Origin of the sequence: Desulfurococcus amylolyticus Z-533 (genome assembly GCF_000513855.1) — an archaeon.
Taxonomy (GTDB): Archaea; Thermoproteota; Thermoprotei_A; order Sulfolobales; family Desulfurococcaceae; genus Desulfurococcus; species Desulfurococcus amylolyticus.
The window spans coordinates 56995-113112 of the sequence record NZ_KI911318.1 but is presented as its reverse complement, the minus strand read 5'-3'; the positions used below and the strand labels follow the sequence as shown (position 1 = coordinate 113112).

Here is a 56118-nt window from a genome sequence, read left to right as displayed (position 1 = left end):
AGTTCGTTACCTATAGGTATGTGATAGTTGATGTCACGAGGTGAATCCCTGATTGAATATTAGTAGTCAGGAAACACTGTCACCAGATGATTTATGGATTGTAATGAGAAAGTATTTCGAGGAAAAGGGGCTTGTTAGACAGCACCTGGATAGTTATGAGAGGTTTATAAAGGAGATCCTTCCATCCATCCTCGAGGAGTTCAAAGAAATAATAATAACGAATAAAATAAAACTCGTCATCGAGAAATACAGGATAGATTCTCCTAAATGGACCAGTGTAGAAGGGATAGAGGAGTCTAAAACCCCTATGGAGTGCCGCCTGAGGAATTTAACCTATGCTACCCCGATATATGTATCAGTAAGGATAGAGGATGAAAGCGGCTACACTAGGGAGCAGGAACTGAAGCTAATGGATCTACCCGTAATGTTGAAATCGAGCATCGACCCATTAAGTAAGCTAACACCACAGGAGCTTATCGAAAATGGAGAGGATCCCAGGGACCCAGGTGGCTACTTCATAATTAATGGAAGCGAGAAAGTTATAGTGGCCCAGGAGGATCTGGCAAGCAACAATATCATCGTCGATGTCATGCCGGAGGGAAGCAGCGTAACACATGTAGCTAAGGTAACCAGTGTGTCAAGAGGACGGAGGAGTCAACTAATTATTGAAAGGAGAAAGGATGGAGTCTTCTACGCTAGTTTCCAAGGACATAAGTTCCCAGCCCTTATACTGATGATCGCCCTGGGACTCGCCAGTGAGGCGGAAATACTATATTCCACTAGCCTGAAGCCGGAGATACAAACCTATCTACTCCCCTCCATACTCCAGGTACAGGAAATACTCCCCAAGCTGGAAATACCAGAGGGCGCTAGTGAGGAGGAGGTAAGGAGGCTCAAGGAGGAATACAGGAGGAAGGTTATAGAGGAGGCACTAGACTTCATTGCCTCGAAATTCATCATTGGGAGACCCAGGGAAGAGAGAATACTGAGAGCGGAGAGGCTCCTTGATGAAAGGCTTCTACCACATATAGGCATCGACTCTTCTCCTGAAACAAGGCTTAAGAAAGCCGTCTTCATAGGACAGATGATATCAAGGATAATAGAGCTGCAGCTAGATTATAGGGAGCCAGATGATAAAGACCATTATAGAAACAAGAGGCTGAAACTCGCCGGCGACATGCTTGCAGTGCTCCTAAGAGCTGCAATGATGGGTTTCGCTAGAGAGATAAAGGAAGGGATAGAAAAACAACTCGCTAAAACCAAGAAAATAGATTTAAAAATGGTGTTCAAGCCAAGCATAATAACGGATAGAATCCAACATGCGATGGCCACTGGAAACTGGCCCGGCGGCAGGACAGGTGTGAGCCAGCTACTTGATAGAACCAACATGCTGAGTACATTGAGCCACTTAAGGAGAGTTGTCTCCCCACTGGCAAGAGGGCAACCACATTTCGAGGCAAGAGAGCTACATGGAACGCAATGGGGTAGAATGTGCCCGTTTGAAACACCAGAGGGAGCTAACATAGGACTTGTTAAAAACCTGGCATTGATGACTAATGTTAGTGTCGGAATAGATGACAAGGAGATTGAAGCACTACTATACAGGATTGGTGTAGTACCTATCGTCTCAACGCGTACTATAGACGGGAAGATCCATAAGGGTCTCATAGATATGATTAGTGAGGATGTCTCTAAAGCCAGTGAAATAAGCGAGAAATACTCCGGATGGTGCAAGGTATTCCTGAATGGTAAACTAATAGGTTACCATAAGGATGGAGAGGAATTAGCAAGGACCATTAGATCGCTGAGGAGAAGCGGGAAAATAAGCAGCGAAGTCAATGTAGCTTACATAGGCAATAAATATATCAAGGAAGTAGTGGTAAACACTGATTCCGGAAGGATACGGAGACCATTAATAGTTATTGAAAACGGAGTACCCAAGCTGACAAGAGAGCATGTTAAATTACTCAGTGAAGGAAAACTGACCTTCGAAGACCTCGTCAAGCAAGGTATAGTAGAGTACCTGGATCCAGATGAAGAGGAAAACGCCTATATAGCGCTGCAACCCAGTGATGTCACGGCTGAACATACACACCTGGAAATATGGATACCCGCGATACTTGGAATAACCGCCTCGATTATACCATACCCAGAGCACAACCAGAGTCCTAGAAACATGTATCAGTCGGCAATGGCTAAGCAAAGCCTTGGATTATACGCGGCGAACTTCCAGAGAAGAATGGATACAAGAGGACACTTCCTACACTATCCCCAGAGACCACTGGTAGAGACACGAATGATGAATGTGATAGGCTATAATGAGAGGCCAGCTGGGCAAAACATGGTTGTCGCTGTCTTAACGTACACCGGATACAACATGGAGGATGCATTGATAATGAATAGGAGTAGTGTTGAAAGGGGATTAGCAAGGTCCACGTTCTTCAGGCTATACACGACCGTTGAGTACAAGTATCCTGGAGGAATACAGGATGAGATAACTATTCCATCAACCAATGTAAGGGGATATAGGGGGCAGAAGGCGTATGAGAAACTAGAGGAAGACGGGATCGTGGCCCCTGAAACACAGGTGTCAGGCGGGGATGTATTAATAGGTAAGGTCAGCCCTCCTAGATTCCTCAGTACCCAGGAATACGAAGCAGGGGGACTCACACGTCAGGATACAAGTATAGTCATGAGGCATGAGGAAAAAGGTATAGTTGACACCGTTTTAATCACAATGGATAGCGAGGGGAATAAGCTAATAAAGGTTAGGGTAAGGGATCTCAGGATACCGGAGCTAGGAGATAAGTTTGCATCCAGGCACGGGCAGAAGGGAGTACTCGGCTTGCTGCTACCACAATACGATATGCCTTTCACGGAGGAAGGCATAACGCCGGACCTGATAATTAATCCACATGCATTCCCAAGCAGAATGACCGTAGCCCAGTTGATGGAGAGCATAGCTGGGAAAGCAGCAGCCCTCGAGGGACGCATCATTGATGGAACCCCCTTCTATAAGACCCCTATAGAAGACCTCCAGATAATACTGAGGAGACATGGTTATCCGTATACAGGCGAGGAGGCAATGTACGATGGCCGCACAGGGGAGCTAATCAAGACACCGGTGTTTATAGGTATAGTATATTATCAGAAACTACACCACATGGCAAGCGATAAAATACATGCCAGAGCCAGGGGGCCAGTCCAAATACTAACCAGGCAACCCACTGAAGGCCGTTCAAGGGCCGGTGGATTAAGATGGGGTGAGATGGAGGTTGACTGCCTTATTGGGCACGGTTCTGCATTGTTACTCAAGGAGGCTATGACGGATAGAAGTGACTCAACTATAATTTATGTATGCGAGCTATGCGGCTCGATGGGTTGGTATGATAGAAACAAAGGTAAATTCGTGTGCCCAATACATAAGGAGAAAGGAGTATTGAAACCCGTTGAGGTCTCATACGCGTTTAAACTACTGCTTCAGGAGTTAATGAGCATGGGCATAAGGCCTCGTCTACTAATTGAGGACATTACAAGGGGTGGTGGTAAGTGAGCTCAAAGATAGTTACCAATAGGATATCACGTATAAAATTCGGGATACTCTCGCCAGACGAGATAAGGAAGATGAGTGTTACCCAGATTTTCTCCTCCGAGGTATATGATAACGATGGCTCCCCTATAGATGGCGGCGTAATGGATAGGAGACTAGGAGCTATCGAGCCCGGTGAAACATGTCCAATCTGCGGTAATACAAGGGATTCATGCCCAGGTCACTTCGGACATATAGAGCTAGCTAAACCCGTTATACACGCTGGATTTGCAAAGCAGATACTTATATATTTGAAGGCGACATGTAGAAACTGCGGGAGACTCAAGATACCGGAGGAGGAGAAGGGCGAGTACTTGAGGTTGTTAAGCGATCTCCAGGAACTCGGAGCGCCCTACTTAATTAAGAGGTTCCACGAATACATTAGGCGGAGGGCGAGCACAGCGGATACATGTCCACATTGCGGTGCCAAGCAGTACAAGGTAAAGTTGGAGAAGCCCCACACATTCTATGAACAAACCGAGAGAGGGCTCTTAAAGCTAACACCAAGCGAGGTGCGTGGAAGACTCGAGAAGATACCGAATGACGATGTGAAACTACTTGGCGGAGACCCGAATGATACCAGACCCGAATGGATGGTTCTAACAGTACTACCAGTACCCCCTAGAAGCGTGAGACCATCAGTACTCTTAGAGACAGGCATAAGAAGCGAGGACGACTTAACACATAAGCTTGTTGACATAGTAAGGATAAATAACAGGCTCAGGGAGCATGTTGAGGGGGGAGCACCAAGCGCGATCATAGAGGATGAATGGGAACTACTTCAATACCATATAACCACGTACTTTGACAACGAGGCCCCAGGATTACCGGTTGCTAAGCATAGAAGTGGAAAGACATTGAAGGGTATAGCACAGAGGCTGAAGGGCAAGGAGGGAAGGTTCAGGAATAACTTAAGAGGTAAGAGAGTAGATTTCTCGGCTAGAACCGTTATAAGTCCCGATCCAAGCCTAAGCATAAACGAGGTCGGCGTTCCCGAGGACGTTGCCAAGATACTCACAATACCGGAGAGGGTGACGCCGTGGAACATCGAGGAAATGCGTAAGCTGGTGTTGAATGGACCAGAGAAATGGCCTGGAGCAAACTACATAGTGAGACCGGATGGGAGGAAAATAAGCCTGAAATTCGTGGATAGGAAGGCAGCTGCTGAATCACTGGAGTCGGGCTTCATAGTAGAGAGGCATTTAATGGATGGAGATATAGTATTGTTCAATAGGCAGCCATCATTACATAGGATATCTGTTATGGCTCATGTTGTAAGGGTCTTACCATATAAGACGTTCAGGCTGAACCTACTCGTGTGCCCACCATACAATGCCGATTTCGATGGAGATGAGATGAACCTACATGTACCTCAAAGCGAGGAGGCCAGGGCTGAGGCAAGGCTACTAATGTTGGTTGAGAGACATATTCTCACACCACGTTACGGAGGCCCTATAATAGGTGGTCTACAAGACTATATAAGTGGAGCATATATCCTCACCAGCAAGACCACACTGCTGGATAAAGACGATGTAGTAGACCTACTCTCTTCGACAGGTTATAAGGGCGAGTTACCTGAGCCTGCAATCTTAAAGCCCCGCGCTCTCTGGACCGGTAAACAGCTTGTCTCCTTATTCCTCCCAAAGGACTTCAACTACAAGAGGAACTCGAAGATCGGGAGCGCTGCAGCATTAAGGTGTATTGATGAGGATTGCCCCCACGACAGCCTCGTAATAATCAGGAACGGCGTACTGCTTGAGGGCGTACTGGATAAGGCGAGTATTGGGAGGGAGGAGCCAGAGAGTCTAGTTCACTGGCTTATAAAGGAGTATGGTGAAGACTACGGGAGAATGTTCATGGATAGAGTCTATAAGATGTTTATAAGGATGTCGGAGAAATACGGCTTAACGATGAGCTATACTCATTTAACGCTTCCAGAGGAGGCTAGGAACCGGTTAAGCGAGATAATAGCTGGGAAGAAAAAGGAGGTTGAAGAACTAATATCCAAGTATAGGAGAGGAGAGCTACTGGCAAGGCCAGGTAAGACAGTTGAGGAGACACTGGAAGATGAAATAATTGATATATTATCCAAGAAGCTACTTGACAGTGTTGCCGAGGTAATAACACCATACTTTACACTAGTCAACCCCGTTGTAATCATGGCTAGAACTGGTGCGAGAGGAAACCCAGTCAATCTGACCCAGATGGCCGCCCTACTTGGACAGCAGACAGTAAGAGGAAAGCGCCTTACAAGGGGCTACCTTGGGAGAGCACTATCCCACTTCAAGCCAGAAGACCTGGGTCCGGAGGCAAGGGGTTTCATAGCAAGCGGGTTTGTACATGGATTAAACCCTGTTGAAATGTTCTTCCATGCCGCGGCTGGTAGAGAGGGGCTGATAGATACGGCTGTCAGGACAAGCCAGTCTGGATACATGCAGAGGCGTTTAATAAACGCGTTACAAGACCTAAGGGTGGAGTATGATGGAAGTGTACGTCTTACCACAGGTGAGATAGTCCAGCTACTCTATGGTGAAGATGGTGTTGACCCGATGAAGAGCGACCATGGTAAATCCGTTAACGTAGATAGAGTCATTGAGAAAATATTTGGAGGTGGACTATAAGATGCAGGGTTTAACTATAGAGGAAATCCAACAGCTCCTCGAGGAGAGACTGAAGGGGAACGTTAGCCAGCAGGTATATGAGGAAGTACGTAATAAATTACTGAACATAGCTGGGAAGATCGTGATAACTAGGGAAACCGTAGAAAGATTCATAGAACATATAATCGAGAGATATCATTCCTCGTTGATAGAGCCAGGCGAGGCTGTGGGAACTATTGCCGCCCAAAGCCTTGGAGAGCCATCAACACAGATGACATTAAGGGTATTCCACTATGCCGGTGTACGTGAATACAACGTAACCCTCGGTCTCCCCAGGCTCATAGAGATAGTTGACGCCAGGAAAAAGCCTGAAACACCTATCATGGAGATATATCTAGTGGATGAATATAGGAGAAGCGAGGAGAAGGCTAGGGAGATAGCTAGAAAAATAGAGTCAACATACCTAGAGAACATCACCAGGGAACTAGATATCGACCTCATAGAAGGTGTGACGAGGGTACGTCTGGATCCCGAGATGCTGGAGGATAAGGGGTTAAGTGTCGAGGTGATCATTAAGAAGTTGAAGGAGCTAGATGTGGGCGAGGTTTCAAGAGGAGATGACCCATACGAGGTAATAATATCGCTTAGAGAGGAATACCTCGACTACAGTAAGCTAGAGAAGCTGAGAAGCAAACTTCTCGGTCTGCATTTGAAGGGTATAAAGGAGATACGTAAGGTAATAATCCAGAAACGCGGCGACGAGTACGTGATAATATCTGAGGGAAGCAACCTTGAGGAAATAATGAGGATAGAAGGCGTGGACTGGAGGAGAGTGTATACTAATAATATACATGAGATAGAAAGAGTGCTCGGCATAGAGGCCGCTAGGCAAGCTATAATCAAGGAGATCAAAGAGATACTTGATGACCAGGGTCTAGACGTAGATATAAGGCATATAATGCTTCTAGCCGATATGATGACGTGGACCGGGCATGTGAGGCAGATTGGTAGAATGGGTGTTGCCGGTGAAAAGCCAAGCGTACTGGCCAGGGCTACATTCGAGATGACTGTTCAAAAGCTCCTAGAATCAGCAGCCACTAGTGAGGAAGACCGTTTATATGGCGTTACAGAAAATATTATAATAGGTCAAACAATACCTGTAGGAACTGGTATGGTTCAGATTTATATGACTCCAAGCCTATTAAAGACCGAGGCTGGCAACAAAGGTGATAGGAATGAGTAGCCAGGTTGACCTGCTTAAAGCGATAAGAACGACTGCTGATACAGGGCAAATAGTGTATGGAAGTAGGCAAGTCAAGAGACTAGTTCTTCACGGGAAGGCTAAAGCAGTAATCATAGCATCCAACGCTTCCCCGGAGATAAAAAGGGATCTAATATATTATGCGAAGCTAAGCAATATCCCCGTTATAATGTTCCCTGGAACAAGCATAGAGCTAGGTACCCTTTTGGGACGTCCCCATAGCATTACCTCAATAGCTGTGATCGATCCGGGGCAATCAAACATACTTGACTTCGCTGGAGAGGTGTAGAAGTAGATGAGTGACGAGAAGCCACAGGTGAAGATAACGCCTGAGGAATTCCGCTATATGACGTTATTAAACGAGCTCACAGGTGCTGTAGTAAGGGATTGCATTATTGAGGAGGATAACAACAGAGTGATCTTCCTAGTAAACCCAGAGGATGTGGGAAAGGCGATAGGACCCAAAGGCTTCTTCGTCCAGAGGCTGAGGAAGATACTTAATAAAAACATAGAGATAGTTGGCTACAGTAATAACCTCGAGGAGCAAGTCAGATATGCGTTATCACCAGCCAGGATAAAGGAGATAAAGCTCTCAACGAGACCTGATGGTAGCAAGATCCTCTACGTGGCAGTGGATCCATCTGATAAAGGGATAGCCATCGGTAAAAACGGTAAAAACGTTCAGAGGGCTAAACTTATTTTAAAAAGGCATTTTAATATAGATTCAGTGATTATCGCGTAACACGGTTAAGTGAGGGGAGAAGATGCCCGGTAAAAAAGGCCCAAGCGGGTTGTATGCAGCTAGGAAACTGGAAGAGAAGAGATTGAAATTCAGGTGGAGTCAGCGTGACTTCAAGAAGAGAATGCTCAGGAAAATGGGTAAGCTAAGGGATCCATTGGAAGGAGCACCCATGGCCAGAGGAATAGTCTTGGAGAAGGTTGGCATAGAGTCACGTAAGCCGAACTCAGCTGTAAGAAAATGTGTAAGGGTGCAACTAGTTAAAAACGGTAAGGTGGTGACAGCATTCGTGCCATGGGATGGCGGAGTAAACTATATAGATGAACACGATGAGGTAATAATAGAAGGTATCGGTGGCCCTCTAGGAGGATCGCTAGGAGACATCCCAGGCGTAAGATATAAGGTGGTAATGGTTAACGGTGTCTCGCTTAAAGCTTTATGGCTTGGAAAAAAGCAGAAGCCTGTGAGATAATGCTATAGGTTTTAAACTCATGCCCTGATATCGGATAATGAAGGTGTTTATGTATGAGTGAGATGCAGACCAGGGAGATGTTGATTGGCGAAATAAAGTTATTCAATAAATGGAGCTACGACTTTATAGAGGTAAGAGACCCTAGCTTGAAAAAATATATTTGCCTAAAACCAGTTTACCTACCCCACTCCGGCGGCAGACATGAGCATAAACGCTTTGGAAAAGCACTAGTACCCATCGTCGAGAGGCTAATAAACAATGTAATGCGACCAGGTAGAAACATGGGTAAGAAGCACCTCGCATACAACATTGTGAAGAAATCATTCGAACTCATATATCTGAAAACAGGTGAAAACCCATTACAAGTACTAGTGAGGGCAATAGAGAACGCGGCCCCTAGAGAGGAGACCACTAGGATAATGTATGGTGGAATAACATACCATGTCTCAGTTGATATAGCGCCTTTAAGGAGAATTGATCTAGCACTAAGACATCTAACCGAGGGAGCTAGGTTAAAGGCTTTCCACAACCCCATATCCATAGAGGAGGCATTAGCGGAGGAAATAGCGTCGGCTGCATCAAATGATCCAAAGAGCTATGCTGTTCAGAAGAAGGAGGAAATCGAGAGGATAGCGTTAAGCAGTAGATAGCGTTTTTAAATTATCACTCAGATACCTCCTCTATCTCCTATATAAACAAGGACGGAGATAATTACTGGCAGGGAGAAATACTTTATAAACACCCTGAAAGTTATTAAACTAGTTGGACATGTTAATGTAGATAAGAAAGGTGATGAACGTGAGCACGCCTCAGAAACCACATTTAAACATAGTGATAATTGGGCACGTAGACCATGGAAAAAGCACTATGACAGGGCATATACTCTATCGTCTAGGCTACTTCGATGAAAAAACCGTGAAGATGATCGAGGAAGAAGCAAAGAAAATGGGTAAGGAGAGCTTCAAGTTTGCCTGGTTACTCGATAGAATGAAGGAAGAGCGTGAACGCGGTGTCACTATTTCACTATCATACATGAAGTTCGAGACCAAGAAATACTTCTTCACCATCATAGATGCACCCGGTCACCGAGACTTCGTTAAAAACATGATCACCGGCGCAAGCCAGGCCGATGCAGCCATCCTAGTTATAAGCGCCAGAAAAGGAGAGTTCGAGGCTGGAATGAGTGCCGAGGGCCAGACCCGTGAGCACGCCATACTAGCTAGGACCATGGGTATAAACCAGCTAATTGTGGCCATAAACAAGATGGATGCAACCGAGCCACCGTACAGTGAGAAGAGGTACAACGAGATTAAGGAGATCCTGGGTAAATTCCTGAAGGGACTGGGCTACGATATATCCAAGATACCATTCATCCCGGTGTCAGCGTGGACAGGTGAAAACCTGATTGAACGTTCGCCCAACATGCCGTGGTATAATGGTCCAACACTAGTAGAGGCATTGGACTTATTAACGGTGCCGCCCAAGCCACTTGATAAACCACTTAGAATACCGATACAAGATGTATACAGCATCTCCGGTGTTGGTGTCGTACCTGTTGGAAGGGTTGAAACCGGTGTACTTAAAGTAGGCGATAAAGTAGTATTCATGCCGCCAGGACTAATCGGTGAAGTCAAGAGTATAGAGACTCATCACGCTAAGATCGAGAAAGCAGAGCCCGGTGACAACATCGGGTTCAATGTAAAGGGTGTAGAGAAGAAGGATATTAAGCGCGGCGATGTGGCTGGATCCCTTGATGTTCCCCCAACAGTTGCCGATGAATTCACCGCGAGAATAATGATAATGTGGCATCCAACAGCAATAGCCGTGGGATACACGCCAGTAATACATGTCCACACAGCCAGCGTGGCATGCAGGATAACCGAGATAATTTCAAAGATCGACCCTAGGACAGGTAAGGAGGTTGAGAAGAACCCACAGTTCCTGAAGCAGGGAGACATAGCTATAGTTAAATTCAAACCGATAAAGCCACTTGTAGTAGAGAAATACGCTGACTTCCCAGCTCTTGGAAGATTCGCTATGAGAGACATGGGTAAGACAATCGGTATTGGACAGGTACTCGAGATCAAGCCAGCACAAGTCAATATCAAGAAATAGTTTTTTAAACCCGAATTCTACACATTACGTTTCCAAGTATGCTTACAGGTATAAGGTTGGTCACGATGTCCGCAACAAGGATGGTTAAAATAAAGATCTGGAGCACCAATGTAAAAGTACTAGACGACTTCGTGGGTAAGATAACAGATATAGTGAAGAAGACAGGTGTTAAAATGAATGGCCCAATACCACTGCCAACTAAAAAACTAAGAATCAGGACAATGAAGCTACCGCATGGAGAGGGAAAGAAAAAGTATGAGAAATGGGAGATGAGGATACATAAGAGGCTACTATACATAGCCGAGGATGAAAGAGTAATGAAGCAGTTGATAAGGGTTAGGATTCCCCCTGAGATATGGATGGAGATAGAGATATAGTTTTAAACAGCCCGATGTTTTAATAAAGTGGTTCAACCCATCATCCTGTGAACTCAATTTCCTCCTGTTAAGAAATATAAGCCTGAAACACTTTTATCATAGATATGAGCCGGGGTGCCCGAGCGGTCCAAGGGGCTGGCCTGGAGAGCCAGTGCCCCGAAAGGGGCGCGCGGGTTCAAATCCCGCCCCCGGCGCCTCGGTATGTTGTTTCTGCTTTCATATAGGTTTACTATTAAATTCTTTTATTGAAGTAATGTAATTGCGTGCATAAACCTGTTCATAAAGCACTCAAGATGTGATGTCACCTTGAACGCCCTCAAGCCGTATGCAAGCCCAAAGGGGATACAAGGGGAACAAAAACGAGGGGATGAAACCAATTTATATAAACCTATATGAGACCTGAACCCCTCTAACTCGAGGGAAAAGTGTTTTAAAGCTAAGCTTTAAAAACCGTTATCAGTTAATTATGTTGAGTAGTTATGTATATGCTTATCGAGTTAAGTCCGGTGAAAGAATTGAGTGAGAGGGAGAGTTTTAGACAGATAGTTAGAATGCTGGAAACCGATGTCGATGGAGAGCTTCCATTAGTTTACGGTCTCTCAGAAGTAAAGGGCTTGGGCTATACATTTAGTCTAGCAATATGTAGAATACTAGGGTTGAACCCTGAACAACGCGTTGGTTTCCTAAGCGATGACGTGGTTAAGAGTATCGAAGAGGTTGTACGCAACCCTGGGAAATACGGTATTCCATCATGGATCTATAATAGGCAGAAGGATTACACAACAGGCCAGAATCTTCACTTAACTGGTGCAAACCTAGTATACTATGTGAAGGAAGATATTGAAAGGGAGAAACGCGTAAAGAGCTGGCGCGGTATAAGGCATGCCCTGGGCTTGAAAGTTAGGGGCCAGAGAACTAGGACAACAGGTAGAACAGGTGTAACCGTGGGTGTGAGGAAGAAGAAAGCCACCCAGCAACAGCAAAGCAAGAAGACAGAGGGGTGAGTTAGATGGGCGACCCACACAAACCAAGGAAATCTTATGAGGGTCCCCGGCATCCATGGCGTCGCGATATATTAATGTACGAAATGAAGCTGATGGGTACCTATGGGTTAAGGAATAAAAGAGAACTATGGAAGACCGCGACCATGGTGAGGTATTATAGGCACAGAGCGAGATCCCTATTAGCAACGCCTCCTGAAATCCGTGAGAAGGAAGAGAAAGCCCTTTTAAACAGGTTGATAAAATTAGGGCTACTTAAGGAAGGAGCCAGGCTGGATGATGTGTTAAACTTGAAAATAGAGGATCTACTGGAGAGAAGGCTTCAGACCATAGTGTATAAGAAGGGGTTAGCAAAGACCCTTCATGAAGCCAGACAATTAATTGTCCACGGACACATAGCAATAGGGGGTAGAAGAGTGAGGTCGCCTGGCCGAATAGTCACAGTTGATGAGGAGCCATTGGTTGATTACTACCCATTCAGTCCATTAAAGCAGAGAATAAGCCAAGAAGCACAGGCATAGAGGTGATTGAACGGTGGCTTTCTCAATGAGAGAGTTAAAGTGGGGCGTAGCACATATATACAGCAGCCCCAACAACACAATAATACATATAACAGATATAAGCGGAGCGGAAACTGTGAGCAGGATAAGCGGTGGAATGGTTGTAAAGGCAGATAGAGAGAAGCCAAGCCCTTATGCGGCAATGATGGCCGCGGCAAGGGCTGCAACCCAAGCGATGGATAAAGGTATCACCGCGCTACATATAAAAGTAAGAGCACCAGGAGGCCACGGACCTAAGACTCCTGGGCCAGGTGCTCAAGCAGCTATTAGAGCTCTGGCCAGAGCGGGTTTCATTATTGGTAGAATAGAGGATGTGACACCAATACCACATGATACCACAAGAAGGCCTGGCGGTAGGAGAGGTAGGAGGCTATAGAAGGGCAGAAACGGGTGTTTTCCAGCTTGCATATTGATATACTTGAGAAAACCCCCTCTACTATTAAGCTATATTTAAGGGATGTGCCATTACACCTCGTTAATTCGCTGAGAAGAACAATACTATCGGAAGTCCCTACAATGGCTGTGGACTACGTGGCTATAACGGAAAACTCAAGTGTCTTCTATGATGAATACATATCGCATAGGCTTGGATTAATACCATTAAAAAGCAATGAAGCATTAAACAAGTATAAGCCTCCCGAGGAGTGTGCAGAGGCCGGTGATAGAGGAATATTCTCGCAGGATTGCTTCGTAACCCTAAGGCTGGAGGCAAGCGGGCCTGAGAAGGATGTTTTAACAGTGTATAGTAGAGACCTTGTTAGCAGTGACCCAGATGTTGTACCAGTCTACGGTGAAATACCGATATTGAAGCTTATCAAGGATCAGAGCATAAGGCTTGAGGCATATGCCAGGCTTGGAAGGGGAAAAGAGCATATAAAATGGAGCCCAGTCTCCACCGCTGCGCATAAATATGTTCCAGTGATAACCCTCGATAGTGAGAAATGTAAGGGGGCCGAGTGTTCTAGATGTGTTAATGCATGCCCGAAGAATATATTTGAGGCAGGCAACAACTCGGTAAGGGTTAAAGAGGATAAAATACTTGAATGTACATTCTGCAGGCTATGTGAAAACATATGCCCCACCCAAGCCGTGAAGGTATCATGGAGGGAGAACGAGTATATATTATATCTAGAGCTAACAGGAGCTCTGAATGCTAGAAATATTTTAATAGAGGCAATAAACATTCTAAGTAGAAAACTAGATGCTTTCATAGATGAGTTGAGAAGGAATGGTGTCGCTGTATGAGCAGGCTGAGGAAAACAAATATAGTTTTAAGGAAAGTGATAGAGGAGTTGAGGAAGCAAGCCTCTATAAATAACGCACCAATATGGAGTAGTATAGCTGAGGAATTATCCAAGCCAACCCGTAGAAGGAGGGCTGTGAATATCAGTAGGATAAATAGATACAGTAAGCCCGGGGACGTTGTAGTAGTGCCTGGAAAAGTACTTGGTGCAGGTAATATAGATCACCCGGTTACTGTGGCAGCATTCGGATTCTCAAGGACAGCACTTGAGAAAATAGTGAAGAGTGGTGGAAGAGCAATATTTATCCCCGACCTTGTTAAGGAGAACCCTACCGGAAGCAACATCAAGATAATTGGGTGAGCTTGATGAGTGAGGAGAAAGTACTCTACATAGATGCATCGAACCAGATATTGGGGCGTTTAGCGAGTATTATTGCTAAGAAGTTGCTCGAGGGATATAGAGTCATAGTGGTTAATGCTGAGAAAGCCGTGGTAAGTGGTGAGAAAAACAGGGTGTTAGAGGGCTATAAGATATTATTTAGGGTTAAAACCCACTACAATCCAGAGACCAAGGGAGTCAGGAGGCCTAGAACCCCGGCCAATATCTTTAAGAGGACTGTGAGAGGAATGTTACCGATAGATAAGCCGAAGGGAAGAGATGCTTTTAGGAGGCTCAGAGTATACATAGGTGTGCCAAGCAACATGAAGAATATTGCCTTCATACAGTTCCCCGAAGCCTCAGTCTCCAGGCTCCGTAATAGATATGTTTACTTAGAGGAGGTGGCGAAAGCCGTAGGGTGGAGGGGTGTTAGGAAGTGAGCCAGACACTCAGTGATAAGATAAAAATAGTTGTTTCATCAGGCAAGAGAAAAACAAGCATTGCTAGGGCTGTGATAAAACCCGGGATTGGAAGAGTATGGATAAACAACGTACCAGTAGAGTTCATCCAATTCGAGCTAGCCAAGATGAAGATACTGGAGCCACTATTACTAATAGGCGACCTAGCAAAAACAGTAGATATAAGGGTTAATGTACACGGCGGAGGCTACATGAGTCAGGCCGAGGCTGTTAGAATAGCTATTGCAAGGGGACTAGTCGAGTTCTTTAACAGTGATGAGGTGAAATCCCTATTTAAAGAATATGATAGGCACATGCTAAGCGGTGATCCACGTCAGACAGAGCCTAAGAAATGGGGTAGATATAGTGCTAGAAGGAGATGGCAGAAGAGCTATAGGTAGGTGGGATCTTGTTATTCCCGGTTAGATGTTTCACCTGTGGTAAACCCATTGGGCACTTATGGGAGGAGTATATTAAAAGAGTTGAGAACGGTGAGAACCCGGCTAAAGTATTAGATGATCTCGGTGTGAAAAGGTATTGTTGCAGGAGAATGTTTTTATCATACACGGATATATCAAAGGAGATATTATATTTCCCTAAGATCTCGTAGGAGGTGGTAGTGAATGAGCGATATACCTGAAGGAGAGGCACCTGTTTCAAAACCCGAGAGCGGAGTAATTGAGCTACTCGTACCAATTGAGAAATACTTATCAGCCGGTGTGCACATAGGCACCCATATATGCACGAAGTTCATGGAGCCATTCGTGTACAGGGTTAGATCCGATGGATTATATATACTGGACGTAAGGAAAATAGATGACAGACTGAGGATAGCTGGAAAATTCCTCGCTAGATATCAGCCCGAGAAAATAGCCGTTGTCTCAGTAAGACAGTATGGGAGGAAGCCGGTTCAGAAGATGTGTCAGTATGTAGGATGTAAGCCATTCGTAGGTAGATTCTTACCGGGAACCTTCACTAATCCAAGTCTTAAGATATACTTCGAACCAGATGTAGTAGTGATCACTGATACAAGGTCTGATATGCAAGCCCTTAAGGAGGCCGCTGAAACAGGTATACCGATAGTAGCCTTAGCAGATACCGACAACAGGGTTGACTATGTAGACCTCATAATACCCGGGAACAATAAGGGTAGGAAGAGCCTGGCCCTAATATACTGGATACTAACGCGTCAAATACTGCGTGAGAAAGGTGTTATACCACCGAACGCTGAACTACCTGAGCAGCCTACCGATTTCGAGGCATCCCTCTAAATTTTTCGCAGGCATCCAGGACCATATTTCTAGGCTTATTCCATAATGCTTCAAGGTATTTAACTCGTAGTTAACAGTTATTATTCAAGGGGAGCAGGTTGAAGAAGAGGAGTCCTATAGTAGCCGGGTATTTTTACCCTGATAAACCTGGGGAGTTAAGAAGCGTGATAGAGTGGTCTTTCAAACATGGGATCGGACCCGGGAAGCCACCGAGTCCCTCAGATATCCAGGCCACGAATTCAATAGGCTATGTAGCCCCTCATGCAGGCTATATTTACAGCGGCCCTGTAGCTGCACACGTCTACTTTGATATGGCTTTAAATAAGAAGCCTGATACCATAGTGATACTTGGTACAAATCACACAGGCCTTGGAAGACCTGTTTCAGTGTATCCTGAGGGAGTATGGGAGACCCCCCTTGGAGACCTTGTTGTAGACAGTGAGATTGGAAGACTTATTGTGGAGAACAGTGAAATCGCTGAGTTCGATGAATATGCTCATTTAGAGGAGCACTCAATTGAGGTCCAACTGCCATTTATAGTGTACATCTATGGCGAGGATGTGAAAATAACCCCGATAGTTATAGGTATCCATACACCAGATATAGCAAGAGACCTAGCGAAGTCGATATATGAAGCATCCATGTCAACCGGTAAGAGAATAATAGTGATAGCAAGCAGCGACTTCAATCATTACGAACCCCATGAAGAGACAAGCAGGAAGGATTCAATGGCCATAGATAGAATACTCAAACTCGACACAGATGGATTATACAATGTGATACTGCATAACGACATAAGTATCTGTGGACCAGGAGGAATAATGACCCTCATGGAATACACTAAAAAATTGGGAGGAAAAGCCCAGCTATTGAAATACGCGACAAGTGGTGATACCTCCGGGGATTATTCACACGTAGTTGGCTACGCTGCTTTAAAGTTTTATATTTAGTGAGTGCTAAGCTAATATGCCGGCTTATATATTTAAGGAAGGTTGTATTAAGCATGGATGAGATACAGAATAGGAAACTACACCATATAAGGTTAGCACTGGATCCCAGGGTCGACTTCAAAGACCATTGTAGTGAGATATATAGAGAGATACAGCTCGTGCATCAAGCTTTACCTGGATTAGACTTCGATGAAGTGGATGTGAAGCAAGTGTTTTTAGGCTACAGGCTAGAAGCCCCTATAATGATAACTGGTATGACGGGAGGGCATCCATCACTAGTCAGCATAAATAAAATGCTTGCAACTCTTGCAGAGAAGAAGCGAGTAGCCATAGGTGTCGGTAGCCAGAGAGCCATTGTTAAAAGCAACTTCAGCGAGGATGTCGTGGCAAGCTATAGGATCGTAAGGGAGACAGCTAGAAGTGTACCGGTAATAGGCAATATAGGTTTAAACACCCTGAGAGACATCGACACTGATACAGTCATAAGGCTAGTTGAAGTAATAGATGCCGATGCCATAGCAATACACTTGAACCCAGCACAAGAAGTAATACAGCCTGAAGGAGACACCCGTTTCAGCTTAGATGTGATTGATAAAGTCAAGGAATTAGTTGCATCTCTCCGTAAACCCGTTATAATCAAGGAGGTTGGGAACGGGTTATCCATGGAGACGGTGAGGGTATTCCATAATATAGGGGTGAAAATATATGATACGGCCGGCGCATGCGGTACAAACTGGGCTCTCGTTGAAACGCTTAGAAATCAACCAGGGTCATCACGCTATGAATGCGGGCTGAAGCTATCCGAGTGGGGGATACCAACACCGCTCTCAGTAATAGAGACAAGGTATGTTGCCGAAGACTCATTCATTATCGCGAGCGGCGGCGTATGGGACGGCTTTAAGGCAGCTGTGAATATAGCGATTGGTGCAGACATGGTTGGAGTAGCTAAACCCATTCTTAAGAATATACTTGACAACGGGCTGGAACGTGCCGAGGCATATCTAGACAACTATATCTTCGAGTTAAAGACTGCGATGTTCCTCAGCGGTGCCAGGAATATTGGTGAATTAAGGAGCAAGCCTATTATCCTCGGGCAGAAAATAGTAAACACGATGCTCCAGAGGGGAATAAATCCCCATACCTACCTTAACAACACGAGGAGAATGAAGTGAGCGAATACTCTTTCCCACAGTTATTCATAGAGGACGTCGACTCCGAGAGAATAATCTGCCTCAAGAACTCGGAGTACGCTTGGGCAAGCATCCCTGAGAAGAATAATTGTACAAAGTACTATGGTAGCATACCATACGAGGAGATACTGAAGTACATAGACTTGGAAAAAGCCATTTTGAAGAGGAGTACAATATTATTCAACACTGGAGAGCCGTCTAAAGCACTGTTTTTCTCCGAGAATACACAGCTATGCCTGCAGGAAGCGAAGGGTAGGAGAGTATTTTATATAGGGAGCATGAAGCACGTTAGAAAAAACGATTTAATAGCATACATTGTCACCAGGAAAAACGAGGTCAGAAACATTTATTCTACTTGTGAAGGATTTATACTAGCAGTCATCGATTTAACCTGGGAGAGGCCTGAGAGAATCATAGTGGTGGTGGCGATTGAGCAGCCAAGAGAAATCATTATTAGATAGGGTGAGAGAAACCGCTTTCAAACACGCATTGGTAAACGCTGTAAAACACGAGGGTAAAGCCGATTTTAAAGCGGTGGTTTCAAAGGTTATCGGGGAAATCCCAGAGATACGTAGCAGAATCAAAGAATTCATCGACTTGATAAAGGGCACCATAGAGGAAGTAAACAAGTTAAGCATCGAAGACCAGTTGAAAATAATCAGAGAGAACTGGCCAGAACTACTGGAGGAGAAGAGGGAAGCCAAGGAGAAGGAGCTGCCCCCATTACCCAATGCCGAGAAAGGTAAAGTGGTAACCAGGTTTGCACCTAACCCAGATTACACAATTCACCTTGGAAACGCTAGGCCAGCGCTGTTAAGCTACTGGTATGCTGAATTATATAATGGAGCGATGATACTTCGTTTCGAGGACACCGACCCAAGGATAAAATCACCTTACCCAGAAGCATATACAATGATAAAGGACGCATTGAAATGGCTTGGAGTAAAATGGAGCAAGGAATACATACAGAGCCTCCGGATGAATATATTCTACAATGTAGCAAGAGAGCTGATAAGCCGTGGAGGAGCATATATTGACACCTGCCCCGATAAGGAATTCCGCTTATATAGGAACGCTGGCAAGGCATGTCCCCATAGGAATACGTCAGTCGAAGAGAACCTTGAGAAATTCGATAAAATGCTTGAGGGGCACTATGGTGAAGGAGATGCTGTTCTAAGGGTGAAAACCGATTTACAACACCCGGATCCAAGCGTAAGGGATTGGGTTGCATTCCGTGTAATAGATACATCTAAAACACCACACCCGGTCACCGGGGAGAAATACATTGTATGGCCAACTTACAATTTTGCTGCTGGTGTCGACGATTATTTAATGGGTGTAACACATGTCCTCCGCGCAAAGGAACACATATCGAATACTGTCAAGCAGAAATACCTATATAAGCACATGGGCTGGAAATACCCCGAGACAATACATTTTGGACGTTTATCATTAGAGGGTGTGATACTGAGCAAGTCTAAAATGAGAAAGCTAGTTAAAGAACAAGGTATCTCACCATATGATGACCCAAGACTCGGAACAATTAATGGGTTACGTAGAAGAGGCATTCTCCGTGAAACAATCTGGAAAATAGTTAAGGAAGTGGGAATCAAACCCATCGATGCCAAGATAAGCCTAGTTAATCTCTACGCTATCAACAGGATCCTAGTTGATCCAGTCGCGAACAGGTATATGGGTGTTGAAGAACCGGTTCCAGTAATACTAAAGGATGTGAAAGAGGAGCTTAAAGCACAAATACCAATACATCCATCAAGACCGGAGCATTACGAGTATAGGATACTGGATGGCTCGGTAATCCATATATCATCCAAAGACTTGGGAACACTGCTTCAAAGCGAACATAAAACATTCAGAGCCATGGGGCTAGCTAACTTTATGATAACGGAGCCAACGATATTGGATGGTAAGCCAGCATTCATAGCCAGGCTCCACAGTATTTCACAGGAAGATGCAAGGAAGCTAAATGCTCCAATAATTCAATGGGTTAGCAACGATGAGAAAACAGATTTATTCCTCCTGATCCCGAGTGGATCAGAGATCAGGGAAGCCAGGCTCCTAGTTGAAAAACGCATTATTAATGAAAAACCAGACTCCATTGTGCAATTATACAGGGTCGGGTTCATTAGAATAGATACTATCAAAGAGGAAAAAGTAATAGCCGTCTTCTCACACGAATAAGACCACCGGATTCATTATTATATGGAATGGAAAGTCGCATCAAAAGTAGTTTAAAAATTATTTAATGCCCGTAATTTATAAAGCCCTGACATTATTCTATATAGCTTGTAGACGACCACGAGTTAAGGGAGGAGGATGAACACATGCCTAAGCCGTTTTATGTAAAGTTCGAGGTACCGCCTGAGCTAGCTGATAAAGTATACCAGGCAATATCAAAGGTAAGAGAGACTGGTGGGAAAATCAAGAAGGGTACAAATGAAACAACAAAGGCTGTTGAAAGAGGACAAGCTAAGCTGGTTGTCATAGCTGAAGATGTTGACCCACCTGAAATAGTTGCCCACCTACCACTATTATGCGATGAGAAGAAGATACCATATGTCTACGTGCCAAGCAAACAGAAACTGGGCCAAGCAGCCGGTATTGAGGTGTCTGCTGCCTCTGTCGCAGTAATAGATGTAGGCGGAGCAAAGGACTTAATCGATGAAATAATTAAGAGTGTCCAGCAGATAAGGGCTCAGAGCGGCTGATAAAGGTAATCATCCCTTCATTGTTTTTTATATGAACAATAATAAATCCTCCCAGGACGACGAGGTTCTTGAACGATTAGTAAAACAGGTTTTCAAAACCGTTTCCAGCCTCGCCAAGCTGTCTCTGGTTTTATAATGGTTTGTATGTGTTGGTGTTAGTCTTCTGCTATTATTATATTATTGTATAATTTTTGCCGTGTAGGTGTTTCATCTTCTCCCTGTATCCTGCTAGTGGGTATAGGACTATGTCTCCCTTCCTATACTTTATAACGCTGCATCCGGCAAAGTACACCTCAGCCACTTCTATCACCAAAGCTAATTCTTCTTGAGTTTCCGTGAGCCGGTCTCGGGCGCACTACCCCTACCCCGCTTAACGCGGGGCTCGGGGCTATGGTTTCCAGTGATCACCGCCTCGAATATAGCTGAGGCTCGTAAACACTAAAGACTCATCACCAAGAAACAAAAGAGGAAACAAAACCCGTAAATCTCCAACCCCACCCTAAAAGACGGGGCTTTCAATTGTAAAACCCTAAAAACCTATAAAACGAAGACAGCATACCATCCTGGTTTCAGGCATCTACTTTTTGCTTGACAGCTTTCTTGCCTCTCTCTCAGTCTCCCTTAGTATAACTATATCCCCTATTCTCACTGGCCCCTTTATATTCCTTGTTATTATTCTACCTTTATCCCTACCCTCTAATACTCTGACACGCACTTGTATTATCTCTCCTGTAACACCTGTCCTACCAAGTATCTGTATTACTTCGGCTGGGAACCCTATCTCCTCTACCACGTTCACATCAGGCGACTTTAAAACTATCTTATTGTTCTCACTCATGGCCTCCACCACGATTTAAACACTATGCTTTTATATCAGAGAAAGGTATTTTAAAACCCTTGTAACCAATACATTGTGTTGACACTGGCTGGAAGAGAGGTGTTTACCTTGGTGAAGCAGGCTAAATGCGTGTTTTGTGGTGGAGACGTGGAGCCTGGAACAGGATTGATGTACGTGATGAACGATGGAACGATACTATGGTTCTGCAGCAATAAGTGTTTTAATAACTACAGGATGAAGAGGGATCCTAGGAAGTATAAGTGGACATTAAAGTATGGTCAGCAGACAAAGTAGGCCAGGTTATTTTGTTTTCACATCTGCTGAAACACCATACCGTAGAGGGGATCGCTCTTCCTCTTTATATCAATTATTTCTTTCAACACTAGTTTCTCATCATTGCTTAACTCATTACTAAAAGTTGTCAGCCAGTATTTAACGTGTTCACTTGGTATATCAGTATACAAGATATCGCCTTCATCTATGTGCCTACCCACCATTACCTTGCCCCTAATACTTATAGCTACTTGTTGCCCTACAAGCGCCTCCTTCAACACGTTATCGCGGTCGCGTATCTGCATTATTAAGCCAATGTTTCTCCCATCCTCTGTCATTAATGGATAGTTAGGCCTTATCCTGCCTCCCAGGACTTCTACTCCAACTATAACGGGTTCACTTCTCCTAAATACAGCCCCCGGTATAATCCTTATCTTACCTGGCCTTACTAGAGACTCTACCTGCCTCAGTCTCTCCCTCTCCCTGAATTCCTTGAACCATTTAAGGTATTCTTCGAGTAGCTGGTATATTATATTATGTTTAAACACGGGTATGTTTTCCCGGGCCCTCAACTCCTCTGCTTCAGGCAGGATCTTCACGTTGAAAGCCAGTATTACACCATACTCAGGTTTAGATTTACTAACAATGGCGGCTTCTAGGACGTCATTCCTGGTTACATGGCCGACATCTGCTAGTTTAACCGGTATATTCTCACGCCTAAGGGCCTCCAGTAGGGCTTCCAGTGTTCCAAGAGTATCCGCCTTTAATACGACGCCATCGCTTTCCCCTTTAAACCTTATCTGAGATACCTCCTCTTGAACCGCCCTGGTGAATTCCTGGACCCTATCCTCGGAGGGTATTACGTAGAACGGTGAGCCAGCTAATGCATCCTCGAGTCCTGGGGCGGATATTTTCACTCCTGTAGCAGCTGTGACAAGGTCTACTTGTACGAATCGACCCTCATGCATCCTCATATCTTGGAGGGGTCTTGGCATCAATAGGCTCCTAACCCTTGTAACTATTGGGCCATTCTTACCAGCAACTACGAAGAGATCGTTTTTGCTTAGCACTCCATCATAGATTATAACATCTATAGTGGTGCCAAGGCCTTGCTCCTCTTTAACCTCTAATACTACCCCTCTAGCAGCGTCTTCACTAGTCACAAGCTTCTTCTTCATGAACTGCTGTGCGAGGCCAGCTATAAGTGCAAGCAACTCTGATATTCCCTCACCTGTTTTAGCCGATATCGGCACTATTGCAACTGTCCTCCTGAAGTCTTTGACCCTGTCAAATCTTTCCGACTCAAACCCATACTCGTATAACTTGCCGACCAACTGGTATATCCTCTCCTCTAGAATACTTATCGTTCTAGGGCTTTGCCTCTTAACGCTTTCAAGGAATGGAGTGTCTGGAAAGGCTTTCCATCCCTCAAGCCTATCTATTTTATTAGCTGCAACAATGAATGGCACCCTCTTCTCCTTCAATATGTTCAATGCCTCTATGGTTTGAGGCTGGAATCCTTCAACCACATCTACGACAAGTATAGCCATATCAGCTACACTACCCCCTCTTCTCCTAAGATTACTAAATAATTCATGTCCGGGCGTGTCAATGAAGAGTAAGCCCGGTATCTCTATGACTAGCTTTGGAAAATACTTCTTTAGAGGCTCAGTAATCTTGTTTAAGACACTTGCAGGTACTACACTAGCTCCAACATGCTGCGTTATCTCGCCTGGCTCCTTCTTAGCTACAGCTGTACCCCTGATCTTATCAAGTAGTGTTGTTTTTCCATGATCCACATGACCCAGTACAACTATTATGGGTTGTCTAATCCAGGTTTTCTTATCACTACTCAACTCCAACACCATGTAAACACTGTATGTGGCCCACTAGTAAGCCTAGTTATTCTAAACCATTAACGTGCTTATATCGGTTAATTCTTATTTTACGGCATCAGCCTATTGCGGGTTCTAAATCCTTTCTGAATTCTTGTAGATATTTTAGAGCCCACCCAGGTAACCCAGTGTCTAAAAGCCTATAAACAGGTAATCACAGGTATCCACCAGACCCGAACCCCCTTAACAACCCTAGAAAACATAAACGTTGCTTCTACGCCCCTAATAGAGACCATTAAAAACCCTGGGTATAAAAAGGGGATACTGGGTAAAATATACCCCAGACACCCACCGGGCAACTGGTGGTAGATATGCCTGACTTCAAGATAGTGGTAAATGATCCGGAGGCACCCAAGAAGGAGAAATTAGTTAAAGTAAAAGTGGAAGGAGACCCCGAAATACAACTCACAGATAAAGTGAAGGAGAAGCTGGAGCTACCAGTGTTTAAAGTAAATAGTAAAACAGCGAGTGAAATAGGGGCTGTCCACGGGGTAGCCACTATAAGAATGCGGCGTCCAGATACAGGGGACAAGGTGAAGTTTACTGGGAGAATAATCATAGATGACAACGTGCCTGATAACGTTGTGAAAGTCAGCATGGAGCAATTAATTAATGCAACGGGACAGAACGAGCTGGAAGGCGAGATCTTCCGCGCAAGAGCATGGCAGATAAGGATAAATGACGAGAGAACTCAAACTATTATCGGCCTTAAGATAGGTGATTATATTGATGGATCAATAATCGGCCTGAAAGGGGTTAAACTAGCTATAACAGGAGGTAGCGACATAAGTGGTTTCCCAATGAGGCCTGATATAAGTGGACCGGTTAAAAAGAAGGTGTTATTATCGGGTCCACCAGGTTTCCATCCCGAAGAAGACGGTGAACGAAGGAGAAAGACTGTTAGAGGCAACACTATAGCGCCCGATATAGTCCAAATAAACACGAAGATCGTATATGAATCAAAATAAAAGAGCGCCCTAAAGGCATGAATTATTTTTAACCATGGCAGTCTCTGCACATGAGGATTGGGCGGCTTGGATTTATAAATGAATCTAAACTAAATTATTCTAGCTAAGGTGAATAAGTAATCATGCCGTGGGATATTAAGCCACCCGAGGTCAACATAGGCGTCGTTGGACACGTTGACCACGGTAAAACCACTCTGGTCCAAGCATTGACGGGTGTCTGGACAGCAAAGCACAGCCTAGAGATAGAACGTGGAATGACTATTAAACTAGGATATGCTGATGGGAACATCGCCTATTGTGATGGGCTACCGCTACCTGACGCATACACGATTAAAGAGTATTGTCCAGACGGCTCTGAGTCGAAGTTGCTTAGAAGGGTTAGCTACGTTGACGCGCCTGGTCATGAATTATATATGACGACCATGTTGAGTGGGGCAATGATCATGGATGGAGCTATATTAGTTATCGCGGCCAACGAGCCATGTCCTCAGCCACAGACGGTAGAGCACTTGATGGCGTTGAACATCCTCGGTTTACGGAACATCATCATTGTTCAGAACAAAATAGATGTCGTCGATAAAAAACGCGCATTAGAGAACTATAACGAGATCTTAAAGCTGGTTAAAGGCACTGTAGCCGAGAACGCACCAATAATACCGGTCAGCGCCCTACACCACATCAACATAGATGCATTGCTCCAAGCTATACAAGAGATCATTCCAACACCTGAGAGAGACTACACGAAGCCTCCATTAATGTATGTTGTGAGAAGCTTTGATGTAAACAAGCCCGGCACCCCCTATGATAAAATAGAGGGAGGAGTAATCGGGGGCTCCCTTCTACAAGGGCGTTTCAGAGTAGGAGATGAGATAATGATACTCCCCGGGATAAAGACGCAAGTAGGGAGTGCTAAATCACAGGTCTCTAAATACGAGCCTATAGTGACGACTATAGAGGAGGTACGCTATGGCAACTTAATAGTGGATGAGGCCAGACCTGGAGGACTGGTGGCAATACAGACCAAGCTGGATCCCTCGCTAACTAAAGGTGATCAATTAGTGGGTTCAATAGTAACCACTCCTAGGAACAATATACCAGTTGTGAAGACCTTGGAGGTGCGCTTCCAGTTGTTCGAGAGAATAGTGGGCACCAAAGAACTAGGAAAACTCCCACCAATACAGGTGAATGAGAAAATAGCCGTTGCAATCGGTACAGCGAACAGGGTAGCCGTAGTGAAGTCTATAAGGAAAGATATAATGACCATAGAGCTAACAGACCCTGTTGCAACATGGAGTGGATCCAGGATAGCTATAAGCCGCCGTGTATTAGCAAGGTGGAGGCTTGCTGGCTGGGGGATAATAGAGGGTGTCTCAGAATAAGGGGATAACTGTTTTACTCGATACAAACATGCTTCTCATGATGGCTAACGGCATACCTGTACTTGAACAAATAGAGGAGAAGCTTCTCACGAAGCCAAGGTACATAGTGATAAAGCCCGTATACGATGAACTAGTTAGAATAGTGGACTCAGAGAAGCCCAGTATTAGTAGGAGGGCGAGATTAGCACTTGAAATAGTTAACAGGTATTGTGAGATAGTGGATTACGCTGTAAACCCCGGTGAAACAGTCGATGATGCTATATTAAGATACGCCAGCGAAAACAACGTCGTGGTAGCCACAAATGATAAAGAGTTAAGGAGGCGCCTCAGGAGCCGTGGGCTACCAGAAATATATCTCCGTGAGGAGTCGTGGAGAATAGATGTGGAAGGGGTTCCCTCATTCTACTGATTTAAGGGCGTCATTATAATTAGTATTTAAAACCTATAATAGTTAATTAAAAATATCAACACATACTTAAACACTGGTGATTAAACCATGTATTCACTGATAAGAGTAAATGATGTAATCAGGATACCGCCAGCGAAATTTGGGAGACCAGTGAAAGACGTGGCGCTTGAGGAACTACGGAGCAAGTACGAAGGAACAATAGCATCAATAGAGTCCAAGGGCGGCGAACATAAGCTAGGGATTATAGTAACCATAATAGATGTAAAAGTCGATGAAAATGGGAGGATACTACCCGGAGATGGTGCAACATACCATGACGTGGAAATGAGTGCCCTAGTATTCAGCCCATTCATCAAGGAAGTTGTTGAGGGCGAAGCAGTTACGGTAGCTAAGTCAGGTATATATTTAAACCTAGGTGTTTTAGATGGATTCATCCATATAAACCAGGTATCCGAGGAAAAGGTTTCCTATGACAATACACGTTCGGCAATAATGTTAGAGGAGTCCCATAGAACAATAGAGAAAGGAGACATTCTCAGAGCAAAGATATACACTATTGGAATATTACCGGGTAAGGGGTTGAGAATACATATGACGATGAAGCAACCATACCTGGGGAAGCTAGAGTGGGTAAGTAAGCAGGGTGGTCAAGGTGAGTAGTAGAGGTAAACCCTTTAAGGCATGCCGGAGATGCAGGTCCCTAGTACCTAAAAACGCTGAAACATGCCCGGTGTGTGGATCCCAGGACTTTACTTTTGAATGGAGTGGAGTCGTTATAATCGTTAACCCGGAGAAGTCCTTAATCGCTAAAATACTCGGGATAACCAACCCAGGTAAATACGTGGTTAAGCTTGAATAAAGCGATACCAGTGTTAAAGCTACCTGTTGACTTCAGGCTCTCTCTAAGTATTCCACAGGGAGACCTCTACGTATCCCCTGATAGAGGACTAGTATATGGGTTAAGGGCTGATGCCGCTGTAGGCGATATTGTTTCAAAGAACCACATGGTTGAAATGAGGATAACTGATGCTAAAACAAAGAGGCATACCGTGGACGTAGGGCCAAGAGAATGCGATGTATTGGTGGTTAATCCACAGGGCACTATAAGCATAAACAGCTTTACATCATCGCTAATTGGTGGAGCCAGAAGCATATGTGTAGTAGGTGAGGAAGACTTATTAGTTATACCCTTCACACTAGTCAGAGGCTTTAAAATCATTTATGGACAACCAGATGTAGGTGTTGTGATTTCATCCCCCTCTAGGGAAAGAGTTTTAAAAATACTTAAAGGGTTAAAACCGGACATAGTTATTATGAACCTGTAAGGTGAAGAATGCTATGGGTAGAACCATAACGCTCGGTAAATATAGTGGCGAGGTAGTGGAGGAGAGGTATAATCCATTAATCAAGAGGATAGAGCTGAAACTCCGTGTAGGACACCCTGGCGAGGGGACTCCGAGCAAGGGGTTGCTTAGACTTGAACTAGCAAAAGTCTATGGTAAAAATGTAAACTTAGTGTATATAAGAAACGTTGAAACAGAGTACGGGCTGGGTGTGAGCCTCGTGGAAGCCCATATATATGACAGCGAGGAGCGCGTTAAGCTTTTTGAGCCAGAATACATTATTAAACGAAACGAAGAATCTCTACAGAAAGTCTCACAAGCAATGGAGGCTGGTGCTTAATGCCGTATATACATAAATTATATGAGGTAGACTATAATACAGGGACGATAAAGAGGAAGAATAAGACGTGCCCTAAGTGTGGTTCCTTCATGGCTTTTCATAAGGAACCAATACCCAGATGGCACTGCGGCAAATGCAATTACACAGAGTTTGTAAAATAAGATAAAAAGTAGCAGAGACTCTAGATCCCCCTACCCCTGGTTTTTGAGAGGAAGCCCATGCAAAAAATACATGTTCCTGTAAAACTGCCTGAAGGTGTAGAAGGTAAAGAGGTAACAGTACTGGGTATTGAGTCGACCAGCCATACACTCGGGGTTGGAATCCTAAGGTTTTCCAGGGGCAGCGTAGAAATATTGGCAAATATTAGTAGTCAATATAAACCTGAGAAAGGAGGCATTCACCCTAGGGAAGCCTCGCAGCATCACATGAAGAACGCGCCCACTGTGCTCAGGGAGGCATTAGGGAAAGCCGGGGTCTCTATGAGAGACATCAACACCGTTGCAGTAGCAGTAGGACCTGGTATTGGGCCCTGCCTCAGGGTTGGTGCAACAATAGCTAGGTTTCTATCTAAATACTTCAACATACCATTAACACCGGTGAATCATGCAGTTGCCCACATAGAAATCGGTAAGTTATTCAGCGGCTTCAATGACCCTGTCATAGTATATGTGTCGGGGGGCAATACGATGGTACTTGTTCAGAAAAATAGCCAGTATAGGGTAATGGGAGAGACGCTGGATATACCATTAGGAAACCTCTTTGACACCTTCACCAGGGAAATAGGAATAGCTCCACCCTATGTGGTTGATGGGAAGCACGCTATAGATGTATGTGCCGAGTGGAGCCAGGAGTTCCAGCCCCTTCCATACACGATTAAAGGCAACGATCTAAGCTTCTCGGGTCTCTTAACAGCCGCGTTGAAACTAGCGAAGGAAGCAAATGGTGATAAGGAAAGTCTGGGCAGGGTATGTAACAGCCTCAGGGAGACAGCCTTCAATATGCTTATCGAGGTATCAGAAAGAGTGCTCGCGTTAACCAATAAGAAACAGCTCCTACTAGTTGGGGGAGTCGCATCAAACAAGGTGTTGAGATGGAAGATGGAGACTCTTACATCCATCTATAACGTAAAATATTATGGTACCCCGCCCGATGTAGCAGGCGATAACGGGGTGATGATAGCTTATACAGGGCTCCTATTATATCTATATGGTAGGACAAGTAAGCCTGAGGAAACACATGTAAAACAGAGATACAGGATTGATGAGGAGGCTTATCCATGGCTCTAAGCAGTGAGAGCAATCTATGGGGGGCTGAAGCCGTTATATACATAGGTGAGTTCCTGGGTAGAAAAGTAGTCATCAAGAAACGTAGGAGTAAGCAATATAGACACCCAGTCTACGACACTATATTTATACAGACGAGAACGAGGAATGAGGCAAAGATACTTGCAGAACTCTATGCAGCCGGATTAAAGGTACCAGCCCCTCTACTAGTGGATGTCGAGAAAGGAGCATTAGTGATGGAGTATATCGAGGGTGAGAGACTCTCCGAGAAGCTAGCCAATATAGAGGCTAGAGAGCTCGTAGAAATGGCATGGGATATAGGAAGGCAGAGCGCGTTAATGCATAATAGGAAGATCTATCACGGGGACCTCACTATTGCGAACATTATATATTCCGGCAGGGGGGTCTACATAATAGACTTCGGCTTAGCCGGCTACAGCACCGATATCGAGGAGCATGCTATAGATATACATTTACTCCAGAAAAGCATTTACTCGCTCTACCCTCATCTATTAAAACCCTTTATGGAGTCATATTTTAAAGCCTATAGAGAGTATTACAGCGGCAGCTTCGATGAAATCATGTATAAACTAAGGGAGATAAGCACGCGGGGTAGATACATTGATAGGGAGTTAAGGAGATCGGTGATGCGTGAGAGATATGTCGGTTAAACTATTGCTTCTCTCAGGTAACAGACACAAGTACCTTGAGATAAAGGACATAGCGAGGGAGTACGGGGTCGATGTCGCTCCCCTCGAGGGATTAAAAATCGAGATACAGGATGACGACTTATCTAACATAGCGTTAACCGCAGCATTAATAGGATACTCCCTCTTAAGGAAACCAGTCCTAGTTGAGGATGCTGGATTATTCATAAGAGCCCTAAATGGATTTCCAGGACCCTACAGTAGTTATGTCTTCAAGACGCTTGGATTAAACGGTGTATTGAAACTAATGGAGGGGATCAGTGAAAGAGATGCATGCTTTAAATCCGTGGCTGTCGCCGTGATACATGGTGAGATAATAAGGGGAGAAGGAGAAGTATGCGGATACATAACCACCACGCCTCGGGGGAATAAGGGATTCGGGTTCGACCCAGTATTCGCTCCAAGGGAACAACCATATAGAACCTTCGGCGAGATGGATGTAGAGGAGAAAAATAAGTATAGCCATAGAGCTAAAGCCGTAAAAGCAGTATTTGAAAAAATCAAGGAGAAAGCAGGATAGCAGGAAATAGTTACCACAGGAGTCACATTTAAAATCTGTTCTTAAATATTATGGTGTTTAATAGTGTATTGTTTAACCCGGGATATAGTGTCAACGGGGTTGCAGAGCTATGAATAAGAGGAGGGATAAGGGTCAATCGCATTCAACCCGGCCGGCGAGGGCTGGGCCACCGAGATGGTTAAAGCTAGATATGAGTCCAAGCGATATAGAGTTGCTGATCGTAGAGTTGGCGAAGAAAGGGTATACCCCATCAATGATAGGAGTAATTCTTAGGGATCAATATGGTATCCCATTAGTAAGACAAGTAACAGGTAGGAAGCTCACGGAGATCCTTGAGAAACACGGCATTAAAATCACTATACCAGAGGACCTTATGCATTTAATGCAACAGGCTGTCAACCTCAGAAGACACCTCGAGGAGCATCCCAAGGATACCCATAGTTTAAGAGGGCTTATAGAGGTAGAGTCGAAAATACATCGTCTAGTGAAGTACTATAAGAGAACCGGCAAACTACCCTCTGACTGGGAGTATGATCCAGAGAAAGCAAAACTCCTGGTTTCACAGGGCATATACGTTTTCAAAACCGAAAGCCCCACCACCTCAGGCTGACCTCCCCCGCTCTAAAGGGTTGGGGTTCCCTTTAGGGGGTTCATTGGTTCCCTCCATCTATTCTGGGCTACATCTTTTATCTGGAGGGCAGGTCGAAGTATTTCCTCAAGGTTTCATAGAGTAATTTATGAGCTCTAGAGATAGATGTAGTTTTGCCCTCTAACCCTCATCCCAACCGTTAGGGTTAGCACTCCCTCACCGCCCGCGGCCGGGACACCAAAATATCTCTAAGGAAAAAAGCTTAAAACCTCCATTCCAGCCCTAAAGGACGAGGCTTTCGGTTGTAACAGTCCGATATGATGTATAGAGTTGCTCCATGATGAAGCATGTAGATTGTTGAAGGAATCGAATGATCCCTTTTTAAGACCGGTGGAAAACAGGTTTTAATGGGTTGAGAGACGATGAAATATTAGCCAGCTGTATTATCTATGATGACAGATGTGTAAAACCCGGTGAATATTTTGGGGAAAGCCGATTTGGTTTCAATTATAAGCAAATATAAGAGTGTGAGAATAATACCGGATACTTCACTAGACTCACTTATCGCATCAAGCATACTGTTGAAAACACTTAGGGAACAAGGTATTTCAGCCAAGGTAACTCTGGATGCTAAAGTCCTCATAGATGAGAGGGATACACCGGCTATACTGATTAATCTACCACCGCTGAATCAGAGCCAGCATGTATCGATAAGCTATAGACAAGACTACTCGGTAGCCGGCTTCATAGCCAGTTTCTTAGACGATTTATATATGATTGAGTGGTGGGATAAGGTCCTCTCAATAATTGCAGCCTTTTACAGGGATCTCTACGTGTTTAAAGAGGGGAAGTTTAAAGGCCTGGAGGACAAAATCCTCAGGGAACTCATTAATGATAGGAGGCTTGAGGAAGCAACCATTCCGAGGGCTTGGGGTATTAAGAGACTCGGGATAGTTGAAAGCATTAAAAGGACTTTAATACCGTTCCTACCGGGTTTCACTGGTAACTCGGAGAAAATACAGGAGCTTGCTTCAAGGATATTCAAGAAAAACCCTGAGCAGATAAGGAACCTTGATAAACTAGATGAGGAAATGCTCAGCCAGCTATTAGAGTTCCTCAATAATATCGCGAAAACACTTGGCATGACCATTGAGGATTTTACAAATAAACTACTTGGCGACTTCATTATTCCATCAGAAGTATTTAATGGGCTGGAAATCCAGCTCAGTGAGGCAATGGGTAGCCTACTTGTATTCAATAGCCTTTACAGGGATTCACCCATATATATGCTGGAGATAAGCTTAGACATGAGTGTAATACCTGTTATCCTATCTATTTATGAGTCAAGCATAGATGAGGCTGCAAGCATGCTTGGCATTATTATACCAGAGTGGCTGGCAAAGAAGAACACATATATTGATGTAGAGGAGTATTTCAAGAGACCCGGTATAGTAATAGATATATTGAATTCCCTAAATGCTTTACCCGCTAAGAAACCCGTTGCAATACTTTATAATGGCCAGAAGATAACTGAGTTAAGGGAGCTCTTAAGAGTAGGCATTAAACCCGAGGAAGCATACACACTATGCGACGAGGTCCAATTATGTGTAGTCAAGTAGCGTATCCCTGTGGGAAAATAGTTGTTAAAGGTAGTAAGCAATACATTAACGCTGTCCACGCATCGCTTCACCCAGATAACACGAAGCCTGCACCAAGAATGAAGATCAATGAGGTGCTTGAAGAAGACACTTATGTGATAGAAATATGTGTTTCAAACAACCTGTTAGATGCGGTGAGGTCGCTACGCTCCACAATAGATGAATTACTGGGACTACTTGAAGTAATCGACTCTATAGAGGTCTATTCATCCATGGGATCCGGCTTCATGAAAAGTAATACCTCGATGAATAGTGTTAATTAGTATGTATAATGAATATATTTAAATATCCCTTTACTAATCTAGGACGCCTTAGTGAAAACGGTTACCAGGGTTGTTAGGGATGTCTTCCAAGCACAGAGCTGTTGTGAAAGATAAGTGGAAGATGAAGAAGTGGTATGAAGTAGTTGCACCAACCTCGTTCGGAGGTATAACTCTAGGTTCAACACCAGCTGATGACCCAGAGAAGTTGATTGGCAGGGTAATTGAGACAACATTGTACGATATAACCGGAGATATAACGCAGGTACATGTAAAACTATACTTCCAAATAATCAGTATCGATGGAAACAAGGCTTTAACAAGGTTCAAGGGGCATGAATTGGCCCGAGACTACATGAGGAGCCTCGTAAGGAGGAAGAGTAGTAAGATTCAAGGCATATTCGACATCACCACGAAAGACGGATACGTACTCCGTGTAACAATAGTTGCATTAACAAGCTACAGATGTAATACTAGTCAAAAGAAAGCAATAAGGAGAGTGATGAGGGAATATATCTTTAAGAAAGCCAGCGAGTTAACACTTGATGAACTAGTACAGGAGATAATGAGCTATAAGATCTCAAATGAGATAGCTGAGCTCGCTAGAAAGATATATCCAATTAGAAGGGTAGAAGTATACAAGACAAAGCTGCTCCTGATACCATCACCCGAAGGACCTAAGCCGGCAGTAGTTATTTCACCGCTTCAAGCAAGAGAGGAGTAAAACGCTTTTAACACGTTCGATCTACTTCCTTTCTACTCTTAGTTACTGAGCCTATAGGGCCAGCCATTGTTTTACTAGGGTGAGTTTTCTACAGGTAACACCACTCTAGCGTGAAGTATCAGTATTCAAGTGGGATGAAGGTTATTAATAATTTCTCAATTTATGTTTATGTTTATGTTAGAGCTGGAGGAGGCTTGTTTTGAAGGCGGTTATATTAGCCGCTGGAAACGGGATCAGGCTTAAACCGATAACCGAGACCCGCCCTAAACCATTGATACCAATCCTATGTAAGCCATTGTTGGACTGGTACCTTGATAGGCTTGCAGCCGTCTCGTTCATAGATGAAGTGGTTATTGTAACAGGATATATGGGGGATATTATTAGAGCACATGTGATGAGCAGGAGACTACCCTTTAAGGTGAGATTCGTAGAGCAGGGTGAACCAAGGGGAACAGGGGATGCTGTTGTTAAGGGTATTGAAGGAATGGGTAGTGACGATGACGTCCTAATCATTTACTCTGACATCTTCACACCGGTAAACATTATCCCAGAGATTGCGGGGGAAAGCGGAAACATTATTGTAGGTAGCGAAGTAGATAACCCAAGCGACTACGGAGTACTTATTAATGAAGGTAACTATTTCAAAGGAGTCGTGGAGAAACCCATAAACCCTCCCTCGAGACTAGTCAACGCGGGCATATATAAGTTGAGAACCCGTGACATCCTAGGTAATAGCGATATAAAGCCGAGCCCACGTGGAGAATTAGAGTTCACTGATGTATTAAATAATATGAGTAGGAGAGGGGTGAAGATTAGAATCTACAAGTTACCGAGGGCGTTATGGATCGATATAGGTAAGCCATGGCATGTAATAGAGGCAAACAAGATGGCTTTAACAATGGTTAAAAAAGAGATAAAGGGAAGAGTCATAGAACCCTCCCATATAATCGGTGAGGTCTATATTGGAGAAAACTCCTTAGTGAACCCATTTACAATGATAGAGGGACCAGCATATATAGATCGAGAGGTCGAAATAGGGCCGAACGCTAGAATCAGGCCTTGGAGTGTTATATGTAGGGGTTCCAAAATAGGCTTCAGCGTTGAAGTCAAGGAGAGCATAATACTAGAAAATGTGCACGCCAGTCATCTCACGTACATCGGTGACAGTATAGTATGTGAAAACGTCAACCTCGGCGCTGGAACGATAACAGCTAATTTAAGGTTTGACGAGACAACGGTTAAAATGCTTATAAAAGACCATGTGGAGGACACCGGCAGAAAGAAAATGGGTGCTGTGATAGGGGCTAATGTGAAAACAGGTGTTAATGTATCGCTGATGCCCGGGGTGAAAATAGGGAGTGATACATGGATTATGCCTGGCTCAGTTGTATATAGGGATGTGGCCTCGAACTCTATTTATTACAGTGATGGAAGAGTAGAGATAAAAACCGGGTTGAATAAAGATAGAATCAGTGAGAAATAATGGCGGACACATATAGAATAAATGACTTCAAGAAAAAATACCCGCATCTAGCTAGAGAGGTACTCGAGGAGAAAGATATATCTCTAAAATTAAGCGTGAACATGGGCTTCTCCGATCCGTGGAGCAGATACACACCTACAGTAGTAGACTATATTAGACGCTGTAAAAGCCTTGAAGAAGCCTTTGAAGTAGTGGATTACCTTGTAAACCATGGAGAGCTCGATGCAAGAGAGGGAGAGCAATTAAAAGCCGTATTGGAGAGAAATGGCATAGAGTACTTTGGCGGGAGGAAGCAGGATGATTATTACTATAAGGAGGCTAAGAGGTACTGGGAAAAAATATTCAAGCAAATCCCTGGCACGCATTGATGTTTAATTATCCTAACTGCTCCTGGATTTAACCGCTACAATCTTAATGATATCATTGTTCTCAAGCACATAATCCTCTCCAATCCTCCTCTTACTTCTAGCGTTAACAGCGTAGAGGAAGCCTTCACCGAGCTCTGTATGAATCATGTATGCAAGTTCTCTAGCAGTAGTGTTCCTAGGCACTAGGTAAGCATCTGGCAATATATTTCCATGGTGATCCGTAAACTTATTCTCATCCTCAACAGGATATACCACTATTAACCCAAGCTTCCTGAATACGGCATGATTGAGTAATTGCTGAACCCCTGTTGAACCATATTGTTTAAGAACATTGTCCTCTATAAGCTTAAGTACCTTTAATTGATCACTGGTAAGCCTCGATGAATCCTTAATTCTAAACATCGAGTCTCCCGGTATATACTCTATTAACTCACCTTGACTCGCCTTCCTCAGGATGTATTCCCCTAGCGCGCTTACAGGAACAACATTTTCCTCGCCAAACCTCTTTTTCAAGGCCCTTACGTATTCTACTGCCACAGGTGTATCTATCTTATTAGCCGCTATGAGAATGGGTTTACTCACCTCTCTTAATGCAACCGCGAAATCCGCTACATCGGTGAGACTCCAGTTTTTAAAGGGCTTGTCCTCTAAGCCTGCTTTTTTAATGGCTTCTATAACATGTTGTCTTCTAACACTCAGCCCTGAGAGATTCTGAGTTATCAAGTCTAGTGATGCCTGAGTTGAAGCAAGGAACCTGGAGATCTTAGACTCCCAGATCCGTGTAACAATGTTCTTAAACCACTCATTTATCTCGTGAAGTATATTCTCAGCTTCTTCAACAGGATCATATGTTCCAGGAGCAGCTGGATTGCCCTCCAGGTCTGTTGAACCCGATGCGTCAACCACGTGTATGAGAACATCTGCTTGCCTCAGGTCATCCATGAACTTATTTCCAAGCCCTCTACCCATGCTCGCCCCTGGTATGAGACCGGCTACATCGATTATCTTAACCGGGATGAACCTCTCACCCGAGATACAGAAGCCTGCACGTGGATCACACCTGGGTAACCCTATCTCGGTGTGGACACATCTCACTCTAACGTGTCCCACCCCTATATTCGGCTCTATTGTTGTGAAGGGGTGATTGGCTATCTTCACCGGTAGAAGCGTCATGGCTGAAAACAAGGTTGACTTACCCACATTTGTTTTTCCAACTATCCCTATTATCTTCTCTGGAGGCGGCATCTACGCTTCCTCGCCACAGTTTTAGCCTATTTTTTATAAACCCCGTTAACTCATTATTATATACACCTAGGTCACGGTGCTTAGCTATGTCTAAGAGCATGTATCACTATATAGCTGAAGCCTGGAAGGAGAAAAGCAGGGAACTAGAGGCCTTAATCAGGCAGAGGTTGATCGAGTGGAGGAGAGAGCCCTCAGTTGTTAGATTAGAGAAGCCGACTAGACTCGATAAAGCCAGAGCACTAGGGTATAAGGCTAAAGTAGGCTTCATCATCGTAAGGGTAAGGGTTAGAAAAGGAGGGCAGAGAAAGCCCAGGCCGGATAGTGGAAGAAGACCTAAGAGAATGGGTGTCTATGGTTACGCTCCGGCAAAAAGCCTCAGATTAATAGCTGAGGAGAGGGCTGCAAGAAAGTTCCCTGGACTAGAAGTGCTTAACAGCTACTATGTCGCCGAGGATGGTAGATACAAGTGGTACGAGGTAATACTTGTCGACCCGCATCACCCATCAATATGCAATGACCCAGATGTCAACTGGATATGCGAGCCTCAGAATAGAGGTAGAGTATTCAGAGGGCTGACCAGTGCTGGGAAGAAGATGAGGGGCCTTAGAAAGAGTCGTGGACTCAGAGGCACAGTGTACTACAAGTGGAAACGTAAACTGAAAGAGAGAGAGTTGAAGAAGCGTCACGAAGCCAGTAGGGGAGCACGTGATCCATGGCAAATAGCAGAGAAACTGAAAGAAGAAAAGTAGTGCTTCAATCCATAGAGATATCTTCTTTTTGCCACGCCACAGAGGATTGCAACAGAGTCCGTGCATCAATACTTAACTTAATTCCCCCTGAAATACGGGGTAAACTAATACTAATCGAGGAAGCCGTTGAAGGCTACTATGGTAATAGAATAGTAGTCATAAAGACACAGATACTTGAGGAGTGCGAGGAAGTACTTAAATACTTATTATCCACTATGAGCGACACTGAGAAGTCATTAATGAAGATCACCCTACCCCTTAGATTCGATCCTAGAACTGGGCGCTTGATACTGCGTATCAGCAAGCAGGATGCCTTCCTCGGAAACATGAAACTACTCGACTCCGACGATGTTGTAAAAATAACGCTCCACTTCAAAGGAGTTAAAAGCATTGAGAAGATATCGGGATATATCGATGGCTTAACATCGCTGGGATAGTCAAGTACCAGCTAGGCTTAAAGATCCCGCTCCCTAGCCATCATTAATAATAAGCTTGACTACCTTAATTACATAGGAGGTTCCAAATGTTTATAGATGTCAATGTTGCTAATTGCACTGGAGATGTCTTGGAAGCTGCTGGAAGACTATACTTTAAATTCATAGCCTGCAATGACCTAAGAGAGCCCTTGGAGACAAGGTCTCTTGTAGCGATACCTAGACTCGTATTGAAGGCTGCTAGTGTCACAGAGCTGAAGAACATGCTTTCCACACAGGGTGGAATAGCCTATACTGCTGTAACGCCTTTATCGCTTCAGACCGCTAGGTGGAGCACACACGATGGTAGGGTAAACGTTATTATAATGAATGATGAAAACATCGAGTTCTTCGATGTAAAGCAGTTCAGGGCTATGAAGACTCACAATAAGCCTCTCGAGATATCTTTAAAGAGCCTCCTGGCCCTGGATGATGTTAAAAGAGGACAGGCTTATAGAAGGATAAACCTGGCTTTAAGGATGAATATATCATTAATAGTGGGTTCGGGCGCCGAGCACTGGTGGGAGCTCTACCACCCCCGTGCAATAATAAGCCTCCTTAAAACACTGTATGATGTCCCAGAGCCCGTTGCCCTTGCATCGATTACTACGAGGCCATATCAAATCATCTCTGAGAAACTCCAGTTAACCAGGGGCAAGGTGGGTAGGGATGAATAGCTTTGAGGCAGTATTAGTTTTACTTACACTGGCTTCCTCGTTAGTCGCCCTCATATTATCTATTAGGAGCCACTATAGGGTTTCACGCCTCGTTGAAATAATTGGTGTGCTTGAAACACGTGTCAGAAACCAGGGTGGGATGATTAAGCCTAGGAAGCGCTACATAGCGTTTTCAATTGTATGCGATAAACCGGTCACCAGGGAGCAACTTGAAGACTCCTTTACGAAACTATACGCAGAGTACTTTGGTAAAGTCCTACTCCACAAGGCATCACCTCAATTCATATTCTTCATGGAAGACAAGCAAGTAGGAGTACTTAGAGTCAGCCATCTCTACAAAGATCACGTGCTTGCAGTCCTCGGGATCCTCAAGCAAGTAAATAACTCTAAATGTATAGCCATACCATTGAAGACCTGTGGCTCGTTGAAGAAATGCAGAAAGATCCTGGAGAAGTATTAAAGTATGAGGAGACCAGTCATCAACCATGTTGATAATAGAGAGGTGCGGGGGGTGGGATTTGAACCCACGCAGGCCTACGCCAGCGGATCTTAAGTCCGCCCCCTTTGGCCAAGCTCGGGCACCCCCGCACCCGGTATCTAATTATTGTTAGAGGGATTAAAAACCTCGTAGAATAGATTTCATCCACAATTTGTCACTGGAGGATTATCTCGCTTCTGTTATTGTTTAGGGTTGGCCCCAAAGGCCTGCACCTTGTCCACAAGGATGAGAAGAAACACATGAGAACTCTACCTTAAAAGACAGTGTTTTCACTTGTAAACGGTTTAATCAGATCGTCGCGAAGTAATCATCTACCAAGTTCATTCTGGAGCGGCGTCATCATCTACTCTATGGAATACTTTATCGAACCTATTATAGCTTTATCATTTTCACCGCTGACCCTCTCCTCGCCCTAAGGGGCAGAAACATTAGATTAAAGCTTATTGGATAAATGTTTCTGTAAATTATATTGAAGTAGGAGTGAACCCCGTAGCAGATACAATACAGAACAACACATGAAGTCACGACCCAGGTGAACGGTTCAGTTGTAATGGGAATTAACATGGATGCATTAAGAGTTAAAAACACTTAGATGTATTTAAATGATGAGTAGGATACGGGGAGTGTGAAAACATGGGTTTCTCAATGGCTGCAGCGTATGATAGGGCAATCACAATATTTTCGCCTGATGGGAGGATATATCAGGTTGAATACGCGTTCGAAGCCGTGAGGAGAGGCTGGACCACTATAGGTATAAGAACAAAGAGCGCCTCTATCGTTGCAGCTGAAAAGAGGAAGATAACCCAGCTCATCGATGAGAAGGCGATTCAGAAAATATTCAAGATAGATGATCATATAGGCGCCAGCTATGCTGGAATGGCTGGAGATGGAAGGATATTGATAAGCTACGCTATAAACCAGGCACTACTTCATAGGTTCTACTATGATGAACCAGCTCCGGTAGAATATATAACTAAACTAGTATGCGATGTCAAGCAGGCATACACGCAGCATGCTGGTGTAAGGCCCTTCGGCGTGGCAATGATTTTTGCCGGGGTAGATGAAAAAGGCACACAGTTATTTATGACTGAACCTAGTGGGAGATACCTTAGTTATTACGCGACAGCTATAGGTGAGAAAAGCAATAATGTAATAGAATTCCTGGAGAAAAACTACAAGTATGATTTAGATACTAGCGAATCCCTTAAACTAGCAATACAAGCACTTGCAGGGATAGTAGAGGGCAAGCCTTTCGAGGACTACATGGAGATAGGTTATGTAGATGTTGAGTCACGTCGGTTCAGAATACTTATGCCGAATGAAATAAGGAAGTATATTGAGGAATTGGAGAAAGAAGGAAAGCTAAAGATGTAGAATATATCACGGAGCCAAACCCTATATGAGGTTTTTAAGCCATGAAAGATAAACTAGTCATCGCACGCTACGAGGCTAAAGGACATAGATTCGAGATCCTGGTCGACCCTGAGTTAGCGCTTAAGATTAAGGAGGGAAAACAGATAAGTATAGATGAAGTTGTGGCTGGAGACTTCATCTATAAAGATGCTAGAAAAGGGTTAAAGGCCTCACCGGAGTCGATGAAGGAGGTTTTTGGAACAGATGATCCCAAGGTAGTAGCAGTGGAGATTATAAAACGCGGTGAACTACAGCTCACAGCCGAACAGAGAAGAAAGTTTATTGAGGAAAAGAGGGCACAGATATTAAACTTGATCGCTAGAAACGCTATAGATCCCAAGACGAAACTACCTATCCCAGTGAAAAGACTTGAATTGGCGATGGAGCAAGCAAGGATATCAATAGACCCATATAAGCCAGCTGAGCAGCAAATGGAACATATTGTTTCACAGCTAGCCAAGGTTATACCTATAAAAATAGCTAAGGCTTATGTCGCTGTAAGAATACCGAGCGAATATGCTAGTAGATCGCTTAAACAAATACAGGTAATGGGGACAACTAAGAAGGTCCAGTGGCGTGAAGACGGGAGCTTATATGTGGAGCTAGAGATTCCGGCTGGATTGCAACAAGAGTTGATAGATAAAGTCAACGCTTTAACAAAGGGTAGCGGGGAAGTTAAGATATTGAACGTGGGGTGAGAGATCGATGAAGGTTCTGGTAGCTGATAGACAGTTAGTGAGACCTGGAGACTGCCTCGCGATACTTGAGGAAGGCATTATCTCAAATGAGATCAAGAGGTACCCGGATAAACACATATATGTTCTAGACAATAAGGTATACAGCGATGTACTCGGCATAGTCTACATTGAGGATAAAGACATCAATGTCGTACCACTTGAAAGCGTTTACTACCCAAGGAAAGATGATACAGTTATAGGGATCGTAGATAGCATAGGCGTAACCTCGTGGAGCATAGATATACGTGCACCATACAAGGCGATCCTGCCCGGTTCAGATGTTATCGAGGGATTCAACCCTATAACTCATAACTTGAGGAACTACCTGGATACAGGTGATTTAATCCTGGCGAAAATAGCGATCTTCGATAGAACCAGAGACCCCATGCTAACTACGAAGGGTAAAGGATTAGGGAAAATACTTGAAGGGGTAGTTGTCGAGATTAAGCCGAGTAAAGTAGCTAGGCTGGTGGGTAAGAAGGGTAGTATGTATAATCTACTATCGAGTAAAAGCGGCTGTGATATAACGATTGCACAGAACGGGTACGTATGGCTAAAATGCAAGGATGAATATGTTACCAAAGTTTTAATAGAGGCAATAAGACTCATTGAGTTAAAAGCACATATACGTGGTCTAACCGAGGAAGTAAGAGTATTTCTAGAATCCAAGCTTGGTGAAGGCAAATGAGTGGAAAACCTGTATTAATCAGGGATGGATTAAGAATAGATGGGAGAAAACCGGAGGAACTACGTCCGGTTAGAATAGCGTTAGGAGTCTTGAAAAATGCTAATGGAAGCGCATTGGTTGAGTATGGTAATACGAAGGCCTTGGCGGCAGTATATGGTCCACGGGAAGCGCTGCCGAAGCATATAAGTCTACCAGATAGGGCAATACTCAGAGTAAGATATCATATGGCACCTTTCTCTACGACAGAGCGTAAATCACCTGCTCCCTCCAGAAGGGAAATCGAGTTATCCAAGGTTATACGTGAAGCACTTGAATCAGTCGTTTTTACATCACAGTTTCCAAGGGCCAGTATAGATGTATTCATAGAGATCCTCCAAGCCGATGGAGGGACACGTACAACAGGGCTAACCGCTGCTTCACTAGCACTAGCTGACGCGGGGATACCTATGAGAGATCTAGTCATAGGTGTTGCAGTAGGGAAAGTTGATGGAGTACTAGTACTAGACATAAATGAGCTGGAGGACGAGTATGGTGAAGCAGATCTCCCAGTAGGCATCATGCCGAATACTGGCGAGATAGTTTTACTACAGTTAAACGGCGTCTTAACCTCTGGCGAATTCAAGCAGGCACTAGACATGGCTTACAAAGGAGTCGAACAAATCTATAAAACCGCGAAGGAGGCAATGTACCGTAAGTATTACAAGATGTTTGAGGAGGTGAGGTAGAATGAGTATAACACCCGAGAAAGAGCCTTTACTACCTAGAATACAGGTGGAAAACATAGTTAAATCCATAAAGAAAGGAGAGAGAATAGACGGTAGGGGTTTAACTGATTACCGGCCTATAGAAGTGATATTGAACCCTATAACCAAGGCATCCGGTAGTTCCCTTGTTAAGCTAGGAGGTACACAGGTAATAGCAGGCGTAAAGCTTGAACTAGAGGAGCCCTTCCCGGATAGACCTGGGGAAGGAGTTTTACAAGTACATGCTGAGTTTGTTCCATTAGCATCACCATCATTCGAGCCCGGTCCACCAGATGAAAACGCGATAGAGGTTGCAAGGGTTATTGATAGATCACTAAGGGAATCCAAGGCTGTTAAGCTGGATGCATTAGCCATAGAGCCGGGAAAAATAGTGTGGAGTGTCTACACGGATATCTACCTGGTGGATCACCAGGGCAACATTATCGATACCGGCATGCTTGCCTCAATGCTCGCCCTGGCAACATCAAGGATTCCAGAGTTAATTAAAGGCGAGAACGGGTATAAAGTAGACCATACCAAGTATGTTGGCCCATTACCGATAAATACGTTGGTGGCCACTGTTACAATGGGTATCTACAACGATGTAATAATCGTTGATCCCCTACTCGAGGAGGAGGCTGTAATAGATTCATTCATAACTATCGCTATCGATGAGTCAGGCAGGATCTGTGGTATACAAAAAAGAGGGATGAAAGGATTCTCTAGAAGCGTTCTCGATAACACTATTGAAATAGCGCTATCTAAGGGACGAGAACTCGTGGACTTAATGAAGAAAATATTAAATAACCCAAGTGAATACATGAAACCCTTAGTATCAGAGTAAGTATACATGGTGAATGCTTATGGGTAAGACAAAGGTAGTTGGGATAGCAGGTAGATATGGGACAAGATATGGTTCAACCCTCAGGAAAAAAATACGTGATATATTAGAAAAGCGGTACAGCCCACACACCTGCCCGTTCTGCGGGCATAAGGGTAAAGTGTACAGGTTAAGCACAGGTGTGTGGGCTTGCAAGAAATGTGGGGCTAAATGGGCTGGAGGAGCATATATGCCTAAGACAGAGTCAGCCAAATTATTCTCAGATATCATTATAAGGGAGTAGACTACTTGATTCTTATAACCACATCCCATAGGCCCTCTCAGAGGGTAAGATCTTTTGCCAAGGATCTCTCCTCAGTCATACCTTACTCGATCAGGGTTACCCGTGGAAAAAAGACGTTGGAGGACCTGGTTATTGAGGCCTATAAGAATGGCTTGTCCTACATAGCCATAATTGGTGAGAGACGGGGGAATCCATCAACTATAGAGATCTATAAGGTGGACTCCTCCATAATGCCACCTAGTGCTATAAGGATATCAACACTATTATTAAGTGGAGTAAGGCTCTCAAGAGAGAATCCTGAGTCGATTAGAGTATATAATCCCCGTAGTGTTAAAGTAGAGTATGATCAATGTGTGACAGACGAGTGCTTTGCCCTTGCAGATATACTACTCTCTATAACGTCGAAAGCTTTCTCTCGTCAACCAGATGTTAAAATAGCCCTTGAGGAAAGCGAGTACGTAGATGTCGAATTCTACAGTTCAACCAACCATCGAATAGGGCCATCACTCAGGATTGCAAGGGTGATCCTATATAAGTGAGAAAGTAGAGGTAGAATACGTGCTCGGGGTATATGAGAAGGTAGCCGAGGCTATACTCGCATCCATTAAACCCGACCTCAATGATATCCCAAAAGAATGCAGGGGCGAGGTGGTTGAGAATCACTCCATATTAGTAATCAGGTTCTCATGTAGTAAAGCCAGTATTTTAAAAGCCTTAAATAACAGCTTTACAAATATAGTACTCATGCTATTAGACTTGGTAAGGTGTTTAGGAAATGAGTGAAAAAACCCTCCCGCCCGAGGTCCAACAATTGCTAATCCAGTATCAGACCTTAAGGGAGCACCAGGCTAGAATAGATGCTGAGCTAAAAATGGTTGAGGCTGAACTCAGCGATGTAGAGAATGTAATGGATACTCTAAAGAATGTTGATGATAGTACAGAGCTATACAAGGTCGTAGGACATGTCATCGTCAAGAAGAGCAAGGCAGATATCGTGAAGGAACTCGAGGAAAGAAAAGAGCTACTTGTGGTTAAAAGAGATAAGTACCGTAAGCAATTAGAATTCCTCAACAAGCAGGTTAACGAGTTGGAGGGACGCATTAAGGAGGCATTAAGCAAGCATGGATTATCAATCGAATGACAGGGTTCTCGGCAGAATAAATATTCAGGGACTCACCGAGGATATGCTGGAAAATATAATCAGTAAAGTAGATGAGAAAATATCAGAGTACCTAGTATCAAAACTACCTAAAAAGACCTATTTCAACACCATTATAAGCATTGAAAAAGTGGGGGACGGCTTGAACCTCGTATTAGACCTGGAAGCAACAGGCCCCTTCGGCGATGTATACAACTATGAACAAATACTACAGGATGCAATCAATTATGCCAGAAGCATCTTCGAGGAATTACTCAATGAATATGTATCCAGAGAAACCCATTAAACGCTAAGGCGGACAAGCTTTTTCAGCCTAGATGCAAATGCCATGATTTCTAATAGTCCTTAACCGATCAAAGCATTGCTAAGGGATGTTCTAACCTGGTACCAAGCTCAAAATTAAAGTTTTATAATCAGATTATACTTATTCGTGAAAGATAATGGGGATCGAATATGGTTAAGTTTAAGCAGACCAGCGAAGTATTAAAGATAATGGGGAATATCGAGCAGATCAGGAACATAGGTATTACAGCCCACGTTGACCATGGAAAGACAACTCTATCCGACACACTGTTAAGCGCTGCAGGATTAATTTCCGAGAAGATAGCTGGTCAGGCCCTGGCATTAGACTACCTTGATGTCGAGCAGAAGAGGCAGATGACGGTTAAGGCTGCAAATGCGAGCCTATACCACGAGTACAAGGGTAAGCCGTATCTAATAAACCTGATAGATACACCTGGTCACGTCGACTTCCAGTCCAAAACCATTCGTGCCCTAAGGGTGATAGATGGCGCTATAGTCGTTGTAGACGCTGTAGAAGGCGTTATGACCCAGACCGAGATGTATCTCCGTGTAGCATTAGAGGAACGGGTCCGCCCGGTGCTTTTCATAAATAAGATAGATAGATTGATAAAGGAGTTAAGGTTATCACCAACTGAAATCCAGCAGAGGCTAGTCCAAATAGTCAGGGATGTGAACACGCTTATTGCTACATATGCTGATAAAGAATTCCAGAAAGCCTGGCTACTAGATCCAATGAAGGGACAGGTGGCATTTGGCTCAGCAAGAGACCGCTGGGGGCTTACAATACCCTTGGTGCAGCAGAAAGGAATAAAGTTCTCTGACATAGTCGATGTCTATACTAGAGGTAAGGAGGCTGTTGCAGAGCTACAGAAGATAGCCCCCTTACATGAAGCAATATTAGACATGGTTGTTAAACACATTCCAAACCCGAGAGAGGCTCAGAGATACAGGATTCCAAAGATATGGCACGGCGACCCCAATCACGAAATCGTAAAGCACTTAATAGAGGCTGATCCAAACGGTCCATTAGTGATGCTGATAAATGATATAAGGGTTGACCCTCACGCTGGATTAGTTGCGACTGGTAGAATATATTCGGGTACCCTTAGACCCGGTGAAGAAGTCTGGCTGGTGAATGCTAGAGCACCACAGAGAGTATTACAGGTAAGCCTCTACATGGGTCCATATAGAGAGCTAGCTGATGAAATAACAGCTGGCAACATAGCTGCTGCACTGGGATTAGAGAAAGCCAGGTCTGGTGAAACAGTGGTATCAATGAAGTACAAGGACACTATGACGCCTTTCGAGAAGCTCAAGATGATAACCGAGTCGGTTGTCACAGTTGCTATAGAGCCGAAGAACCCCCAGCAGACAACAAAGCTCATTGATGCATTATATAAGTTGCACCTAGAGGATCCAAGCCTTATAGTGAAAATAAATGAGGAGACTGGCGAGTACCTACTCAGCGGTGTAGGCACGTTACACATAGAGATAGCTTTAACGCTTTTGAAAGATCTATATGGGCTCGAGGTAGTTACCTCTCCGCCTGTCATAGTGTATAGGGAAACCATTAGGGATAGAAGCCAGGTATTCGAAGGGAAGTCGCCTAACAAGCATAATAAGTTCTACATAAGTGTTACACCATTAAATGAGGAGACGCTCAGGTTATTATCCGAAGGCATTATAATGGAGGACATGGATGCACGTGAGAGAGCTAAGATACTGAGAGAACAAGCTGGATGGGATGCCGACGAGGCTAGAAGAATAATGGCTATTGATGAAAACCTGAATATACTCATTGATATGACAACAGGTGTACAATACCTGAGGGAAGTCAAGGACACTATCATACAAGGCTTTAGACTGGCAATGAGGGAAGGCCCATTAGCAATGGAGCCTGTTAGAGGTGTGAAGGTCGTATTACATGATGCGGTGATCCACGAAGACCCTGCACACAGGGGACCGGCACAGATATTCCCAGCAGTTAGAAACGCTATATTCGCTGGTTTCCTAACGGCTAGGCCAACAATACTTGAACCCATATTAAAGCTCGATATAAGGTCCCCAATGGAGTATATAGGCAACATCTCCTCAGTGATAACGAAGAAGAGAGGTAAACTCATAGAGGTGCAGCAAATGGAGACCACAGCTAGGGTAATAGCTGAGATACCTGTGTCAGAGTCATTCGATATAGCTGATATGCTGAGAAATGTTACAGCAGGTAAGGCTATCTGGGGACAGGAATTCAGTAGGTGGGCGCCGGTTCCCGAGAACATGTTAATGGATCTAATCGCGAAGATTAGAACCAGGAAAGGGCTGAAACCAGAGCCGCCTAAACCCGAGGACTTCCTATCTCCATAGTTGTTTTCAATTATACATAATTTTTCCATAGGCACCTCGCAATAAATTTTATAAAATAATTTATAATCCCCTTAGGATTCTTATGAAATAATGATGCCGGGGTAGCTTAGCTCGGTAGAGCGCCGGGCTGTTAACCGCTTAAGCGAGAAGCCTGGTGCGGAAACCCGGTGGTCCGGGGTTCGAGTCCCCGCCCCGGCGCTGCTCACTGAATCACTATTTCGTCTCCGACTTTGGGAATATAGATATTGATATCGCTACCCAGCTTCTCAAGGATCACGTCTCTTAAAGAGGTGGCTTCATCCTCGTTTCCATGGATTATAACAATGTTCTTTAGTGATGTCCTGTATCTTGATATTATATCTAGTAGTCCATCCTGCCCTGCATGACTGGAGAAATCAAGCCATTCAACCCTTGCATTAACCCTATCGATTTCCAGCTCTGGAATCCCTCCCTCTTCTAGTAATTTATGGCCATTACTATTGGGTGCTTGATAGCTCACCATCACTATTGAGTTCCTCGGATTCTGATACATTTTCTTAAGGTAGTAGACGCTGGGACCTCCCTTGAGCATTCCAGCTGAAGCTATTATTACACAGGGCTTGTTTATGATTTTCTTTCTTTCCTTCGCACCTGTAACAAAGTTGACTGTTTCAAAGACTTTAGCAAAGAGGGATGAATCCTTCAAGTACTTCTTGTATCTGAGATATATCTCGGTTATATCTTTGATCATGCCATCCAAGTATATGTCAACATAGGGTGCTTCCGCAGCTATTAACGTGGCTATCTCCTGACTCCGCCCAACACTGAAAGCCGGTATTAGGACGGTCCCTTTCCTATCAATAGTCTCCTCAACTATCTCCAACAGTTTCTTTTCAACAATGTATCTAGGAGGATGATTTCTACCCCCATATGTTGACTCAATGAGTATTGTTTCAACATTTAGTTCCAGGGTCTCGGCACCTGGTAAAGTCCATGTATCCCTGTTATTAATATCACCAGTATACATTAACCTATGCCCACTACCTGTTTCAAGGTACGTCATGCTACTACCAATAATGTGTCCCGCGTTCTCCAGGACCAGTTTAAATCCTTCCTCCTCGTATTTCTCACCATACTCGAGGAAGACCGTGTTATCATATAGGTTCTCGAACTCCCTCATATCATATTCTATAACAGCAGAGTTCAGCTTCAAGAAATCTATAACTAATAACCTAGCTACCTCCATAGTTGGCATGGTTGAGAACGCCTTTGGTCTCCCCGTTATGTATAGGTATGGTGCTGCACCAACATGGTCTAGGTGGGCATGTGATATTATTAACCCGCTTATTTCAAGGGGCTTCACATGATGAGGGAGCCTAGGTAGATCCCTTTCATCGAAGTTTACCCCGTAATCCAGTAGGAATTTCTGGGAGCCATCCTCAATAAGATACGCTGCCCTACCTACTTCTCTACCTCCTCCAAGCACCTTAATCTTCAACATTGTATCACCAAAGTCATGGTAAACAACTCAATGAAACCCATTGAGGGAAACATATTTTTAGTGCTCTACCATATTGATTTATAGTCAAGCTTTTTATAACTTGGTGTTTATCATGTTCGCATCTAATCCACGAGAGTTAAAAAGGCTTCTGAAGAAGATGGGTATTGATGTCGAGGAGTTGACTGGTGTAAAAAGAGTCGAGATAGTTCTCGAGGACAAGAAGATACTTGTTAAAGAGCCACAGGTACTAGTATTCAAGGCGAGTGGACAGGTATTCTACCAGGTTTCAGGCATCCCGGAGACAATTCAGCAAAGCGAGGAAGCTAAGCAAGTTGAAGAAGTGAAGATACCCGAGGAAGACATAAGGTTCGTCATGGAACAGACAGGGGCTAGTTACGAGAAAGCCAGGGAAGCTCTATTAAAGACAAGGGGAGATATTCTGCAGGCAATAATGATTCTCAGAGAAGGATGAAGGATCCATGCGAAGCATGGATACACCACTACATGTTAAGGAGTCTTTCACATCGTACAAGGTTTTAAGCAAACCACACTACCTGCTCGGAGTATACTATGATGGAAGGCTGGGGAAAGCAATACTAGAGTTCCTCGATGAGGATGGCAGTAAACTGGTAAAAATAATGGATCCAGTTGGGCATAAGCCATATTTCCTAACAGATCTAAGCATTGACGAGGTAAAATCATTAAATGATATAGCCAGGGATAAGTATGTCGAAGGCTTCGAGGAAGTATATAAGACTAACCCGTTAACCATGAAGAAGATCAGAGTCACCAAGATAATCACGAGAGACCCATTAGCAGTGAAGAAGCTAAGGTCAAAGATGCCTAGTAACGCCTCTGTATGGGAAGCTAAAATCAAATACCATAATAACTATGTCTATGATAATGGATTAATCCCGGGAATGAAGTACATCATCGAGAACGATGGCTCCAAGCCGAGAATAACACTGGTGAAACCCGAGATACCGTTAACACTGATACAATCGTTAAGGGAATTATTTAAGAACGAGCCCGAGGAAACTATTAAACTAGCCGAGGACTACCTACTACTATTTGAGGAAGCGCCGCCAAAAGCATTGAGAATAGCTATCGATATCGAGGTGTATACGCCCTTTAAAGGTAGAATACCTAATCCAAGACAGGGAGAATACCCTGTTATCAGTATAGGGCTTTCATCAAATAATGGCTTTAGAAAGGTACTTCTACTGGGGAGAAGATTCAAAGAGAGATTCGACTACATGTCTGATGACTACCCTGTCGATATTGAGGTTGAGGTATTCGACTCAGAGAAGGCGTTGATCCTTGAAGCTCTCAAGACTATTTCAAGGTACCCTGTAGTACTCACTTATAATGGGGATAACTTCGACTTAATGTATATTTATACAAGGGCCATAAGACTAGGGATACCGAGACACACAATCCCATTCATCCTCGGCGAGGACATGGTTAGAATTGATACAGGGATACACCTAGACCTCTATAAGTTCTTCTCGAATAGAGCCGTGAAGAACTATGCCTTTGGAGGCAAGTACCAGGAGGAGAAGCTTGATGCGGTGTCCTCGGCACTCATCGGCATATCTAAAATAGGGTTTGAGGAGGCGATCGGCGATATCTCGGCATCCCACCTTATAGCTTACAACATGAGGGATGCCGATATAACTCTACAGTTAACTATATTCAGCAACGAGCTTGTATGGAAGCTAATGATTCTACTAGCCCGTATTTCCAAAACAAGTATCGAGGATGTGTGTAGACGACAGATATCTAACTGGATACAGAACCAGTTCTTCTGGGAGCATAGGAGGCTGGGATATCTTATACCTAATAGTGAGGATATAAGAAGGTATGCTGGTAAAGCAGGTACAAAAGCGACTATCGAAGGTAAGAAATACGCTGGTGCACTGGTAATTGAGCCTCCACGAGGCATATTCTTCAATGTAACAGTACTAGATATAGCGTCACTGTACCCAAGCATAATTAAAAAATATAATTTAAGCTATGAAACGGTTGATATGCCCTGGTGTAAGTCGACAATAGATATAATTGATGAAACGGGTAGAAAACTACACGTGGTCTGCGTTGAGAAACCTGGTTTAACAGCACAGATCACGGGTATACTGAGGGATTTTAGAGTTGGAATATACAAGAAGAGAGCAAAGGATAAGACATTACCTAAAGACCTACTGGCATGGTATGACGTTGTCCAACGCGCTATAAAAGTCTTCATTAACGCGAGCTATGGCGTCTTCGGTGATGAACGATTCTACTTATTCTCGCCAGCTGTGGCTGAAAGCGTTACAGCCATGGGTAGGAAGTCTTTTCTAACAATTATTCTCAAAGCTGCCGAACTAGGGATAAAGCCATTATATGGCGACACAGACTCTATCTTCGTGTGGAATCCTAACCAAAGCCAGCTGGAGATGCTCCAGAAATGGATACTGGAAAACCTCGGCTTGGAAATAGAGTTGGATAAGGAGTTCACATACGTGGTTTTCACAGGGTTGAAAAAGAATTACCTAGGCAGGATGAAGGACGGGGGGATCGAGATAAAGGGGCTCGTCGCAAAGAAGCGGAACACACCAGAGTTTCTTAAGGAGCTATTTAAGGAGATGCTAGAGAAGATGAAGGCTATTGAAACCCCTGAGAACTTCGTGGTGTTCGTTGACTGGCTTAGAGAGATGCTGAAAGAATATTATGATGGATTAAAGCGGAAGGAGATACCATTGGATCATCTAGCGATAAGGGTTGCATTAACCAAGCCTCCTTCAAGTTATAATAAAACGAAGCCACCACATGTAAAGGCAGCCCAGCAATTAATCGATTATGGTATCAGCGTGCAGGAAGGCGATATAATAACCTATGTTAAAGTAAAGAGCAGGGACGATTATAAGGCAATACAGTTAACCAGGCTTCATGAAGTAGATCCTGAGAAATATATTGAATTATTGAAGAGCGGGTTAGAGCAATTATTATCCGCTCTCTCCATAAAATGGGAGGACATAGTTGGAGTAAAGCTAGCAAGCTATATGTCACAAAGATAAATGGTGTTCGATATTGGAATCCCGCATTAAATTAATGTTGGCTGTAACCATTATTCTAGTGATTTTATCGACAATACTACATATGCCCATAGAAGTCCAGGAAGCGGTTTTTAAGCATGTGATACTGGGCTCCCCCCTATACAATGATGTATACGCCCTAGTTAAATACGTGTTCTATAGTGAGCCATGTAATCAAGCCAGTTGGTTCTGGATAGATAGAAACGATGCTTTTTCTCTTTGCAGGGGTGGATCAGCCCTAGTCATCCCCTTTATAGATTACAGGTTAAACCAGCCTCCCCTCGCAGGTTTCATCCTAGCTTTGATCACCATGTTTGGCCTACAGTACTCGGCTGGACCAGGTGTTTTTCTAACGATCTCCTACATGCTTCACTCGATCCTCTCTGCCATTGCGATCACCTATAGTGTCTACAGGGCATCCACCCGGTTCACTGCCAGGCTCTACCCGCTCTATGCTTTAACCATTGTGGTTTATGGTGTTTACGGTTTCGACACTTATGCGCTACCATTTATTATCGAGGCCTTGATAAGTATTAGGGAGGGTAAGCTGGATAAGGCTGGATTATTCTCAGCGCTTGGTATGTCAATAAACTTTTTCACAATGGTCTTACTGGGTTTACTAATATATCTAGTAATCAGAGACAATATGGAGGGGAAATCCGTTATCACAGGCATACTGTTCGGATTAACCCCATACTTTATTATCGTATTCCTTGCCCCAGATTATCCAGGCTACATCTTAAACAACATGCTTCAACCAGCCTTTAATAACGGAGTCTTCTTACTACTCACATCAAAGCTGAGTGAGGGAGCCGCATATGCTTTCAACACTGGACTATGGCTATTTTTGATGCTAACGCTCTACTCTATGAGCCCGCCTCTAACTACTCATGATAAAGAGGAGGTCTTGAGATACATTACAATATTAATGTTTTCATTATACAGCATACATCCACAAATGGTTCCACAGACACTTGTAATCACGCTCCTCCCACTAATAGCAACAAAGATGCGTGGAAACACTTTATTAACCCTGCTAATAGAGGCGGCCAACGCCTTAATCATCGCCCTATGGTTTGAGGCGGCAACTATTTCCAGCTACTTATCGAGCATCCTAGGCATAGTTCCATCGCCTCAGCCAACCTCCCTAGACAACCCAGTCCAATGGGTGGTTCAATTCAGGAACGCATTAGCAGTAGTATACAGTATAGACCTACTACTGACCTCTCTCAGCCCTGAAGGATAACACAGTCTCATCAATGAAATGAAGCCGTGTGGAAACAACGCCGGGGGCGGGATTTGAACCCGCGCGGGGAATCCCCCACCGGCTTAGCAGGCCGGCGCCCTACCAGGCTAGGCGACCCCGGCTCCTGTTTTTTGAATTACATCTAAGACTTAATAACTTTTTCCCATTTAGCCTTCTTCTTTACAGATGTAAACCCAGAATAGATGTGGAGAAACTAGCAAGCCCGCCAAGAGCAGTTATTAATATAGGGTAGGTAATCTATTTAGCTGAAGGGGGTTTTATTGGTTAGGGAGAGAATACTGGTAATTGTTATCGCTGTGATTGCTATCATGGTTTTCGCTCTTAACGCGTACCACTTTGAAGAACTTGAATCGGTGAAGATGGGTAAGGGCTATGTATCTGATGAGGTATGGTATGTAGGCTCCGCACGCACTATACTCGTCAAGGTTTTCGGATTGGAACCCAGGATGCCTGAGGATAACTATGGCTACACGATAATCTATAATGGCCAGATAGATTACTCACTGATAATGAGGATAGCTGGAAAGCTCGGAGTATCCATACGGAGCGACTACAGTGATTTAAAGGCATTCTATGCTTCGGGGTACAAGGGTAATCTAACCCTTTTCATCGATGAGATTAAGAAGTATATTAGTGTAAGCGATGTAATACCCGGGTGGATGATGCCTGATCACAATGGTATAAACAACTACATCAACCAAGAGCACCCGCCGCTAGGCAAGTATATCACTGCGGCCGTAATGTACCTAGTGGGGGATCAGCCATTATACTGGAGGCTACCCGTGGTGCTGCTTGGAGCATTATCGGTAATACTGGTTTACTCATCTATGAGGAAGCTTACTGGTAATATCGTTGTTGCATTTGCTACCTCATTGCTATTCATGGTGGATCCATTGACTAGGACGCTTTTCTCCATAGTACTCCTAGATGGTTTCACAACTTTCTTCTCCATACTCTCATTCCACTACGCGGTAGACAGGAAGTACTATGAATCACTTATAGCCGGCATTATCGCTGGATTATTCAAGTTCACCGGGTTATTCACGTTGATACCACTACTAATACTTTACCTTAGGAGGGAGCTCAGGAAAAACCCCTCTTTCGCCAACCTGGCTTACACTACAATAGTATTCATACTCGCTGCCACATCACTATTCCTACTGGCATTCACATGCGTATCCATACCATTAATAAGGTATATGGGTCTAGGCAACTGGGTCAAATACTCTCTGCTCGGTTCTATAGAGTGGCATACAAGCATAAAGTGTAATGGGCCATGTCCGGGTAGTTCTTCTCCTTGGGACTGGTTTCTAGGTGTAAACGGGTTTACTGTATACGTGGATCCAACGGTGGTAGCTATTGGGTTCTACCCGTTTTGGTCCACTGTGCTAGTATCACTAGTGTTGCTGGCTCCGTTAATCATCAAGGACAAGAGGTATGGCATCCTCTGGATTTACCTGGTAGGAGTATTCACAGGCTACCTTATAGTATGGGCTATGGGAGGGAGATCACAGTATAGTTTCTACAGCATACAATTGGCTCCATTCACATACATGTACCTGGCATACATGGTTGTCTACGTGTTGAATAAGGATAACATTACCTACGTGGGTAGTTCATACAGTAAATTATTCTCCTACATCGTCAAGCTATTATTGAGTTAGGGGCATTAACTAGGTCAAGGATTTTTAAGCTTTCTGTGAAGCCCATAATATTACCGGGGTTTAATATGTCGGGTGTTATGCCAAAGATGCGTTTAATCACGGTGAAAATGCCTGAGCTCTACGTTGAAGGGATAGATGAGCTGGTCAGAATAGGTAGGTATAGTAGTAGGAGCGAGGTTATAAGGGTAGCGATCAGGGATCTACTAAAGAAGGAGCTCTGGATCAGGGAGGCCTCCGAGATATAGTTTTTCAAAAGTAGAGTCTATCTTATACACTATCCTGTATTACTCATGGAGAGTCCACGTGCCTTATCGAAAACTATTTTAACTACTGGATCAAAGGGGTCTAGAATTCTCATACTCATAGGTGGGTTGAAGTCAGGAAAGATCCTCCTCAGCACAACGAGTTTTATTGGTTGCCTATACATTAGAGGATTCACTACCTCAATTGCCATAGCGTTTTTCGAGCCACTTATATAACTGTAGTCCTCG

General features: G+C 44.0%; 68 protein-coding genes and 4 tRNA genes (2 of these 72 cut by a window edge). 64 read left to right on the top strand and 8 right to left on the bottom strand.

Going from position 1 to position 56118, the window contains the following annotated elements; genetic code table 11:
* From SPHMEL_RS00650 to rpl7ae, 25 genes are all read left to right on the top strand, one after another.
* Nucleotides 1–44 carry the 3' end of a DNA-directed RNA polymerase subunit H gene (locus SPHMEL_RS00650; RefSeq protein ID WP_012609043.1) on the top strand. Its footprint begins 208 nt before the window's first position, so only the last 44 of its 252 coding nucleotides appear in the window; its start codon lies off the left edge, out of view; the stop codon is at nt 42–44.
* 59 nt (nt 45–103) lie between these two features.
* Nucleotides 104–3553: a DNA-directed RNA polymerase subunit B gene (locus SPHMEL_RS00645; protein ID WP_051401029.1), complete on the top strand. Its 3450-nt coding sequence runs from the start codon at nt 104–106 to the stop codon at nt 3551–3553.
* The gene (locus SPHMEL_RS00640) at nt 3550–6210 is read left to right on the top strand and encodes a DNA-directed RNA polymerase subunit A' (protein WP_042666801.1); all 2661 of its coding nucleotides are present in this window, start codon (nt 3550–3552) and stop codon (nt 6208–6210) included. Before SPHMEL_RS00645 ends, SPHMEL_RS00640 begins: the two co-directional genes overlap by 4 nt.
* Nucleotide 6211: 1 nt before the next feature.
* Nucleotides 6212–7432, top strand: a complete 1221-nt coding sequence (gene rpoA2 / locus SPHMEL_RS00635) for a DNA-directed RNA polymerase subunit A'' (RefSeq protein ID WP_042666800.1) — start codon at nt 6212–6214, stop codon at nt 7430–7432.
* A complete protein-coding gene (locus tag SPHMEL_RS00630; RefSeq protein WP_042666799.1) occupies nt 7425–7739 on the top strand; it encodes a 50S ribosomal protein L30e in 315 nt (104 codons plus the stop codon). Before rpoA2 ends, SPHMEL_RS00630 begins: the two co-directional genes overlap by 8 nt.
* Nucleotides 7740–7745: 6 nt before the next feature.
* On the top strand, nt 7746–8192 hold the full coding sequence (locus SPHMEL_RS00625) for a NusA-like transcription termination signal-binding factor (RefSeq protein ID WP_012609038.1): 447 nt from the start codon (nt 7746–7748) through the stop codon (nt 8190–8192).
* Between the two features lie 22 nt (nt 8193–8214).
* Nucleotides 8215–8661 (top strand): 30S ribosomal protein S12, encoded by a 447-nt coding sequence (locus SPHMEL_RS00620; protein WP_012609037.1) that lies wholly within the window; start codon nt 8215–8217, stop codon nt 8659–8661.
* 53 nt (nt 8662–8714) lie between these two features.
* On the top strand, nt 8715–9311 hold the full coding sequence (locus SPHMEL_RS00615) for a 30S ribosomal protein S7 (protein ID WP_042666797.1): 597 nt from the start codon (nt 8715–8717) through the stop codon (nt 9309–9311).
* A gap of 142 nt (nt 9312–9453) precedes the next feature.
* The gene (gene tuf / locus SPHMEL_RS00610) at nt 9454–10776 is read left to right on the top strand and encodes a translation elongation factor EF-1 subunit alpha (RefSeq protein WP_042667879.1); all 1323 of its coding nucleotides are present in this window, start codon (nt 9454–9456) and stop codon (nt 10774–10776) included.
* A 65-nt stretch (nt 10777–10841) separates the two neighbouring features.
* A complete protein-coding gene (gene rpsJ, locus SPHMEL_RS00605; protein WP_042666796.1) occupies nt 10842–11153 on the top strand; it encodes a 30S ribosomal protein S10 in 312 nt (103 codons plus the stop codon).
* Between the two features lie 108 nt (nt 11154–11261).
* Nucleotides 11262–11347: transfer RNA gene (locus tag SPHMEL_RS00600), tRNA-Ser, on the top strand.
* Between the two features lie 321 nt (nt 11348–11668).
* Nucleotides 11669–12157 carry a 30S ribosomal protein S13 gene (locus SPHMEL_RS00595; RefSeq protein ID WP_042666795.1) on the top strand — a complete coding sequence of 163 codons (489 nt, stop codon included), beginning with the start codon at nt 11669–11671 and terminating at the stop codon, nt 12155–12157.
* Between the two features lie 5 nt (nt 12158–12162).
* On the top strand, nt 12163–12675 hold the full coding sequence (locus SPHMEL_RS00590; protein ID WP_042666794.1) for a 30S ribosomal protein S4: 513 nt from the start codon (nt 12163–12165) through the stop codon (nt 12673–12675).
* A gap of 13 nt (nt 12676–12688) precedes the next feature.
* Entirely contained in the window at nt 12689–13090 is a 402-nt protein-coding gene (locus tag SPHMEL_RS00585) for a 30S ribosomal protein S11 (RefSeq protein ID WP_012609031.1), read from the top strand.
* Nucleotides 13091–13116: 26 nt separating this feature from the next.
* Nucleotides 13117–13959 carry a DNA-directed RNA polymerase subunit D gene (locus SPHMEL_RS00580; RefSeq protein WP_042666793.1) on the top strand — a complete coding sequence of 281 codons (843 nt, stop codon included), beginning with the start codon at nt 13117–13119 and terminating at the stop codon, nt 13957–13959.
* Complete coding sequence (locus SPHMEL_RS00575; RefSeq protein WP_042666792.1) at nt 13956–14318, top strand: 50S ribosomal protein L18e; 363 nt, start codon at nt 13956–13958, stop codon at nt 14316–14318. Before SPHMEL_RS00580 ends, SPHMEL_RS00575 begins: the two co-directional genes overlap by 4 nt.
* 5 nt (nt 14319–14323) lie before the next feature.
* Nucleotides 14324–14776 carry a 50S ribosomal protein L13 gene (locus SPHMEL_RS00570; protein ID WP_198011703.1) on the top strand — a complete coding sequence of 151 codons (453 nt, stop codon included), beginning with the start codon at nt 14324–14326 and terminating at the stop codon, nt 14774–14776.
* Nucleotides 14773–15195, top strand: a complete 423-nt coding sequence (locus SPHMEL_RS00565) for a 30S ribosomal protein S9 (RefSeq protein WP_012609027.1) — start codon at nt 14773–14775, stop codon at nt 15193–15195. Before SPHMEL_RS00570 ends, SPHMEL_RS00565 begins: the two co-directional genes overlap by 4 nt.
* A gap of 8 nt (nt 15196–15203) precedes the next feature.
* Nucleotides 15204–15404: a DNA-directed RNA polymerase subunit N gene (locus SPHMEL_RS00560; RefSeq protein ID WP_042666790.1), complete on the top strand. Its 201-nt coding sequence runs from the start codon at nt 15204–15206 to the stop codon at nt 15402–15404.
* Between the two features lie 13 nt (nt 15405–15417).
* Nucleotides 15418–16065, top strand: coding sequence for a 30S ribosomal protein S2 (rpsB, locus tag SPHMEL_RS00555; RefSeq protein ID WP_042666789.1), 648 nt, complete (start codon nt 15418–15420; stop codon nt 16063–16065).
* Nucleotides 16066–16163: 98 nt separating this feature from the next.
* Nucleotides 16164–17015, top strand: a complete 852-nt coding sequence (gene amrB / locus SPHMEL_RS00550; RefSeq protein ID WP_042666788.1) for an AmmeMemoRadiSam system protein B — start codon at nt 16164–16166, stop codon at nt 17013–17015.
* 53 nt (nt 17016–17068) lie between these two features.
* Nucleotides 17069–18187 (top strand): type 2 isopentenyl-diphosphate Delta-isomerase, encoded by a 1119-nt coding sequence (gene fni, locus SPHMEL_RS00545; protein WP_042667878.1) that lies wholly within the window; start codon nt 17069–17071, stop codon nt 18185–18187.
* On the top strand, nt 18184–18666 hold the full coding sequence (locus SPHMEL_RS00540) for a DUF2118 domain-containing protein (protein ID WP_042666787.1): 483 nt from the start codon (nt 18184–18186) through the stop codon (nt 18664–18666). Before fni ends, SPHMEL_RS00540 begins: the two co-directional genes overlap by 4 nt.
* Nucleotides 18635–20404, top strand: a complete 1770-nt coding sequence (locus SPHMEL_RS00535; protein WP_051400964.1) for a glutamate--tRNA ligase — start codon at nt 18635–18637, stop codon at nt 20402–20404. The genes SPHMEL_RS00540 and SPHMEL_RS00535 overlap by 32 nt, the downstream gene beginning before the upstream one ends.
* A 143-nt stretch (nt 20405–20547) precedes the next feature.
* The gene (rpl7ae, locus tag SPHMEL_RS00530; protein WP_012609020.1) at nt 20548–20931 is read left to right on the top strand and encodes a 50S ribosomal protein L7Ae; all 384 of its coding nucleotides are present in this window, start codon (nt 20548–20550) and stop codon (nt 20929–20931) included.
* Nucleotides 20932–21103: 172 nt separating this feature from the next.
* On the opposite strand, the gene SPHMEL_RS07590 is transcribed toward rpl7ae, so the two are convergent.
* Complete coding sequence (locus SPHMEL_RS07590; RefSeq protein ID WP_269479109.1) at nt 21104–21232, bottom strand: hypothetical protein; 129 nt, start codon at nt 21230–21232, stop codon at nt 21104–21106.
* A gap of 276 nt (nt 21233–21508) precedes the next feature.
* Nucleotides 21509–21769: a 30S ribosomal protein S28e gene (locus tag SPHMEL_RS00525; protein WP_014768199.1), complete on the bottom strand. Its 261-nt coding sequence runs from the start codon at nt 21767–21769 to the stop codon at nt 21509–21511.
* Between the two features lie 108 nt (nt 21770–21877).
* Between SPHMEL_RS00525 and SPHMEL_RS00520 the strand changes: the two genes are divergently transcribed.
* Nucleotides 21878–22063 (top strand): 50S ribosomal protein L24e, encoded by a 186-nt coding sequence (locus SPHMEL_RS00520; protein ID WP_014768198.1) that lies wholly within the window; start codon nt 21878–21880, stop codon nt 22061–22063.
* 17 nt (nt 22064–22080) lie between these two features.
* Here the strand turns inward: SPHMEL_RS00520 and infB are convergent, their stop codons facing one another.
* Entirely contained in the window at nt 22081–23910 is a 1830-nt protein-coding gene (gene infB, locus SPHMEL_RS00515) for a translation initiation factor IF-2 (RefSeq protein ID WP_042666786.1), read from the bottom strand.
* 338 nt (nt 23911–24248) lie between these two features.
* Between infB and SPHMEL_RS00510 the strand changes: the two genes are divergently transcribed.
* The 17 genes from SPHMEL_RS00510 to SPHMEL_RS00430 all read left to right on the top strand — a co-directional run bounded on the left by SPHMEL_RS00510 (nt 24249) and on the right by SPHMEL_RS00430 (nt 35968).
* Nucleotides 24249–24905, top strand: coding sequence for a 30S ribosomal protein S6e (locus SPHMEL_RS00510; RefSeq protein ID WP_042666785.1), 657 nt, complete (start codon nt 24249–24251; stop codon nt 24903–24905).
* A gap of 122 nt (nt 24906–25027) precedes the next feature.
* The gene (locus SPHMEL_RS00505; RefSeq protein WP_042666784.1) at nt 25028–26284 is read left to right on the top strand and encodes a translation initiation factor IF-2 subunit gamma; all 1257 of its coding nucleotides are present in this window, start codon (nt 25028–25030) and stop codon (nt 26282–26284) included.
* Nucleotides 26271–26693 carry a PIN domain-containing protein gene (locus SPHMEL_RS00500; RefSeq protein WP_012609013.1) on the top strand — a complete coding sequence of 141 codons (423 nt, stop codon included), beginning with the start codon at nt 26271–26273 and terminating at the stop codon, nt 26691–26693. Before SPHMEL_RS00505 ends, SPHMEL_RS00500 begins: the two co-directional genes overlap by 14 nt.
* Nucleotides 26694–26780: 87 nt before the next feature.
* Entirely contained in the window at nt 26781–27353 is a 573-nt protein-coding gene (locus tag SPHMEL_RS00495) for a DNA-directed RNA polymerase (protein WP_012609012.1), read from the top strand.
* Entirely contained in the window at nt 27346–27552 is a 207-nt protein-coding gene (spt4, locus tag SPHMEL_RS00490; protein WP_042666783.1) for a transcription elongation factor subunit Spt4, read from the top strand. The genes SPHMEL_RS00495 and spt4 overlap by 8 nt, the downstream gene beginning before the upstream one ends.
* Nucleotides 27545–28018, top strand: coding sequence for a DUF359 domain-containing protein (locus SPHMEL_RS00485; RefSeq protein WP_042666782.1), 474 nt, complete (start codon nt 27545–27547; stop codon nt 28016–28018). Before spt4 ends, SPHMEL_RS00485 begins: the two co-directional genes overlap by 8 nt.
* 13 nt (nt 28019–28031) lie before the next feature.
* Nucleotides 28032–28376, top strand: a complete 345-nt coding sequence (locus SPHMEL_RS00480; protein ID WP_042666781.1) for a 30S ribosomal protein S24e — start codon at nt 28032–28034, stop codon at nt 28374–28376.
* Nucleotides 28376–28537 (top strand): 30S ribosomal protein S27ae, encoded by a 162-nt coding sequence (locus tag SPHMEL_RS00475; protein ID WP_014768189.1) that lies wholly within the window; start codon nt 28376–28378, stop codon nt 28535–28537. The genes SPHMEL_RS00480 and SPHMEL_RS00475 overlap by 1 nt, the downstream gene beginning before the upstream one ends.
* 57 nt (nt 28538–28594) lie before the next feature.
* Nucleotides 28595–29662, top strand: coding sequence for a KEOPS complex N(6)-L-threonylcarbamoyladenine synthase Kae1 (gene kae1 / locus SPHMEL_RS00470; RefSeq protein WP_042666780.1), 1068 nt, complete (start codon nt 28595–28597; stop codon nt 29660–29662).
* A complete protein-coding gene (locus SPHMEL_RS00465) occupies nt 29653–30330 on the top strand; it encodes a Kae1-associated kinase Bud32 (RefSeq protein ID WP_042666779.1) in 678 nt (225 codons plus the stop codon). Before kae1 ends, SPHMEL_RS00465 begins: the two co-directional genes overlap by 10 nt.
* The gene (rdgB, locus tag SPHMEL_RS00460) at nt 30320–30886 is read left to right on the top strand and encodes an RdgB/HAM1 family non-canonical purine NTP pyrophosphatase (protein ID WP_042666778.1); all 567 of its coding nucleotides are present in this window, start codon (nt 30320–30322) and stop codon (nt 30884–30886) included. The genes SPHMEL_RS00465 and rdgB overlap by 11 nt, the downstream gene beginning before the upstream one ends.
* A 109-nt stretch (nt 30887–30995) precedes the next feature.
* Entirely contained in the window at nt 30996–31496 is a 501-nt protein-coding gene (locus SPHMEL_RS00455) for a 30S ribosomal protein S15 (protein ID WP_012609005.1), read from the top strand.
* Between the two features lie 452 nt (nt 31497–31948).
* Nucleotides 31949–33094, top strand: coding sequence for a phosphoesterase (locus tag SPHMEL_RS00450; RefSeq protein ID WP_232216692.1), 1146 nt, complete (start codon nt 31949–31951; stop codon nt 33092–33094).
* On the top strand, nt 33079–33396 hold the full coding sequence (locus tag SPHMEL_RS00445; RefSeq protein WP_042666777.1) for a KEOPS complex subunit Pcc1: 318 nt from the start codon (nt 33079–33081) through the stop codon (nt 33394–33396). Before SPHMEL_RS00450 ends, SPHMEL_RS00445 begins: the two co-directional genes overlap by 16 nt.
* Before the next feature lie 79 nt (nt 33397–33475).
* Nucleotides 33476–34117: a 30S ribosomal protein S3ae gene (locus tag SPHMEL_RS00440; RefSeq protein ID WP_042666776.1), complete on the top strand. Its 642-nt coding sequence runs from the start codon at nt 33476–33478 to the stop codon at nt 34115–34117.
* Between the two features lie 199 nt (nt 34118–34316).
* Complete coding sequence (glmU, locus tag SPHMEL_RS00435; protein ID WP_042666775.1) at nt 34317–35600, top strand: bifunctional sugar-1-phosphate nucleotidylyltransferase/acetyltransferase; 1284 nt, start codon at nt 34317–34319, stop codon at nt 35598–35600.
* The gene (locus tag SPHMEL_RS00430) at nt 35600–35968 is read left to right on the top strand and encodes a DUF2095 family protein (protein WP_042666774.1); all 369 of its coding nucleotides are present in this window, start codon (nt 35600–35602) and stop codon (nt 35966–35968) included. The genes glmU and SPHMEL_RS00430 overlap by 1 nt, the downstream gene beginning before the upstream one ends.
* Before the next feature lie 12 nt (nt 35969–35980).
* On the opposite strand, the gene SPHMEL_RS00425 is transcribed toward SPHMEL_RS00430, so the two are convergent.
* On the bottom strand, nt 35981–37213 hold the full coding sequence (locus SPHMEL_RS00425; protein WP_042666773.1) for a redox-regulated ATPase YchF: 1233 nt from the start codon (nt 37211–37213) through the stop codon (nt 35981–35983).
* 86 nt (nt 37214–37299) lie between these two features.
* Here SPHMEL_RS00425 and SPHMEL_RS00420 point away from each other — a divergent pair, with 86 nt between their 5' ends.
* From SPHMEL_RS00420 to SPHMEL_RS00405, 4 genes are all read left to right on the top strand, one after another.
* Nucleotides 37300–37962: a 50S ribosomal protein L15e gene (locus SPHMEL_RS00420; protein ID WP_012608998.1), complete on the top strand. Its 663-nt coding sequence runs from the start codon at nt 37300–37302 to the stop codon at nt 37960–37962.
* Nucleotides 37926–38399: an RNA-binding domain-containing protein gene (locus SPHMEL_RS00415; protein WP_042666772.1), complete on the top strand. Its 474-nt coding sequence runs from the start codon at nt 37926–37928 to the stop codon at nt 38397–38399. Before SPHMEL_RS00420 ends, SPHMEL_RS00415 begins: the two co-directional genes overlap by 37 nt.
* An 86-nt stretch (nt 38400–38485) precedes the next feature.
* Nucleotides 38486–39112: a PHP domain-containing protein gene (locus SPHMEL_RS00410; RefSeq protein ID WP_042666771.1), complete on the top strand. Its 627-nt coding sequence runs from the start codon at nt 38486–38488 to the stop codon at nt 39110–39112.
* Nucleotides 39105–39572, top strand: coding sequence for an Rpp14/Pop5 family protein (locus SPHMEL_RS00405; RefSeq protein ID WP_012608995.1), 468 nt, complete (start codon nt 39105–39107; stop codon nt 39570–39572). The genes SPHMEL_RS00410 and SPHMEL_RS00405 overlap by 8 nt, the downstream gene beginning before the upstream one ends.
* A gap of 43 nt (nt 39573–39615) precedes the next feature.
* On the opposite strand, the gene SPHMEL_RS00400 is transcribed toward SPHMEL_RS00405, so the two are convergent.
* Nucleotides 39616–39700: transfer RNA gene (locus SPHMEL_RS00400), tRNA-Leu, on the bottom strand.
* 544 nt (nt 39701–40244) lie between these two features.
* Between SPHMEL_RS00400 and psmA the strand changes: the two genes are divergently transcribed.
* The 12 genes from psmA to SPHMEL_RS00340 all read left to right on the top strand — a co-directional run bounded on the left by psmA (nt 40245) and on the right by SPHMEL_RS00340 (nt 48337).
* Nucleotides 40245–40985 carry an archaeal proteasome endopeptidase complex subunit alpha gene (gene psmA, locus SPHMEL_RS00395; RefSeq protein ID WP_042666770.1) on the top strand — a complete coding sequence of 247 codons (741 nt, stop codon included), beginning with the start codon at nt 40245–40247 and terminating at the stop codon, nt 40983–40985.
* A 41-nt stretch (nt 40986–41026) separates the two neighbouring features.
* Entirely contained in the window at nt 41027–41722 is a 696-nt protein-coding gene (locus tag SPHMEL_RS00390) for a ribosome assembly factor SBDS (protein ID WP_042666769.1), read from the top strand.
* Nucleotides 41723–41729: 7 nt separating this feature from the next.
* Nucleotides 41730–42449, top strand: coding sequence for an exosome complex RNA-binding protein Rrp4 (rrp4, locus tag SPHMEL_RS00385; protein WP_042666768.1), 720 nt, complete (start codon nt 41730–41732; stop codon nt 42447–42449).
* Nucleotides 42446–43174: an exosome complex exonuclease Rrp41 gene (gene rrp41 / locus SPHMEL_RS00380; protein WP_012608991.1), complete on the top strand. Its 729-nt coding sequence runs from the start codon at nt 42446–42448 to the stop codon at nt 43172–43174. Before rrp4 ends, rrp41 begins: the two co-directional genes overlap by 4 nt.
* Before the next feature lies 1 nt (nt 43175).
* A complete protein-coding gene (gene rrp42, locus SPHMEL_RS00375; protein ID WP_012608990.1) occupies nt 43176–44036 on the top strand; it encodes an exosome complex protein Rrp42 in 861 nt (286 codons plus the stop codon).
* Between the two features lie 19 nt (nt 44037–44055).
* Nucleotides 44056–44316 carry a 50S ribosomal protein L37ae gene (locus SPHMEL_RS00370; protein WP_012608989.1) on the top strand — a complete coding sequence of 87 codons (261 nt, stop codon included), beginning with the start codon at nt 44056–44058 and terminating at the stop codon, nt 44314–44316.
* Between the two features lie 5 nt (nt 44317–44321).
* Entirely contained in the window at nt 44322–44855 is a 534-nt protein-coding gene (locus tag SPHMEL_RS00365) for a Brix domain-containing protein (RefSeq protein WP_012608988.1), read from the top strand.
* A 19-nt stretch (nt 44856–44874) separates the two neighbouring features.
* On the top strand, nt 44875–45099 hold the full coding sequence (locus SPHMEL_RS00360) for a CTAG/PCC1 family protein (protein WP_042666767.1): 225 nt from the start codon (nt 44875–44877) through the stop codon (nt 45097–45099).
* Nucleotides 45092–45457 (top strand): prefoldin subunit beta, encoded by a 366-nt coding sequence (locus SPHMEL_RS00355; protein ID WP_042666766.1) that lies wholly within the window; start codon nt 45092–45094, stop codon nt 45455–45457. Before SPHMEL_RS00360 ends, SPHMEL_RS00355 begins: the two co-directional genes overlap by 8 nt.
* The gene (locus tag SPHMEL_RS00350; RefSeq protein ID WP_042666765.1) at nt 45438–45761 is read left to right on the top strand and encodes a hypothetical protein; all 324 of its coding nucleotides are present in this window, start codon (nt 45438–45440) and stop codon (nt 45759–45761) included. The genes SPHMEL_RS00355 and SPHMEL_RS00350 overlap by 20 nt, the downstream gene beginning before the upstream one ends.
* A gap of 167 nt (nt 45762–45928) precedes the next feature.
* Nucleotides 45929–48139 carry an elongation factor EF-2 gene (locus SPHMEL_RS00345; protein ID WP_042666764.1) on the top strand — a complete coding sequence of 737 codons (2211 nt, stop codon included), beginning with the start codon at nt 45929–45931 and terminating at the stop codon, nt 48137–48139.
* A 95-nt stretch (nt 48140–48234) separates the two neighbouring features.
* Nucleotides 48235–48337 (top strand) — tRNA-Asn (locus SPHMEL_RS00340).
* A gap of 4 nt (nt 48338–48341) precedes the next feature.
* Here the strand turns inward: SPHMEL_RS00340 and SPHMEL_RS00335 are convergent.
* Nucleotides 48342–49619 carry an MBL fold metallo-hydrolase gene (locus SPHMEL_RS00335; protein ID WP_042666763.1) on the bottom strand — a complete coding sequence of 426 codons (1278 nt, stop codon included), beginning with the start codon at nt 49617–49619 and terminating at the stop codon, nt 48342–48344.
* A gap of 112 nt (nt 49620–49731) precedes the next feature.
* Between SPHMEL_RS00335 and SPHMEL_RS00330 the strand changes: the two genes are divergently transcribed.
* The 3 genes from SPHMEL_RS00330 to SPHMEL_RS00320 are packed head-to-tail and all read left to right on the top strand — an operon-like array spanning nt 49732 to nt 53942.
* The gene (locus SPHMEL_RS00330; protein ID WP_012608982.1) at nt 49732–50091 is read left to right on the top strand and encodes a nascent polypeptide-associated complex protein; all 360 of its coding nucleotides are present in this window, start codon (nt 49732–49734) and stop codon (nt 50089–50091) included.
* Nucleotides 50092–50098: 7 nt separating this feature from the next.
* Nucleotides 50099–52678, top strand: coding sequence for a DNA-directed DNA polymerase I (locus tag SPHMEL_RS00325; protein WP_042666762.1), 2580 nt, complete (start codon nt 50099–50101; stop codon nt 52676–52678).
* Nucleotides 52679–52691: 13 nt separating this feature from the next.
* Entirely contained in the window at nt 52692–53942 is a 1251-nt protein-coding gene (locus tag SPHMEL_RS00320; RefSeq protein WP_232216691.1) for a hypothetical protein, read from the top strand.
* A 38-nt stretch (nt 53943–53980) separates the two neighbouring features.
* Here the strand turns inward: SPHMEL_RS00320 and SPHMEL_RS00315 are convergent.
* Nucleotides 53981–54064 (bottom strand) — tRNA-Ser (locus SPHMEL_RS00315).
* Nucleotides 54065–54223: 159 nt separating this feature from the next.
* Between SPHMEL_RS00315 and SPHMEL_RS00310 the strand changes: the two genes are divergently transcribed.
* Both SPHMEL_RS00310 and SPHMEL_RS00305 read left to right on the top strand, forming a co-directional pair.
* Nucleotides 54224–55627, top strand: coding sequence for a glycosyltransferase family 39 protein (locus SPHMEL_RS00310; protein ID WP_042666761.1), 1404 nt, complete (start codon nt 54224–54226; stop codon nt 55625–55627).
* Nucleotides 55628–55692: 65 nt separating this feature from the next.
* Nucleotides 55693–55872: a ribbon-helix-helix domain-containing protein gene (locus SPHMEL_RS00305; RefSeq protein WP_042666760.1), complete on the top strand. Its 180-nt coding sequence runs from the start codon at nt 55693–55695 to the stop codon at nt 55870–55872.
* A gap of 29 nt (nt 55873–55901) precedes the next feature.
* Here the strand turns inward: SPHMEL_RS00305 and SPHMEL_RS00300 are convergent, their stop codons facing one another.
* Nucleotides 55902–56118: the 3' end of an ASCH domain-containing protein gene (locus tag SPHMEL_RS00300; RefSeq protein ID WP_042666759.1), read on the bottom strand. Its footprint extends 242 nt past the window's final position; the window shows 217 of its 459 coding nt (coding positions 243–459); its start codon lies off the right edge, out of view — the gene reads right to left on this strand; its stop codon occupies nt 55902–55904.

Coding starts and splice junctions, on each gene's coding strand:
- SPHMEL_RS00425 (WP_042666773.1), bottom strand. CDS start 37,213: ATGCCGCCTCCAGAGAAGATAATAGGGATAGTTGGAAAAACAAATGTG.
- SPHMEL_RS00405 (WP_012608995.1), top strand. CDS start 39,105: ATGAATAGCTTTGAGGCAGTATTAGTTTTACTTACACTGGCTTCCTCG.
- tuf (WP_042667879.1), top strand. CDS start 9,454: ATGAACGTGAGCACGCCTCAGAAACCACATTTAAACATAGTGATAATT.
- rrp42 (WP_012608990.1), top strand. CDS start 43,176: ATGAGTATAACACCCGAGAAAGAGCCTTTACTACCTAGAATACAGGTG.
- infB (WP_042666786.1), bottom strand. CDS start 23,910: ATGGTGTTGGAGTTGAGTAGTGATAAGAAAACCTGGATTAGACAACCC.
- rdgB (WP_042666778.1), top strand. CDS start 30,320: ATGTCGGTTAAACTATTGCTTCTCTCAGGTAACAGACACAAGTACCTT.
- SPHMEL_RS00505 (WP_042666784.1), top strand. CDS start 25,028: ATGCCGTGGGATATTAAGCCACCCGAGGTCAACATAGGCGTCGTTGGA.
- kae1 (WP_042666780.1), top strand. CDS start 28,595: ATGCAAAAAATACATGTTCCTGTAAAACTGCCTGAAGGTGTAGAAGGT.
- rpoA2 (WP_042666800.1), top strand. CDS start 6,212: ATGCAGGGTTTAACTATAGAGGAAATCCAACAGCTCCTCGAGGAGAGA.
- SPHMEL_RS00495 (WP_012609012.1), top strand. CDS start 26,781: ATGTATTCACTGATAAGAGTAAATGATGTAATCAGGATACCGCCAGCG.
- SPHMEL_RS00525 (WP_014768199.1), bottom strand. CDS start 21,769: ATGAGTGAGAACAATAAGATAGTTTTAAAGTCGCCTGATGTGAACGTG.
- SPHMEL_RS00445 (WP_042666777.1), top strand. CDS start 33,079: ATGTGTAGTCAAGTAGCGTATCCCTGTGGGAAAATAGTTGTTAAAGGT.
- SPHMEL_RS00330 (WP_012608982.1), top strand. CDS start 49,732: ATGTTCGCATCTAATCCACGAGAGTTAAAAAGGCTTCTGAAGAAGATG.
- SPHMEL_RS00325 (WP_042666762.1), top strand. CDS start 50,099: ATGCGAAGCATGGATACACCACTACATGTTAAGGAGTCTTTCACATCG.
- SPHMEL_RS00570 (WP_198011703.1), top strand. CDS start 14,324: ATGAGTGAGGAGAAAGTACTCTACATAGATGCATCGAACCAGATATTG.
- SPHMEL_RS00345 (WP_042666764.1), top strand. CDS start 45,929: ATGGTTAAGTTTAAGCAGACCAGCGAAGTATTAAAGATAATGGGGAAT.
- SPHMEL_RS00480 (WP_042666781.1), top strand. CDS start 28,032: ATGGGTAGAACCATAACGCTCGGTAAATATAGTGGCGAGGTAGTGGAG.
- SPHMEL_RS00475 (WP_014768189.1), top strand. CDS start 28,376: ATGCCGTATATACATAAATTATATGAGGTAGACTATAATACAGGGACG.
- SPHMEL_RS00575 (WP_042666792.1), top strand. CDS start 13,956: ATGAGCAGGCTGAGGAAAACAAATATAGTTTTAAGGAAAGTGATAGAG.
- SPHMEL_RS00510 (WP_042666785.1), top strand. CDS start 24,249: ATGCCTGACTTCAAGATAGTGGTAAATGATCCGGAGGCACCCAAGAAG.
- SPHMEL_RS00430 (WP_042666774.1), top strand. CDS start 35,600: ATGGCGGACACATATAGAATAAATGACTTCAAGAAAAAATACCCGCAT.
- SPHMEL_RS00350 (WP_042666765.1), top strand. CDS start 45,438: ATGGATTATCAATCGAATGACAGGGTTCTCGGCAGAATAAATATTCAG.
- SPHMEL_RS00455 (WP_012609005.1), top strand. CDS start 30,996: ATGAATAAGAGGAGGGATAAGGGTCAATCGCATTCAACCCGGCCGGCG.
- SPHMEL_RS00615 (WP_042666797.1), top strand. CDS start 8,715: ATGAGTGAGATGCAGACCAGGGAGATGTTGATTGGCGAAATAAAGTTA.
- SPHMEL_RS00410 (WP_042666771.1), top strand. CDS start 38,486: ATGTTTATAGATGTCAATGTTGCTAATTGCACTGGAGATGTCTTGGAA.
- rpsB (WP_042666789.1), top strand. CDS start 15,418: ATGAGCGATATACCTGAAGGAGAGGCACCTGTTTCAAAACCCGAGAGC.
- SPHMEL_RS00420 (WP_012608998.1), top strand. CDS start 37,300: ATGTCTAAGAGCATGTATCACTATATAGCTGAAGCCTGGAAGGAGAAA.
- rrp4 (WP_042666768.1), top strand. CDS start 41,730: ATGAAGGTTCTGGTAGCTGATAGACAGTTAGTGAGACCTGGAGACTGC.
- SPHMEL_RS00440 (WP_042666776.1), top strand. CDS start 33,476: ATGTCTTCCAAGCACAGAGCTGTTGTGAAAGATAAGTGGAAGATGAAG.
- SPHMEL_RS00645 (WP_051401029.1), top strand. CDS start 104: ATGAGAAAGTATTTCGAGGAAAAGGGGCTTGTTAGACAGCACCTGGAT.
- rrp41 (WP_012608991.1), top strand. CDS start 42,446: ATGAGTGGAAAACCTGTATTAATCAGGGATGGATTAAGAATAGATGGG.
- fni (WP_042667878.1), top strand. CDS start 17,069: ATGGATGAGATACAGAATAGGAAACTACACCATATAAGGTTAGCACTG.
- SPHMEL_RS00415 (WP_042666772.1), top strand. CDS start 37,926: ATGGCAAATAGCAGAGAAACTGAAAGAAGAAAAGTAGTGCTTCAATCC.
- SPHMEL_RS00630 (WP_042666799.1), top strand. CDS start 7,425: ATGAGTAGCCAGGTTGACCTGCTTAAAGCGATAAGAACGACTGCTGAT.
- SPHMEL_RS00465 (WP_042666779.1), top strand. CDS start 29,653: ATGGCTCTAAGCAGTGAGAGCAATCTATGGGGGGCTGAAGCCGTTATA.
- SPHMEL_RS00335 (WP_042666763.1), bottom strand. CDS start 49,619: ATGTTGAAGATTAAGGTGCTTGGAGGAGGTAGAGAAGTAGGTAGGGCA.
- SPHMEL_RS00625 (WP_012609038.1), top strand. CDS start 7,746: ATGAGTGACGAGAAGCCACAGGTGAAGATAACGCCTGAGGAATTCCGC.
- SPHMEL_RS00590 (WP_042666794.1), top strand. CDS start 12,163: ATGGGCGACCCACACAAACCAAGGAAATCTTATGAGGGTCCCCGGCAT.
- psmA (WP_042666770.1), top strand. CDS start 40,245: ATGGGTTTCTCAATGGCTGCAGCGTATGATAGGGCAATCACAATATTT.
- SPHMEL_RS00355 (WP_042666766.1), top strand. CDS start 45,092: ATGAGTGAAAAAACCCTCCCGCCCGAGGTCCAACAATTGCTAATCCAG.
- SPHMEL_RS00305 (WP_042666760.1), top strand. CDS start 55,693: ATGTCGGGTGTTATGCCAAAGATGCGTTTAATCACGGTGAAAATGCCT.
- SPHMEL_RS00370 (WP_012608989.1), top strand. CDS start 44,056: ATGGGTAAGACAAAGGTAGTTGGGATAGCAGGTAGATATGGGACAAGA.
- SPHMEL_RS00390 (WP_042666769.1), top strand. CDS start 41,027: ATGAAAGATAAACTAGTCATCGCACGCTACGAGGCTAAAGGACATAGA.
- rpl7ae (WP_012609020.1), top strand. CDS start 20,548: ATGCCTAAGCCGTTTTATGTAAAGTTCGAGGTACCGCCTGAGCTAGCT.
- SPHMEL_RS00620 (WP_012609037.1), top strand. CDS start 8,215: ATGCCCGGTAAAAAAGGCCCAAGCGGGTTGTATGCAGCTAGGAAACTG.
- rpsJ (WP_042666796.1), top strand. CDS start 10,842: ATGTCCGCAACAAGGATGGTTAAAATAAAGATCTGGAGCACCAATGTA.